Genomic DNA, 42,151 nt, shown 5'->3' with positions numbered 1-42,151 from the left:
CGTCTTTCAGTGATGTGTTAGCGACGTTCACCACGCGGGTGGCACCCATGTCGGCGGCCAGCTTCAAACGAAAATCGTTGACGTCCGTCACCACCACGTTGCGTGCACCGATGTGCTTGCAGATACCGGCGGCGATGATCCCGATCGGGCCGGCACCGGTGATGAGCACGTCTTCGCCGATGACATCGAACTCCAGCGCGCAGTGCGCGGCGTTGCCGTAGGGGTCGAAGAAGGCGGCCAGCTCGGATGGAATCTGGTCGGGGATCGGCCACAGATTCGACGCCGGCATCGTCATGTATTCGGCAAATGCGCCGTTGCGGTTGACGCCAATGCCCACTGTATTCGGGCACAGGTGCGGGCGCCCGCCGCGGCAGTTGCGGCAATGCCCGCAGACGATATGGCCCTCCGCCGACACCCGCTGACCGATTTCGTAGCCAGATACCGCCGAACCCAGTGCGGCGATGCGGCCAACGAATTCATGGCCGATGGTCAGCCCGGGCTGGATGGTGCGCTGGCTCCACTCGTCCCACAGGTAGATATGCAGGTCGGTGCCGCAGATCGCGGTTTTTTCCAGTTTGACCAGCACTTCGTTGGGGCCGGGGGTGGGCACCGGCACCTGTTCCATCCAGATGCCTTTGCCGGCTTCGCGCTTGACCAAGGCTTTCATTGTTGCCTGTGACATGGACATGACTCGTGGGGTGGCAGTGGCGTATTTTACGCCTGCTGGATTTGCCTCGCGCCTGACCCAGGTCACAGGTGTTGCAGAGGCGGCAGTGGTCTAATACGGCATCTTGATGCCGATGAGCCGAGCCTATGCGCAAGCAATCCATTGCCGCAACTTTCGCAATCACCTTGGCCGCCAGTGCGGCGCATGCCGATGAAGGCATGTGGATGCCCAGCCAATTGCCGCAGCTGGCGGCGCAATTGAAGGCGGCCGGGTTTGCCGGCGATCCTGCGCAATTGGCGGATGTCACGCGCCCGCCGTTGGCGGCGGTGGTCTCGCTGGGGGGCTGTACCGCCAGCTTTGTCTCCAGGCAAGGCTTGGTGGTGACCAATCATCACTGTGCGATGGGCGCAATTCAGCTCAATTCCACTCCGGACAACAACCTGATCGAAAACGGGTTCATCGCCCACACACCCGCTGAAGAAGTCTCGGCCGGGCCGGCGGCACGGATCTTCGTGACCGTGGGGTTTGACAACATCACCGACCGCATTCTTGCGGGTGCGCGTGGCAAGACGGGGCGTCCGTATTTCGATGCCGTGGACATGGCGAAGAAGGCCGCGGTTGCGCAGTGCGAGGCCGATGCCGGCCATCGTTGCAGCGTGGCCGATATGTATTACGGCAGCGAGTTCTACCTGATCAAGCAGTTGGAGCTCAAGGACATCCGTTTGGTGTATGCGCCGCCAGTGTCAATTGGCAATTATGGCGATGAAATCGACAACTTCATGTGGCCGCGCCATGTGGGGGATTTCAGTTTCTATCGTGCCTACGTGGGCAAGGACGGCAAGCCTGCGGCCTACAGCAAGGACAATGTGCCCTACGTGCCGCCGGCGGTGCTGCATATCTCCACTGCGCCAGTCAAAGCGGGTGATTTTGCGATGGTCGCCGGCTACCCGGGCGTCACCTTTCGCCACCGCACCGCGTCGGAATTTGCCAACCAGATCGACTGGTTGCTGCCCAATCGAGTCGCGATGTTCGATGGCTTGATCCACACCATCGAGCAGGCCAGCGCCGGGGACAAGGCGAAGCAGGTGTTGTATGCCTCTAACGTGGCATCGATGAAAAACAATCTGAAGCGTGCGCAAGGTGAACTGGAAGGTTTGCGCCGCAGTGATGCCATCCATGTGCGCGCTGCGGATGAGGCAGCGATGTTGGCGTGGTTGAAGCAGCAACCGGATGCCAACTCTGCGCAGACTGACATCAGGGCGTTGCAAGCGCAATTGAATCAGGCCGACGCACAGCGCGAGCGCGATTTCATCCTGCCATTTTTGCGTCCGGGTCTGCTGGGTGCGGCGGTGCAATTGCAGCGGCTGGCATTCGAACACAGCAAGCCCGACGCACAACGCGAAAGCGGTTATCAACAGCGCGACGAGCCGATGATCGAAGGCGGCTTGAAGCAGTTGCAGCGCCGCTTCGATCCGGTCGTTGAAAAAGCCACCTTGCGGTTTGCCTTGCAACGTTATTTTGCCCTGCCGCAAGCGCAGCGGGTGGCCGAGTTCGATGCCGTGTTCGGCAGCACGATCGACGAGGCCGCCCAGCGCGTGGACGCGCTGTATGCCGGCACCCGGTTGGGCGATCAAGCGACGCGCTTGGCGGCGATGAATCTGGATGCCACTGCATTGGCCGCATCCAGCGACAGCTTGCTCAAGGCTGCAGCCATCTTGCAGCCGGCGCTGCTGCGCCTGGAGGGGGAAGCCAAGCAGCGTGCCGGCGAGCTGCTGCGCCTGCGCCCCGCATATATGCAAGCCTTGATTGCCTATCGCAAATCGCAGGGCAGGGCGGTGTACCCCGATGCCAATTCCACCTTGCGCGTGAGCTATGGCAAGGTCAGTGCATTGACCCCGCGCGACGGTGTGGACTATCGCCCGTTGACCACGGTGGCCGGTATCGTTGAAAAGAACACGGGCGTGGTGCCGTTCAATGCGCCGGGGCCTTTGCTGGACGCCATTGCCAAAGGTGATTTCGGCAGCACCGCCGATGCTGCGCTGGGCACGCAAACGGTGAATTTCATGACCAATCTCGACACCACTGGCGGCAATTCCGGCTCGCCGGTGCTGGATGCACAAGGCAACCTGATCGGTCTGAATTTCGACTCCAACTGGGAAGCGGTCAGCGCCAGCTGGATGTTCGACCCGCGCTACAAGCGCGCCATCCATGTGGATATGCGCTACCTGCGCTGGCTGCTGGCCAAGGTCTATCCGGCGCCCAATTTGCTGCAGGAAATGCAGCTGCCAGTGGAATAGTGGATTACCCCGCAAGCCACGTTCGATGCTACCTATTCATGCTGCATTGAAGTCGTAATCAAACGTATAAAAATGCTTGCCATCGACAATGTCGATGGCGATGCGCCCGTGCAAGCCGGTGAGGGCATCGGTGCCGGTGTCGGGCACCACGGTCAGATCCAGGGTTGGCTTGCCGCGCGCCATCACCCCATTGTGTTGCGCGAAGAAACTGCCGCGGCGGCCATCCAGCGTGCCCTCGATGCGCTCGATGGCCACATAGGCGCCGGAGCCTGGGGTCGCGGACATCACCGCCAGCATATGCACCACGCTGTTGGCCGTCAGTGGCCCGTGGAACTGTTTGTCAAAGCGCATGTGGCCGATGCGGGTATTGCCGCCCATGTCCAGCTCACCCTGCGGCGTGCGTTTGACCTCAAATTCGCCTTTGGCTTGCATCGGAAGTGACCTGTTGTGAAGACGCGCACACCATAGCCGGTTGTGGCGGTGGCGCGCACGGCCGGTGCGCAGTCTGCTAGCCTTGTGCGCTGCACAAATAACCGGATTGACCGTACATGAAGCTCCTGCTTGCCCGTCACGGCGAAACCCCGTGGAATGCCGAAGGCCGCTATCAAGGCCAAGTGGACATTCCGTTGTCCGAGGTGGGCATTGGCCAAGCCGCAGCGCTCGGCCAACGCTTGCAGGATGTGCAGGTCGATCGTGCGGTTGCCTCGCCATTGGCGCGCGCCACCCGCACCGCACAATTGGCCTTGGGCGAAGACCGTGCGCCGATGTTGACGTTCGATGACGGTTTGCTGGAGATTGCCCACGGTGAGTGGGAGGGCTTGCTGGCCAGCGAAATTGCCCAGCGTGATCCGCAGCGCTTGCAGGCATGGAAGGATGCCCCCGAATCCGTATTGATGCCGGGTGGCGAGTCGTTGCAGATGGTGCTGGATCGCGCCTGGCCGGCACTGGAGCGGGCCTGTGTGGGTCTGGGTGCCGACGATACCTTGCTGGTGGTGGCGCACGATGCCGTCAACCGCGTATTGCTGGCGCGCATTCTGGGTTTGCCACTGGCCAAGCTGTGGGGCTTCCGGCAGGCACCTGCCACCCTCAATCTGCTGCAAGGTGACAGCGTGGAGACGTTGGAGGTGGTGCGCCTGAACGATTGTGCGCATCACACCGCGTTGTTTGGCGAGGCCAAGCACCGCGCACTGTAGTCGCCACCTACAATACGCGTATGCCAAGCACACTTTCAGACTGGCTCGCCTTTATCGAGCAACAGCATCCGCAACACATCGAGTTGGGTTTGGATCGCGTGCGCACGGTCGCTCAACGCATGGGGCTGCGGCATCCAGCCCCACATGTGATTACCGTGGCCGGCACCAATGGCAAGGGTTCCACGGTCGCTTTTATCGAGGCCATTGCGCGTGCGCAAGGCTTGCGCGTGGGCGCGTACACCTCCCCGCATCTGCACCGCTACAACGAGCGTGTGCGCATCGATGCGGTGGATGCCAGTGACGCGACCTTGGTGGAAGGCTTTGACGCAGTGGAGCAGGCCCGTGACACCACGCCACTGACCTATTTCGAATACGGCACGCTGTGCGCCCTGTGGTTGTTCCAGCGCGCAGCACTGGACCTGGTAGTGCTGGAGGTGGGTTTGGGCGGGCGGCTGGACGCGGTGAATCTGGTGGATGCCGATGCCGCCATCATCACCACGGTTGACCTGGACCATCAAGAGTGGCTGGGCCACGACATCGACAGCATCGGGCGCGAGAAGGCCGGCATCGCGCGGCCCTTCAAACCGCTGATTCTGGGAGATGACGACCCGCCGGCCAGTGTGCTGCGGCATGCCTACGCGATCGGCGCACCGGCGTGGCGGATTGCCAATGATTTTTTCGCCGAACCTGTCGATGCACAGCATTGGCGTTGGCGCGAACTGGGCTACACCATCGAGTTGCCATTGCCGATGCGCGCCTTGGGCGCACCGGTGCAACTGCGCAATGCGGCGTGCGCGATTGCGGCCTTGCGTGCGCTGGATTTGCAGATCGACGATACTGCCATCGTGCAAGGCGTGGCCAATGCGGAAGTGGCCGGGCGCTTGCAGCACTTCCAGCGCGATGGCGTCGAAGTACTGGTGGATGTGGGCCACAACCCACAGGCCGCACGTGCGCTGGCTGGCTGGTTGCACGCACAGCCGCCGCGGCGCACGCTGGCGGTGTATGCCGCATTGGCCGACAAGGATGCAGCGGCGGTGGTGGCAGCGCTGGCCAATGGGGTCGATGGCTGGCATCTGGCCGGCAGTCAAACGTATGGTGCACGCGGCCAATCTGCGCAGGCGTTGGCGCAGACACTGGCTGGCAGCACGGCCGCTGACGGAACATGCCATGCCAATGTGGCGTCAGCGTTGGCGGCTGCCGTGCAACAAGCGGGACCGGTGGGCCGGGTGCTGGTGTTCGGTTCCTTCCATGCCGCAGCACAAGCCATGCAATGGCTGAATGAAGGCGGGTAGTTCGATGCAGCGGGCCGGTATAATTGCGATTCCAACCGCCCCGGTCAGCCAGGATTATCGATGGATGCTTCGCTGAAACAGCGCCTGGTCGGCGCAGTCGTGCTGGTCGCATTGGCGGTCATTTTCTTGCCGATGCTGGTCAAGGGGCCGGCGCCAGACAGCGGGGTGTCCAATGTGTCGATGCGGATCCCCGCCGAGCCCGCCGCAGTAGGCAACCCTGCGAACAATGGCGACAGCGTGAGTCAGGATTTGCCGCTGGTGGTACCGGCTGCAGCACCCTCCAGCGGTGTCTCTGGGATGCCGGCCAACATGGCAGACCCAGTGCCTGATGCGGCTCCGCAAGCCAATCAGGCATCAACACCATTGACAGCGGTTGCGGCCGGTGACTTTGCCGTGTCATTTGGCAGCTATGCCACTGTGGCCGATGCCGATAAGGTGATTGCCGCACTGCGAGCTGCGGGCCTGCCGGGGTATCGCGAGGCCGTGACCATTGCCGGTCAATCCGCGCAGCGCGTGCGCATTGGTCCGTTTGCCGATCGTGCGATGGCCGAATCAGCACGCCTGCGGTCGGCGCAAGTACGCGGCGATATCAGCGCCAAAGTGGTGACTTTGGATGCCGAGGCGGCACCGGTCACGGCTGAATCCAGAACGCCGGCAGCGATGCCGGTGGGTCCGGCCACGGCAGCCAAATCAAGCGCAGCAAGTGCGCCCCGGCCTGCTGCAAAAGCGGACCCCAAACCCGATACGCAGGCGGTGGCCAAGCACGAAGAACTTAAAAAGCCAGCCGCCAAGCCGACTGCGACCGAAACCCCGAAAGTAGAGCCGCCGGTCAGCAAACCGGCCAATCCGGCGGGTACCGGATTCGTGGTGCAGATGGGGGCGTTTGCTTCGGCCACGGATGCCACTGCACTGCGCGATACGCTGCGCAAAGCCGGCTTCAATGCCTTCACCGATACCGTGCCCGGCGCCAACGGCAGCTTGACCCGCGTGCGGGTGGGGCCGGTGATCAATCGCGCCGAAGCCGAAGCACTGAAATCCAGACTTGAACACGCGGGCAAGGCAGGCGGCATGATCCGTCCGCATCCCTGATCTGCAATCTCCACAGGAAACAACCCCATGTGCGGCATTCTTGGAATCGTCGGCCAAAGCCCCGTTGCCGGACAGTTGTATGACGGCCTGACCATGCTCCAACATCGCGGGCAGGACGCTGCCGGCATTGCAACGGCACACGGTACGCGCTTGCGCGTGCATCGCGGCAACGGGCTGGTGCGTGATGTGTTTGATGCCAAGGCGATGGCGCTGCTGGAAGGCCACGTCGGTATCGCCCATTGCCGCTACCCCACTGCCGGCAGCGAGGGCAGTGACGAGGCGCAGCCGTTCTATGTGAACTCGCCGTTCGGTATCGCGCTGGCGCACAACGGCAATTTGATCAATACCGATGCGTTGCGCCGCGAAGTGTTTGAACAAGACCGCCGCAACATCAATACCGGTTCCGATTCGGAAGTGTTGCTGAATGTATTTGCGCATGAATTGGATACCCAGAACGCGCTCACCCCGGCGGCGGTTTTTGCCGCATTGGAAGGCGTGAACCGACGCGCCAAAGGCGGCTATGCGGTGGTGTGCTCGGTGCTGGGGCTGGGCCTGGTGGCCTTCCGCGACCCGCACGGCATTCGTCCGTTGGTGCTGGGCAAGCGTCAGGGCGCAGCGGGTGAGGAATACATCATCGCCTCGGAATCGGTGGCACTGGACGTGCTGGGCTTCGAACGTGTGCGTGATGTGGAGCCGGGCGAAGGCATCGTCATCACCGATGCCGGTCAGCTGCATGCGCAGCAGTGCGCACCCGCGGTCGAACATGCCACCTGCATCTTCGAGTATGTGTATTTTGCCCGCCCGGATTCGATGATCGAAAACATTTCGGTGCACAAGGCACGCATGCGCATGGGCGTCACGCTGGGTGAAAAAATTCTGCGTGAGCGGCCCGACCATGATATCGACGTGGTGATCCCGATCCCCGATACCAGCCGCGATTCCGCGTTGGAAATCGCCAACACGCTGGGCGTGAAATACCGCGAAGGCTTCATCAAGAACCGCTATGTGGGCCGCACCTTCATCATGCCGGGGCAGGGCGAACGCACCAAGTCGGTCAAGCGCAAGCTCAACCCCATCCCGCTGGAGTTCAAGAACCGCGTGGTGCTATTGGTGGATGACTCCATCGTGCGCGGCACCACCAGCCAGCAGATTGTGCAGATGGCCCGCGACGCCGGTGCCAAAAAGGTATACCTGGCCTCGGCCGCGCCACCGGTGCGCTACCCCAATGTGTACGGCATCGATATGCCGTCCAGCGAAGAGCTGGTGGCGCATGGCCGCAGTGAAAAGGATATTGAGCAGCTGTTGGGTTGCGACTGGTTGATCTATCAGGATTTGGCCGATCTCGAAGCGGCCGTCGCTGGGCCGAAATTCCCCGGCCGCAAGTTCGACAGTTCGTGTTTCAACGGGGAGTACATCACCGGCATTGATGCCGATTATTTTGACCGCATCAAGCAACTGCGCTCGGATGATGCGAAGAAGACACGGCGGGTGTCGTAAGTCTTGACATCGCTCTTTACCGCCGCCCGCAGGTGTCTTGATGCCGCCACTGCGGATGACAAGCCCGCACGGACGCTGCGATGGGCGGACGCGTTTGCACGCGGTGAATTGTCGATTCCTGACGACGCCTCGCCACCCGAGGCGATTGGCATGCCGGGCCGTCCGGCCACCCCAACATTGGTACATCCGCGTGACTTGCCACGGCGCGGGTTTGGCAGTATCGAGGGGCGTGCGGCATTCATTCATGCCGTAGCGCATATCGAATTCAATGCGATGGATTTGGCGTGGGACGCGGTGTATCGCTTTCGCGGATTGCCGGCGCAGTTTTATGCCGACTGGGTGCAAGTGGCGCACGACGAAGCGCGGCACTTCAATTTTCTGCGCGCACGGTTGCGTGAACTTGGGTTTGACTACGGCGATTTCGATGCGCACAACGGGCTGTGGGAAATGGCCGAGAAAACCGCGCACGATGGTTTGGCGCGGATGGCGCTGGTGCCGCGTGTACTGGAGGCGCGCGGGCTGGATGTCACGCCGGGGATGATCGTGAAATTGCGCGGGCTGGGCGACCACGCCACTGCCGATATCCTCGGGCTTATTTTGCGCGAAGAAATCGCCCACGTTGCCGCCGGGTCACGCTGGTATCGCTGGCATTGTGAGCGCGCCGGAGTCGAGCCGCGGACACGCTTTCGCGAATTGCTGCGCGAGTACGCCAGCGGTGTGCTGCACAAGCCGTTCAATACCGAAGCGCGGCTCGAGGCGGGGTTCGATCTCGAGGAATTGGAAAGCCTGCTGGCCGCAGCAGGTTAACGCGCTCGTGCCCACGCACGGTGGGCTGCCCCTGAAGCGAAATCAAGGAGGAGGCAGCGGCCACAAGGCCGATGCCGGGGGACATTCGCGCAAGGGGCTAGCCCACCGTGCGTGGGCATCACGCCGCAGGCAGTGCCGCTAGCGCAAACCCATCCGCGTCCACTCGCAGCACCGAGCCTTGCGCGTACCAATCGCCCAGCACGATGCGGGTATTGCCGTTGCCTTCATCGTGAATCGCCGGACGATGGGTATGGCCATGAATCATGCGTGTCACGCCGAAGCGGGCAAACCAGTCCTGCACGGTGGCAGACGATACATCCCCAATGATTTCGGCCATCCCCTTTGCCACCAATTCACCGTAGCGTGCCTTGCTGGCGGTGCGCGCTTGCGTGGCAAAGGCCAGTCGCGATTGCAATGGCTGTGCAAGGAATTGCGCCTGCCACTGCGGGGCACGGGTTTGCGTGCGGAATTGCTGATAGGCGGTGTCATCGGTACACAGCAGATCGCCGTGCAGAAGCAGTGTGGGTTGGCCATACAGATCGATAAGGGTGGGGTCCTCCAGCAAGGTCATGCCGCAGCGTGCGGCGTAGGTTTCGCCCAACAGGAAATCACGGTTGCCGCGAATGAAATAGGTTCGCACGCCGGCGTTGGCCAGGGCACCCAATTTTTCAGCCACCAATGCACCCGCCGCGGACGGATCGTCATCGCCCACCCAGGCTTCGAACAAGTCACCGAGGATGTACAGCGCATCGGCACTGCGGGCCTCGCCAGCAAGGAAATGGCCAAACAGTGCAGTGATCTCGGGGCGTTCGGGGTCGAGGTGGAGGTCGGAAATGAAGAGGGTGGTCATCGCTGGATTGTAAGACGCTCGGCGCGGCAAAGCGCCAACCCGTTCCTGCAAGGAAACAAACGGCGCAAGTGCCGGTCTCTTCCAGCAGCTAAAATACGCAATTGCCCCGTCCACGTTGCCGCCCATGACCACCCGCACCCGCTTCGCCCCATCCCCTACCGGCTACCTGCATATCGGCGGTGCGCGCACCGCGCTGTATTGCTGGCTGGAGGCGCGCCGCAAGCGTGGGCAGTTCATCCTGCGCATCGAAGATACCGACCGCGAGCGCAGCACGCAGGCGGCGATCGACGCAATTCTGGAGGCGATGGACTGGCTGGGACTGGACTACGACGAAGGCCCGATCTATCAGACCCATCGCCTCGATCGCTACAAGGAAATGGCCGAACAGTTGGTCGCTTCCGGGCACGCCTATTACGCCTACGAGACCAAGGAAGAACTCGAAGCGATGCGCGCAGTGGCCGAAGCGGCCAAGGAGAAGCCGCGCTACAACGGTGCGTATCGGGATGCCAACGCCGGCTGGCGCGATGACCCCAATCGCGTGATCCGCTTCAAGAACCCGGTCGATGGCGTGGTGGCGTGGGACGACAAGGTGAAGGGCCGGATCGAGATCGCCAACAGCGAGCTGGATGATCTGGTGATCTTCCGCAGCGACGGCTACGCCACCTACAACTTCGCGGTGGTGGTGGACGACATCGATATGCGCATCAGCGATGTGGTGCGTGGCGATGACCATGTCAACAACACCCCGCGTCAGATCAATATCTACAAAGCGCTGGGCGCACCGGTGCCGCGCTTCGCGCACCTACCGATGATCCTCGACGAGCAGGGTGCCAAGCTGTCCAAGCGTACCGGCGCGGCCGACGTCATGCAGTACCGCGACGCCGGCTACCTGCCGCACGCGCTGTTGAACTATCTCGTTCGGCTGGGCTGGTCGCACGGCGACCAGGAAGTCTTCAGCATCGCGGAAATGCAGTCGCTGTTCGACCTGGCCGACGTGAACGCCAAGGCGGCGCGGCTGGACATGGCCAAGCTGGGCTGGCTGAACCAGCAGTACCTCAAGGCGGACGATCCCGAGGCGGTGGCGAAGCATCTCGTCTGGCATCTGGAGCAGGCCGGCTACGACCTGGCGAATGGCCCGAAGCCCGCCGATCTGGTGGTCGCGCTGCGCGAGCGCGCGCAGACGCTGAAGGAGATCGCCGAGAAGTCCGCGGTGTGGTTCCAGCCACTGGCCACCTACGACGAAGCGTCGGTGACCAAGCACCTGAAGGAAGCCGCGCGCGAGCCGCTGGCGCAGATGCGGACGCGGCTTGCCACGCTGGCGGACTGGTCGCCGGAGCCGATCCACGATGTCGTCAAGGCAGTGTCCGAGGCGCTCGGCATCGGCATGGGCAAGATCGCGCAGCCGCTGCGGGTAGCCATCACCGGCACCCAGGTCAGCCCGGATATCGGCTGGACGGTGTATCTGTGTGGGCGCGGGGAAGCGTTGGCACGCATTGACGCAGCCATCGGCATGTTGCCGCGGGCCTGAGTGACCCCATAATCCAGTCATGGCCAAGCCGCACACCTGCACCGATCCCAAACACCACGTCCACGATGCCAAAGGCTTCGTGACGGCGGTGGAGCGTGCCTGTGGTGAACGCGGGCTGCGCCTGACCGACATCCGTGCGCGGGTGCTGGGGCTGATTGCCGATGCCGGCCAGCCGATCAAGGCCTATGACCTGCTCGACAAAGTGCGTGATGGCGAAGGCGCAGGCGCGGCCGCGCCACCCACCGTGTATCGCGCACTGGACTTTCTGTTGGCCAATGGCTTCATCCACAAGTTGGAATCCATCAACGCATTCGTGGCTTGCCACCACCCCAATGCCGCGCAACATTCGGTGCCGTTCCTGATTTGCAACCGCTGCCATGCGGCCACCGAGTTGGAAGACGCCAGCATCGTGGCCACGCTGGATGCCGCCGCACGCAAGTTGGGCTTTGCGCCACAAGCACAGACCCTGGAAGTGCACGGGCTGTGCGCACGCTGTGCAGATTCCGTAGGCTGACGCACCGCATCGGCGCGGCCGATTGCAACACCGCCGGTACATTTTCCCGCCGTAGCGGGAACCTTTGCGGCGTTCCCTTGTCTGGGATTGCAGGCGACGATCATGCCACCCTGCCATCAGTCATGTTGACTCGGTGGATCTGTTTTGGTGTTATGTTATAACTTATCAAAAAGGGTGCCAGCTGGATGCGTCATTCCCTCCTTGTGCTTGCATTGACCGCAAGCTTGGCCCCTGCCGCGCAGGCCACCACCCCCAACGATCACCGCCGCATCGTCACGCTGGAAGCCCAGGTCAAGGCGCTGCAGGCTGAGCTGCTGGCGATGAAAGCGCAGTTGGTTGCCGTGCCGCAGCAGGCGCCAACGATCGCCCAATTGCCTGCCGCGTCATCGGCCAGCGTGGAGGCCGAAGTGGATGCGCTGGCCGCCGATCCGGCAACACCGGGCAGTGCTGCCAATACTGGCGTGGATGCCCTGGCTGCAGCGCCTGGCAGCAGTGGCGGCGGGGGGGGCAATGCCTTCAACCCGGCGATCAGCATCATTCTCAATGGCAGCTACGCGCATCACTCACTGGATCCGGCCAGCTACGCTCGTGCAGGGTTCCCGCGGGCGGGCGAGGGCGGCGGTCCCGGCCCGAATGGATTTTCGCTGGGTGAAAGCGAGATCTCATTCGCCGCCAATATCGATGACAAGTTCTATGGCCAGTTGACCGCGGCAATTGGCAGTGAAGACGGCCAGGACCATCTTGGGATCGAAGAGGCGTACATCGAAACCACTGCGCTGCCCAATGGCGTGAGCCTGCGGTTAGGCCGCTTCTATTCCGCGATTGGCTACCTCAACAGCCATCATCTACATACCGATAATTTCTTCGATCGCCCATTGCCGTATCAGGCTTTCCTGGGTGGCCAGTACGGCGATGACGGTGTGCAACTGCGCTGGATAGCCCCCACCACAACCTTCCTCGAAGTGGGGGCTGAGGCATTCCGCGGCCAAAACTACCCCAGTGGCGGCGCGCAAAACGGCGGGCTGGGCACGCGCAGTGTGTTCGCGCATGTGGGTGGCTCGGCAGGGAGCGATAACGAATGGCTGGCCGGCGTGTCTGCGCTCAAAACCCGGGTTGCCGGCGGCACCGACGGGTTCAGCGGCGATGCCAATCTGTACCTGCTGGACGCCACGTGGAAATGGGCGCCGCAGGGCAACTTCAAGGATGGCGGCGTCACCTTGCGTGGCGAAGTCATGTGGGACCGGCGCAACGGTGTGTATGCGGAGCCAGCCGATCCGGCCACGGTGTTGGCGTGGGACGGACAGCGCCGCGGCGCATATCTGGAGGCGGTGTACCGCTTCAATCGGACGTGGGATGCCGGCTATCGGTACGACCGTTTATGGGGCAATGCGGCGTTGCCGGTGGGCGGGTTTGACCCGTTCCGGCACAGCGCCGAGCTGACCTGGCGCAACAGCGAGTTCAGCTTGTTCCGTCTGCAACTCAGCCGCGACACGCCCGCCCCTGGTGCCACCGACAACGCCTTCATCCTGCAATACCAGACCAGCTTGGGCGCGCATGGCGCACACAAGTTCTGAACCCTCTTCACCAGGAGTCGATCCGTGAAAATATTTGCAATCCCCGTCCTGCTTGCCGCCGCCCTGATTGCGACGCCGGCACAGGCCAAGTTGCGTGTGTTCGCCTGCGAACCCGAATGGGCATCGCTGGTGCATGAACTTGCCGGTGACAAGGTGGATGTGGATGCGGCCACCACCGCGCTGCAGGACGTGCACGTGGTGGAAGCCAAGCCCAGCTTGATCGCCAAAGTGCGTGCCGCCGATCTTGCGGTGTGTACCGGTGCTGATCTGGAAATTGGCTGGCTGCCGCAGCTGTTGCGCCAATCGGGCAATACCAAGCTGGCCTCCGGCCCCGGCGCATTCATGGCGGCGATGCAAGTGAAACGGCTGGAAGTGCCCACGGTGGTGAATCGCGCCGATGGCGATGTGCATCCGGATGGCAACCCGCATGTGCAAATGGACCCGCGGCGTATCCAGGTGATTGCCAAAGCCCTGGGTGCGCGTTTGCTGCAGTTGGATCCGGCCAATGCCGCCACCTATCAGGCGCGGTTGGCCGACTTCAATACGCGCTGGACGGCGGCCATGCTGCGCTGGAAAGCCAAGGCGGCGCCGTTGCGGGGCCGTAAAGTCGTGGTGCACCACATCAGTTGGGCGTATTTGTGGGATTGGCTGGGGATGCAGCAAATTGGCGCGCTGGAACCCAAGCCCGGCGTGCCGCCCACGGCTGCACATATGGCAAGCCTGGTTGCCGCAACCCGTGACCAGCACGCGCTGACCATTGTGCGTGCCGCCTATCAGGACCCGAAGCCGGCGGATTGGTTGGCCTCGCGTACGGGGGTGCCGGCCGTCACCTTGCCGTTTACCGTGGGCGGTGATGCGCAGGCGAAGGATTTGTTTGGCCTGTTCGATTCCACCCTCGACAAACTGTTGGCGCAAGTCAAATGAGTCTGAACTGGGAAGGACTGGACATCGCCATCCTTGGGCCGGCCTGCGCCGCCGGCCTGCTGGTACTGGCCACGCATGTGCCACTGGGCAAACAGGTGTTGGCGCGCGGCATCATCTTCATTGATCTGGCGATTGCCCAAATCGCCGGGTTGGGCGTGATTCTGGCGCAATCATTCGGGGTTGATGCACACGGATTTGGTGTGCAAGGTGCCGCCGCGGTAGCCGCGCTGCTGGGGGCTGGCTTGCTGGCGTGGACCGACAAACGCTGGCCGGAGCGGCAGGAACCCCTGATCGGCACCCTGTTTGTACTGGCGGCCACCGGCGGCCTGTTATTGCTGGCCAACAATCCACAGGGGGGCGAGCACCTCAAGGATTTGCTGGTGGGGCAAATTTTGTGGGTGAACTACACCCAGCTGATTCCAGTGGCGCTGTTGTCGGTGCTGTTGCTGGGGCTGATGGGGTGGCGGCGCGGGCGCTTGAGCGGGCTCTGGTTCTATGGCCTGTTTGCGCTGGCGATCACCGCCTCGGTGCAGCTGGTGGGGGTGTATCTGGTGTTTGCCAGCTTGATCGTGCCGGCCTTGGCCACGATCACGGTGAAGGGCCGCGCTGGGCTGGGCTGGGCGTATGCCATCGGCGTGCTGGGCTATGTGGGTGGGTTGGTGGCTTCGGCGCTGCTGGATCTGCCCAGTGGCGCACTGATCGTGTGGGCGCTGGCGGGGTTTGCCCTGTTGGCGCAGGCCGTGCCCGCGCTGCGGCGGCAGGCACCCGTGGCAGTCACGCATTGAGCCGGTGGCTGCAGCAGGGCTGGGTTGTGGCCGGGTTCACCCTGGTTTGACTGTACTTATGTTATAAAATAACAAATGCCAGAGATGCCCCGCTCACATTCGCTACTCGATCGCTTGGGTGCCACCGGCGCATTGGTGTGCGCGGTGCATTGCGCGCTGCTGCCGCTGCTGATCGCCGCGCTGCCCTCGATTGGAGTAGCGGCGTGGCTGGGGGACGGCTTCGAGGTCGGCTTCGTGCTGTTTGCCAGCCTGTTCGGGCTGGCCGTGCTGATGTGGAGCTATCGCAGGCATCGTGTATTGCGGGCATTAGCCCTGTTGCTGCCGGGGTTGGCGGTGCTGTGGGTTGGCATTTTGTACGCGCCGTTGCACCATTCGCTGCTCCCGCATGCCGTGGCGATGACTTTCGGCGGCACTCTGGTGGGGCTGGCGCATATTGCCAATTTGCGTCTGAACCACCGTCATGTGCATGGGCCGGCCTGCGCGCACTGATCCCCCGAATCCGCCCGCCGGGGCGTACCGTGCTAGAATGCTCGGCCTCGCGCGCGTCGCGAACACCTCACACGAACCGATTTCAGGAGCAACACGATGGGCAAGGGCGACCGCAAGACTGCCAAGGGCAAGCGCTACAACGCCAGCTATGGCAATTCGCGTTCACATTCGGTGACCAAGGCTGCCGGCACTGCCGCTGCACCGGTCACCAAGAAGGCGGTGAAAGCACCAGCCAAGAAGGTTGTGGCCAAGAAGGCCTGACCCATCCGCTTCCAAGCGTGATCCCGAAAGCCCCGCAGTGCGGGGCTTTCGCGTTGTTGTAAGGTTATTTGCCAGCACCTGCTTCCACTGTGGCCCAAGTTCGCAGCAGATTGTTGCCGAGCAGTTTGCGGATGTCGGCATCGCGATAACCGCGCGATTGCAGGCCGGCCACAATGTTGGGGTAGTCGGCCACGCTTTTGAGCTCGGCCGGCAACTGGCCATCCACGCCATCGAAATCCGAGCCGATACCGATGTGGTCGATGCCAATCAGCTGCACCCCATAGTCAATTTGGTCGAGTACTTGGGTCAGCCTGCTGGTGCGCGACGGATGCGTGCGTGCCCAGTCTTTTTCGAAGGCATCCCGACTAAGCTCCGGCTGGCCTTGCGCCCTGAGTGCACGGTTATGCTCGTTGAAGTCGTTGATGGCACGGAAGTGCGCTTGGGTGTCGGCGGCACTGGCGGGGTCGATGAAGGCCGTGCCAAACGGCACCTGCACCACGCCGCCCTTGGCGGCGACTGCCTTGGCGATTTCATCACTGATATTGCGTTCGAAGCCGGGCGTGAAATGGCGGAATGCGGAGTGGCTGGCGATCACCGGTACCTTGCTCAGCTGGATTGCCTCCAATGCGGAAGCGTCGGCTAGATGGGAGACATCCACCATGATGCCGACCCTGTTCATTTCTGCCACCACCTGCCGACCAAACGGACTCAAGCCGTTCCAGTGCTTTTCCAGCACGTACGAGGAATCGGCGATGCGGTTATTGGCGCTATGAGCGAGGGTGATGTAACGCACCCCGCGATTGAAGAAAAACTGCACGTTGTCGAGTTTGTCGCCCAGCGGCGCACCGTTTTCCATGCCCAGTGGCAGCAATACATGACCACCTTTGTGCAGCCGCGACGCATCTGCGGGGGAGGTGAGCAGGGCGAATTTGTCCGGGTGCCGCTGTACCAAGGCCTCGATGCTGTCGATCATCTGGTTGGCCGTTTGCCATGCGCTGCCATCGGCATCCTGTTTGGCCGAGGTGTAGATCGACATGAACGCCACATCCAAACCACCAGCGCGTGCGCGCGGGTAATCGAATTCGCGGCCAGGCACGGCGTTGCCAAGATCGGCCCAATGATCCAGCAGGTTCTCCGGTGCATCGATATGGGTATCCACGATGATCGCGTCGTGCGCCAACTTGCGCGCAGCGTCATTCGCTTGAGCGTGAACGGTGGATGCCGCCAGCAGGCAGGCGGTGGCAAGCAGGGTCAGGCGCATACGCAGACACACTCCAAAGGTTAGAGCGATGGTTGGCCAGCCACGATGACTTGCGCAGCCAGATCACCACCTAGCCAATAGCATAATTCGGCGGGGTGGGCGACATTCCATGCAACAAGATCGGCACGCATCCCTGTGCACAGGGCACCGCGGTCGGCCAAACCAAGCGCTTTTGCGGCATGCACGGTGGTGCCCTGCAACGCTTCTTCCGGGGTCATCCGAAAATGCGTGCACGCCAATTGCATGGCCTGCCGCAGCGACAACAGGGGCGAGGTGCCGGGGTTGCAGTCGGTGGCCACCGCCATCGCCACGCCGTGTTCGCGCAGTTGCGCGATGGGGGGAAGTTTGGTTTCGCGCAATACATGGAACGCACCGGGCAGCAACACCGCAACCGTGCCATGCGCGGCCATCGCCCGCACACCGTCATCGCGGGTGTATTCGATATGGTCGGCGGACAGGCCATTGAACTCTGCCACCAACGCAGCACCGCCCAGATCGCTGAGCTGGTCGGCGTGCAACTTCACCGGAATGCCCAGTGCACGCGCTACGTCGAATACACGCCGGGTTTGTGCAGGCGAAAACCCGATGCCCTCGCAAAACGCATCCACCGCGTCCACCAAGCCTGCGGCATGCAGTTGCGGCAACCACGCGATTACCGCGTCGATATAGCCATCCGCGTGGTCTGTAAACTCTGGCGGCAGCGCGTGTGCGGCCAGATACGTGGTGCGCACACCCACGCCCACGGTTTCACCCAGGCGGCGTGCCACCCGCAGCATTTTGCCCTCGTTGGCCAAATCCAATCCGTAACCCGATTTGATCTCCAGGGTGGTGACGCCATCGCGCAGCAGCGCGCGTGCCCGCGGCAGCGACTGCTGCAACAGCTCTTCTTCGCTGGCCGCACGTACAGCAGCCACGCTGGATGCAATGCCGCCACCGGCGCGTGCGATGTCCTCGTAGCTTGCGCCGTTCAGACGCATATCAAATTCACGCACACGGTTGCCGGCAAACACCAGGTGGGTATGGCAGTCGATCAAGCCCGGAGTCAGCAACTTGCCCGCAAGGTTTTCGGTGCGCACGGCGCTCGCAGCGGAAGGCAGATCGGACATCCGGCCCACCCACGCGATGCGGCCATTGGCGCAGGCCAGTGCGCCATCCTTGATCAAGCCAAAGGGCTGCTCGCCATCAAGCGTGGCCAGGGTGGCGTGAGTGAGTAGCAAATCCCAGCGAGGGGTCATCAGTCCGTGTCCGTGCAACGCAGCCAAGACGCGATTATTGCAAACGCCGCCGGCATGCGGTCGCCCGCTAGAATGCGTGAAGTATTCGATTGGAGATTGTCATGCCGGCATCGCTCGTGTTGTCTTGTTTGCAGGTCTCCCGATGAGCGTCGTGGATGGCTGGAGTGGCCGCGTCGATCTACCCATCGAGGCTTCCACGCTACGCTGGCACCAATGGGTGCGCGCAGCCGAAGGTGCAACCGCGCCGGGGGTGGCAGTATTGGGCTTTGCTTGTGATGAAGGCGTGCGCCGCAACCATGGCCGCGCAGGGGCCGCCGAAGGCCCGGCTGCGCTGCGCAGGATGCTGTCCAATCTGCCGGTATTGAACGCTGCGCCACTGTTCGATGCGGGCACGATCACCTGCGCCGATGGCGAGCTGGAAGCGGCGCAAACGCGCTATGCCGATGCGATGGCGGCGTTGTTGGATGCTGGGCATTTTGCGGTGGGCCTGGGCGGCGGCCATGAAATTGCGTTCGCGTCGTATCAAGGCCTGGCCAAACATTTGGGCGCGCGCCGCCCACGCGTGGCGATCGTCAATATCGATGCGCATTTTGATTTGCGCAAACAAGACCAAGCCAGTTCCGGCACGCCGTTCCTGCAAGCCATCGAACACGCGCGCGCACTGGGCTTGCCGTTGGACTACTTGGTGTACGGCATCAGTGCCGCCGCCAATACGCGGGTGTTGTTTGATACCGCCAACCAGCTGGATGTGCACTATGTCCGTGATGACCAATTAGGCCTGCTGGAGTTGCCGCAGCGCATCACCCAGTTGCGTGAAAAATTGGCGGATGTGGACCTGATTTATCTCACCATCGACATTGATGGCTTGCCGCATGCCATGGCGCCGGGTGTCAGCGCGCCGGCCGCGCGCGGTGTACCGATGGAGGTGGTGGAGCCTCTACTCGACGCGATTGCCGCAACCGGCAAATTGAAGTTGATGGACGTGGCCGAACTCTCGCCGCCGCTGGATCGCGACAATGTGACGGCACGCGTGGCGGCACGCTTGATTCACCGGGTGGCAGATGCGGTGGTGCGGGCCAGCTAGCGCTGGCCTCAGGCCTTGTCCACGGGCGTGATGCTCAAGGTTGCCTCAGGGGCAATCCCGCGTTCCAGTGCTTGCAGGGCGATATGCACCTTGCCCACGTCCAGACCGGTTTGGCCGTGGTCTCGAATGGGGTTGGTATGCAGTGAAAATGTTTTCGGTTTGCCGCTGGCGGCGGGTTCCCAGCGCAATGAGATTTCGGCATCGCCGGCCCAGATGCATTGCACGTTGGGGGGGCAGCGGGAATCATTGACCAAACTCAAGTAGGTCAAACGGCTGCCGTCGGCCAACGTCGCTTTTTCACCGATGCCCAAGGTAATGGTCTGCATGGCGGCCGGTGGCTCCTGTGCTGTGATCGTAGTGGTCGCGGTGGTGGTGGGTTGTGAATCTGCACTTGCGCAACCGGTCAGCAGGGCGATCAGAGTGAGGCAGGCGGTGCGGTACATGAGGAACGCTCGCTTGGGTGGCAGGTGTTATCCGATATACCACGATGCTGCGGCTTGCGATGAACAATTACTGCGTGACGCTTACTGGCTGTCGCGGCGCGATGCCAGCCGGTCAGCCAGACGGGTAGGTTCCGGCAGGCGATAGGTGGTGACAAACCGCATCACCAATTCCGCTGCGGAGGCCATCGCCACTTTATGCCCGGGTGAGATCACCAGCGGCAGGCAGCCGGGTTTGCTGCGCAGCAACCAGCCAATTTGTTCGCGGCCATCGCGCAATGGCGTGAATGCACCCCGCATCCCGTGCAGTGCCTGCCTCGCTTCGCCCACATGAATGCTTTTGCCCACGCCAATACTGGGCAGGCCCGTGACCACACCAAAATGTGCGGCAATGCCCAAGCGGCGAGGGTGTGCGATGCCGTGGCCATCCACAAACGCCAAATCCGGCGGTGAGGACAGCATGTTGAGGGCTTCCAGCAGCGCCGGCAATTCGCGGAAACTGAGCAGCCCAGGGATGTACGGCATGCGCGTGGGCAGGCATGCAACCTGTTGGTCGATGACGGCAAGCGTGCTGGCATCCAGCAATACGGCGGCAGCGCGAGTGATGCTGCCGGCTTCCTCAAACCCGACATCAAAGCCGGCAACCGTGCGCAGTGGCTTGGCAAAGCCATCGCGCAGCGACACTTGCCGAGCCAGTTCGATTTGCAGCGCACGCATGGCATCGCCATTGCCATGCCATTCGGGCAGGTCGGGCTTGTGGTCCATCAATCCTGATTCACCTGCAGCTGGCTACGACCAGCGCTATCAAATTGCACGGTATAGCGGATGCCATAGGTGGCTTCATCCATCTCGCCCACAGTGCAATGGCATAGAGCGCGCACCAAGGCCGGTAGGGTATTGCTGTGGCCGATGATCAGCACATTGCCATGCGGGTATCGCTGCCGCAGCTGGCTGGCGAAGGTCACGGCATCGCTGGCGTCGTACTCCAAGATAGCCAGCCCGTGTGCTTGCGCAGTGGGCGCGGCGGTTTGCCGGGCGCGTTGGGTGGCGGTGCTGTAGATTGCTTCTAGCGGCACCTTGGCCAATAGCGTTGACAGCTGTTCGGCGCGAGTGCGGCCGGCAGGCGTCAGCGGGGGGTCTTTGCCGGCGGCGAGGTCTTTTTCGGCATGCCGCACCAGGTACAGCGTACTCGCCGTAGCCGGCGGTGCAGGCGTTGACGCACACGCGCTGATAAGTACACATGCAGGAAACAACATCGCACGAAGCAGGGTCATCGAGGGGCTCCTTTATCCATGGCAATCAAAAGCCCACGCGCCGCATTGAAGCGGGTGCTGGCATCGGGCAATTCCAGCAGGATGCGCAATTTGTCCGGGCCGTCCATCTTGTAGTGCGTGGGCTGGCCTTGAATCAAGCGGATCACCGCCATCGGGTCCACATTGGGCTTTTCGACAAATTGCACGCGGCCGCCCTTCTCGCCCAGCACCAATTTCCGAATCCCCAGCGCCGTGGCATGCAGCTTCAATTCGGCGGTGGCGAACAGGTGTTTGCCGGCGTCCGGCAGCAGGCCGAACCGGTCAATCATTTCCACCTGCAATTCACGCAGCGCATCCACACTGCGGGCGGCGCTGATGCGCTTGTACAAAGTCAGGCGCGCATGCGGGTCGGGCAGGTAGTCGTCGGGGATCAGGGCGGGCACATGCAGATCCACTTCCGCGCCGAAGCGATCATCGGCATCGGTGTCGGGCAGTTTGCCTTGCTTGATGCTGCGCACCGCACGTTCCAGCAATTCGGTGTACAGGCTGAAGCCGACTTCGGCCATCTGCCCGCTTTGGCCTTCACCCAGCAGCTCGCCGGCACCGCGAATTTCAAGATCATGCGTGGCCAAGGTGAAGCCGGCACCCAGCTCGTCCATCGAGGTGATGGCCTCCAGTCGCTTTTTGGCATCCGGGGTGATGTTGCGGCCATCGGGCACCAGCAGATAGGCATAGGCGCGATGGTGGCTGCGGCCCACGCGGCCACGCAACTGGTGCAACTGGGCCAGCCCGAATTTGTCGGCGCGGTTGATCAGGATGGTGTTGGCGTTGGGGATGTCGATGCCGGACTCGATGATGGTGGAACACAGCAGCACATTGGTGCGTTGCTTGTGGAAGTCCAGCATCACGCGTTCCAGTTCACGCTCGTGCATCTGGCCGTGGGCAATGCCGATGCGCGCATCCGGCACCAAGATTTGCAGCGCATCGTGCATGCGGCCGATGCTTTCCACATCGTTATGCAGGAAATACACCTGCCCGCCGCGTGACAGTTCGCGCAGGAAGGCTTCCTTGAGCAGCGCGTCGTCCCAGACGTGGACAAAGGTTTGCACCGCCAGCCGGTGGGCCGGTGGGGTCGCAATAATCGACAAATCGCGCAGCCCACTCATCGCCATGTTCAGCGTGCGTGGAATCGGGGTGGCGGTCAGCGTCAGCAGGTGCACGTTGGCGCGCAGCTTCTTCAGCGCCTCCTTCTGGCGCACGCCGAAGCGCTGCTCCTCGTCGACGATGACCAGGCCCAGGTCGCTGAACTTCACGTCCGGCTGCAGCAGCCGATGGGTGCCCACGATCACGTCGAGCTTGCCCTCGGCCAGCTTCTGCAATTCCGCCTCGATTTCCTTCTTGCTCTTGAAGCGGGACAGCACTTCCACCCGCAGCGGCCAGTCGGCGAAGCGGTCGCGCAGGTTCTGGTAATGCTGCTCGGCCAGCAGGGTGGTGGGCACCAGGATCGCCACCTGCTTGCCCGCGCTGGCGGCCGCAAAGGCGGCGCGCACCGCCACCTCGGTCTTGCCGAAGCCGACGTCGCCGCAGACCACGCGGTCCATCGGCTGCGAGGAGGCCAGGTCGCGCAGCACCGCTTCGATGGCGGCGTGCTGGTCGGGGGTTTCCTCGAACGGGAAGGTGGCGGCGAACGGCTCGTACATCGCCCGGTCGACAGCAATGGCCAGTCCTTGTCGCGCGTGTCGCTTGGCTTGGATTTCAAGCAACTCGGCGGCCACATCGCGGACCTTCTCGGCGGCTTTTTTCTTCGCCTTGGCCCACTGCTCGCCGCCCAGGTTGTGCAGCGGCGCGGTGTCGGGGTTGGCCCCGGAATAGCGGCTGATGCGGTCCAGTTGCGCCACCGGCACATACAGGCGGTCGCCCTTGGCGTATTCGATATCCAGAAACTCGCCGGGCATGCCGCCCACGGCCATCGCGATCAGCCCACGATAGCGGCCCACGCCGTGATCTTCGTGCACGATCGGGGCGCCCAGCGAGAGCTCGCCCAAGTCACGGATGATGGCTTCGGGTTCGCGCCCGGCACGCTTGCGGCGGCGCGGCTGGCTGGCGCGTTCGGGGAAGAGTTGGCGCTCGGTGAGCACGCACAGTGGCGGCGCATCCAATGCGAAGCCGTCATCGAATGCGGCGACGGTGATGGCTAATCTGCTCCCGTCATCCCGACTTGCGCCAGGATGACGGGCAAAAGCGCTCCAGCTCTCCACCCCCGCCAGCGGCATCCCCGCTGCCTCCAACACCTCGCGCAGGGCCTCGCGGCGGCCGGCGGAATCGGCGGCAATCAACACCCGGCCCGGATAGCTTGTCAGGAAGCTGCGCAAGGCATCGGCAGGGGCGTGGTCTTTTTGCGTCAGCGGCAAGGCTGGGGCTGGTTGCACGGGCAGCGTGTGGGCCTCGGCATAGCGCGGATGTTGCGTGTTGCAAATGTCGATCCGGTTGCCTTGGTTCAAGCGTTCACGCAGGGCACCCGGTGCCAGCCAAAGCTCGCCGGGGGGCAGCAAGGGGCGCTCGATATCGTGGCGCAGTTGATCGTAGCGGTGCTCGATGTGTTGCCACGCCTGCTCGCTGGCCTCCAAGGCGCCCTCACACAGCACCGGCATGGCGCCGGGCAGATAATCGAACAAGCTCGCGGTACTGCTGTCGTGGTTGCGGTCATTGGCAAAAAACAACGGCAGGTAATACTCGATACCCGCCGGTGCCAGACCGGCTTTCAGATCCTGCACCAGTGCGCTGCGGCGGGTGTCGATGTCGAAGCGTTCGCGCAGCGCGTCCAGTGCACGCTGCACATGGGCATCGTCCATCGGCACTTCGCGGCCGGGCAATAATGCAATCGCGCTGATTTTTTCCAGCGAGCGCTGGCTGTCGGGATCAAAGATGCGGATCGAATCGATCTCGTCATCCAGCAATTCAATCCGAAACGGGGTGTCTGCGCCCATCGGATACACATCCAGCAGCCCGCCGCGCACGGCAAAATCACCGGGATCGAACACCTGCGGCACGTTGCGATAGCCGGCTGTTTCCAGCCTGCGCTTTTCCGCATCCATGTCCAGCTGCTGGCCAAGCTTCAAATCAAACCGGTTGCCCAGCACATGGCTGCGCGGGGCTAGCCGTTGCATCAAGGTGGCGGCAGGCACGATGACTATGCCGCGGGTCAGCCCGGGTAGCCGCGCCAAGGTGGCCAGGCGCTGGCTGACGATCTCCGGGTGCGGGCTGAAGCGGTCGTACGCCAGTGTTTCCCAATCGGGGAAGCCCAGCACCGGCAGCGCGGGCGCGCTGGCCAGCAGGATGCGCAGATCGGTTTCCAGTTGCTGTGCGGCGTGGTTGTCACGCGCAATGGTCAGTAGTGGGCCATTGTGCTGCTGCGCGGCCGCAGCAATCGCGCAGGCCAATGCAGTGCTGGAAGCCGGCGCACGCCAGTAGGCGCGAGCCTGGCCGCTGCGGGGCAAGGGGGGGGCAAACGCAAGCAAGGATTCAGACATGACATGATCGGCAGCGCCGGACGCAGCACGCCAGCGCTTGTGTGGTTGGGTTGTGTGGGAAATTTTACCCCTGCACGCTGCTCAGGAAGGCCGGTGGCGGGAGTGGGGGTTTGGGTTTGGGCGGTGGGATATTCAACACCACCCGCACCAAACCGGCTTCACCGGCGGCTTCGCGATGGAAGCCCAGTGACTGCGCCAGCGCTTGCATCGGCAGATTGCTTTCCAATACATCGCCATACACGCGCAGCACCTTGCGGCCCTTGGCCCAACGCACCAGCCGGCGCATCAAGTGCCGGCCCAAACCCATGCCATTGACGTAGTGACTGACCAGGATGGCGAATTCCGCATCTTTGCCATTGGCGTCGATGCAAATGCGCGCCACCGCGCCAATCAACGCCTCGCCCGGCGGTAGTGGCTCGGCAGCGACCAGCGCGAAGTCGCGGCGCGGGTCGGGTCGGGTGAGCTGCTCGGCTTGCTTGTGGCTGAGCTCCTTCATCGGATGCAAGAAGCGCTGGCGAATTTCATCTGGCTCCAGCAAGGTAAACGTGGCTTGTATTGGCCCGGCGTCTTCCGGCCGAATCGGGCGGATCAAAATATCCCGCCCGTTGCTGAGGCGGACATGTTCGTGCCACGGGGGCATGCGGTTGCGAGCGGACATGGCAGCATCATCGCGTGACAGGTGTTAAAAAAATGAACGGCGCGTGTCCGTTCGGTGAGTTCATGCCGGTGGAGTATGCGACTTGCCGCGCAAGCGCGACAGGGCCGAAAGTATCGCCACCAGCAGTGCGCCGGCCAACACCCCAACCCCGCCATTGAGCAACGCGCCCCACAGCCAGCCCAAACTCCCCGTGCTCAGCGCAGCAATGGCGTGGTGCAACGGCGCGATGCCATGCGCCAGGATGCCGCCACCCACCAGAAACATCGCCACCGTACCGGCCACCGACAAGAACCGCATCAGCTTCGGCGCGAAGGCCAGAATGCCGCGGCCCAGTGCGGCGCTGAGGTTGCCGGCGCTGGGGCGGGCCAGGTGCAGGCCCACATCGTCCAATTTGACGATGCCAGCCACCAGCCCATACACCCCCACCGTCATCAACAGCGCAATCGCCACCAAGACGCCCAATTGTGCGGGCAGCGTTTGCGTGGCCACCGTGCCCAGCGTGATCACGATGATTTCCGCCGACAGCACAAAATCGGTGCGAATGGCGCCTTTGATCTTGTCCTGTTCGAAGGCGAGCAGGTCCACGGCGGGGTTGTCCACTGCCCGCACCAGCGCGGCGTGGTGCTGAGCGTCTGCCTGCCGATGCAGGAACTTGTGGGCCAGTTTTTCCGCCCCCTCAAAACACAGATAGCCGCCGCCCAGCATCAGCAGCGGCAGAATCAAAGGAACGGGGGTGCCCTGCGTTTTCAGCCAGGCCTCCAGCGCGGCGATGGCCAATGCCGCCGGCACCAGAATCGCCTTGTTGATCAGCGAGCCTTTGAACACCGCCCACACCACCGGCAGCTCACGTTCGGCGCGAATGCCGGATACCTGTTCGGCATTCAGCGCCAGATCGTCGCCCAGTACGCCGGCGGTCTTGCCGCTGGCCACTTTGGTCATGGATGCGATGTCATCCAGCAGGCTGGCGATGTCGTCGAACAGGGCAAAAAAACTGGAAGGCATCAGAAACCGGGGCCAGGAATGGGGATGGAGGGAATTATGCGGGCTTAATTCCCGCTGTCTCCTGTTCCACCCTGTTCCTACAGCGGGGCTTTCAGCCATTCCACGCGGGCGGATGCGCCGGTTTCGCCCAGCGCGCCGGCCATCGCCGCCAAGGCTGGCTGCATCAGGCCATCAAACTGCCACGGGGCATTGAGCAGCAGCAGGCCGCTGCCATTCATGCGTAGCGGGGAGTCATCCGGGCGCACCAGCAATTCCAGCAGCAGGCTGGATTTGGCCGATAGCCCCGCCGCCTTGCGGTAGAACGTGTGCAGGCTGCGACGCTGTTTGATCGGGTACCACAGGGCGAACATGCCCTGCGGCCAGCGTGCCAACCCTTCGCGCAGGGCGGCCAGCGCGAAGTCGAATTCGTCCAGTTGCGCCTCATACGGCGGGTCGATCAGGACCAGTCCGCGGGCGAATTTCTGTGCGCCGTGTTTGGCTGGCAGCAGCGCCTTGATCGCGGCGTAACCATCGCGCGCATGCACGGCCATGCGCGGGTCGGCTTCGAAATGGCTGCCCAGCACTTGCGCTTCTTCCGGATGCAATTCGCACAGCGCGATGCGGTCTTGTTCGCGCAGCGCATGCGCCAGCAGCCACGGTGAGCCGGGGTAGCTGTGCGCGCCGTGTTGCTCGCGGCAGGCTTGCACTGCGGCCAGATAGCGGCGGATCGCGGGTTGCCTGGGGGTTTCTGCGATCAAGCGGGCAATGCCGTCCTGCGCCTCACCGGTTTTCTGCGCGGCTTCGCCATCCAGGCGATACAAGCCGCGTCCGGCGTGGGTATCCAGTGCGAAGCAGGGCGCAGGCTTGCTGGTCAGTGCATCGCACAGGGCCAGCAAGACCACGTGTTTGAGCACATCGGCGTGGTTGCCGGCGTGAAAGGCGTGGCGGTAATTCATGCTGCAATTCTACGGCAGGCATACCGGCTGCCCGGCATCAGAACGTGGTGGGCGTCACGTCCTTGCCGGCAACGGTATGACCGATGGCCCACGAATCTGCATAAGCACATGTCTAGACTCCAGTGTTCTTGTGACGAGGGGATAGCCAATGAAACGATGGAGTTTGGCAACCGCAGTGTTGCTGGTGTGCACACAGGCGGCATTTGCGCAGGAGCGCGTGGATCTGGATATGACCGCGAAGATTCGCCAAGAGGCGTTTGCACGCTCGCAGGTGATGAAGACGCTGGATCACCTGACCGACGTGATCGGGCCGCGCTTGACTCTGTCGCCTTCCATGCTTGAAGCCAACCGCTGGACACGCAGCAAATTCACCGAATGGGGCATGGCCAATGTGCATGACGAGGCGATTGACGACCTCGGCCGCAGCTGGGCGTTTACCGATGCCAGCGTGGAAATGCTCAGTCCGCGGGCGATGCCGCTGCATGCGCTGCCCAAGGCGTGGACGCCGGGTACCACCGGGCCGGTGGAAGGCGAGGCGATATTCGCCAAGATCGAGTCCAAGGCGGATCTGGAAAAGTGGAAAGGCAAGTTGCGCGGCAAGATCGTGTTCACCGATGACTTGCGTGCCTACAAGCCCAATGAAAAGTCTGATTTCCAGCGCCACGACCATGACAGCCTGGAAGAATTGATTTCATATCCACTGGCCGATGACCGCAAGACGGATCCGGCGATGATTGCGCGCTTTCGTGCGCGCATGGAGCTGGCGCCGTTGATCAATCAATATCTGGTTGACGAGGGCGTGGTCGCGACAGTGTCGATCAGCAGTTGGAACGATGGCATCGTGCGGGTCATGGGCGGTGGTTCGCGCAAAGCCGGTGAATCGGCAGGCGTGCCATCACTGGTGATGATGGCCGAGCACTACAACACAGTGATGCGTGCGCTGGAGCGCAAAGAGCCGGTGAAACTGCGGTTGGCGGTGGACGCCAAATTCCTTAGCGATAACAACCAAGCCGGCTACAACACGATTGCCGAAATCCCCGGCAGCGGCCCGCAGCGTGATGAGGTGGTAATGCTGGGTGCGCATATGGATTCCTGGCATGCCGGTTCCGGTGCCAATGACAATGGCGCGGGCGTGGCGGTCATGATGGAAGCCATGCGCATTTTGAAAGCCGTGGGTGCCAAGCCCAACCGCACCATCCGGGTGGCATTGTGGACTGGTGAAGAGCAAGGCCTGATTGGCTCGCAGGAATACGTGAAGCAGCACATCGGCAAGTTCGAAGAACCCAAAGACCCCGAACAAAAAGCACTGCCGGCCTTCTTGCGGCCCAGCAAGGGCAAGCTGATCCGAGGCCAGGACTACGGCAAGGTGTCGGTGTATTTCAATCTGGACAACGGCAGCGGCAAGATTCGCGGCATCTATGCGCAAGAGAATCTGGCCGTCGCGCCGATTTTTGCCGAATGGCTGAAGCCGTGGAATGACGTGGGAGCAACCATCGTCACCCAGCGCAATACCGGCAGTACCGACCACATCAGTTTTGATGCCGTGGGCGTGCCCGGATTCCAGTTTGTGCAAGACCAGCTGGATTATTTCAGTCATGTCCACCACACCGATCTGGACGTACAAGACCATGCAGTGGAAGCCGATTTGAAGCAGGCCTCCGCGATTGTGGCCTCGTTCGTGTACAACGCAGCCACTCGCCCGCAGAAGCTGCCGCGCAAGCCATTCGTTGAGAACTGAGCACGCGTAGCCAGTGAGGTACCGGCAGGCCGGCAGTCGGCGGCCTGTCGCATTCGGGTGGCCCAATCTCCCACACACGCACCACAAGGCGCACCGTGATGGCGTATGCCGGGTAAAATGGCCGGATCATGCGTCTTAATCGTCATATCGCCGACACCGGCCACTGCTCCCGCCGCGAGGCCGATCAACTGATCGCCGAAGGTCGGGTCACCGTCAATGGTCTGCGCGCCGGCATCGGCGCCGAGCTGGGCGAGGGTGACGAGGTCCGCATCGACGGCACGGCACTCGCCGCGCGCAGCGCCAGCAAGGGCCAGCGCCGGCATGTGTACATCGTCCTGAACAAGCCGGTGGGGATCACCTGCACCACCGAAGCCTCGGTCAAAGGCAATATCGTCGAGTTTGTCGGCCACCAGCAACGGATATTCCCGATTGGGCGGCTGGACAAGGATTCTGAAGGTCTGATTCTGCTGACCAGCAATGGCGATATCGTCAACCGCATCCTGCGCGCGGAAAACAAGCTGGAAAAAGAGTACCTGGTCGCCGTCAACCATCAGGTCACCGATGAATTCTTGCGCGCGATGGCGCGCGGCGGAGTGCCGGTACACGGTCAGGCCACCTTGCCTTGCAAGACCGGCAAATTGGGCCGGTTTGGCTTCCGGATCGTGCTGACCCAGGGCTTGAACCGGCAAATACGGCTGATGGCGGCGCATTTTGGCTACCGGGTGAAACAGCTGCACCGGGCGCGCATCGGCAGTCTGAAGCTGGGCCATCTCAAGCCCGGCCAGTGGCGCAATCTGAGCGATGCCGAGTTGCGCAGCTTGCTGCCGGAACAGGCCGATTGGTAGGGCCAAACCGGGTTGTTAAAAAAAATTTCGCGTGGGTTCACACTTGCGACCAAAAACAGGGTATGGTGCGCCCACTGTTTCAAGCGGGATCACGGTACATCGTGACCCGATGCGGTAGATCCATTGCGATCCGCTCATCGTGTGCGTTACCCCTTGCTCGACAGTCATACCCCGGTTTCGAGGTATGTGTCCATTTCCAAACTGTTTATCTAGGAGTTGCAAACATGTCGGATCGTCAGACCGGTACTGTCAAGTGGTTCAACGACGCCAAGGGCTTTGGCTTCATCACCCCGGAAAGCGGCCCGGACGTTTTCGTCCATTTCCGCTCGATCCAGGGCACCGGCTTCAAGTCCTTGCAGGAAGGCCAGAAGGTCACCTTCAAGGTCGTGCAGGGCCAGAAGGGCCTGCAGGCCGACGAAGTGCAGGCCGGTTGATTCCGCCTGCGCCTCGCGCGAAAAACCCGGCTTCGGCCGGGTTTTTTTTTGTTAGGCGCACACATTGTGTAGCGCCCCGAATCGGGCAGGGCTCAGGATTTCTTGAGCAGCCCCAGCAGGGCCAATATGCAAAATACGGCGCTGGCCAAAAAGGTGAAAGACGCCCCCAGCTGCTCCCACAGCAGGCCTGCCACCGCACTGGCGATCAACATCGCCACACCACTGACCAGATTGAACATACCGAATGCGGTGCCGCGCAGATCGGCCGGTGCAGTATTGGCGACCATCGTTGCCAGCAAGCCCTGGGTCATTCCGAGATGGATGCCCCACAGGGCAACCCCCGCCAGTACTGTGCTCCAGTGCCCATCGTGCGCCAGCACCAAGTCGGCGGCGAGCAGTACCAGCAGGCCCAGCCCCAGCAGCGTTCGGTGGCGCATCCGATCAGAGAGCTTGCCGAAGGGGTAGGCCGATGCTGCATAAATGGCATTCATCGCCACCATCACCAACGGCACCAGTGCCAGTGCAATGCCGCTTTGCTGGGCGCGCAGCACTAAGAATGCTTCGGAAAAGCGTGCCAAGGTGAACACCGCACCCACCGCCACCACCCACCAATAGGCCCCGCTCAGGCGTTCGAGATTGTCACGCCGAATCGGGTTGCGGCGTTTTTCGGCATTCGGTGCTGCCGGCTCGCGCACCCCCAATAGCAGCAACGCGACCGCCAACAGACCAGGAATCACCGCGACCCAGAACACTGCCCGGAAGTCATTGGCCCATAACAGCATCAAGCCCACGGCCAGCAGCGGGCCCAGCAAGGCCCCTACGGTATCCAGCGATTGGCGCAAACCGAATGCGGCCCCGCGTATCGCGGCGGGCGCGATGTCGGCAATCAAGGCATCGCGGGGTGCGCCACGCACGCCTTTGCCCACGCGATCCAATAGCCGCGCGCTCAGAACGATGCCCAGACTGGGCGCAAGCGCGAACAACGGCTTGCTCAACGCGCCCAAGGCATAGCCAAACACCGCCAAGCCTTTGCGCTTGCCCAGATAGTCAGACAGCGTTCCGGAAAAGACTTTCACGAGCAGTGCGGTTGCTTCGGCCAGGCCTTCAATCAAGCCCACCACCAGCGCACTGGCACCCAAGGTTCCGACCATGAACAGCGGCAGCAGGCTGTGGATCATCTCCGAGGAAATGTCCATCAGCATGCTGACAAAGCCCAGCACCCAGATCCCGGCAGGAATGCGTAAGGCGGATTGCGAGCTGGGCATCGGGGAGGGTACCTGCAAGCTGAGGTGGTTCGAACGCTACAAGCCGAATTGGGTTCCCGCACCCAACAAGGTGGCCGCACCCAGCACTGCAAAGATGGCGGCGGCGATGCTGTGCACCAGTTTCATCGGGATTTTGGCCGCCAGTTTGTCGCCAATAAACACCGCCGGCACGTCGGCAATCAACATTCCCAGCGTGGTACCGGCGATAACCAGCAGCGGGGTACCGTAATGGGCGGCCATGGCAATCGTGGCGATCTGGGTTTTATCGCCCATTTCAGCCAGAAAGAAGGTGATCAAGGTCGCCCCGAACACACCGAAGCGGCTGGCAATGGTGGTTTCTTCGTCCTCGATCTTATCGGGGATCAAGGTCCAGATCGCCATGCCGATAAACGACAGACCCAGCACCCAGCGCAGAATACCGGGGTTCACGCTATGGGTGATCCATGCGCCCAGTGCGCCAGCCAGCCCGTGGTTGACCAAGGTGGCGGCAAGAATACCGAGGATGATGGGGACGGGCTTCTTGAAGCGTGCGGCCAGGATAAAGGCCAGCAGTTGGGTCTTGTCACCGATTTCAGCCAGGGCAACGACACCGGTGGAGACGAGGAGTGCTTCCATGAGGGCTCCGAGGCCGGTCTGCGGACGATTGACCACGACGCTTCCCCGGCCAACTCGGAGGCGTGGTGGTCAAAGGTCTTGCCAAGCGATGGGTACCGCCTGCGCCATGGCATGTCTGCCAAGTGTGTTGACGCAGGCCACTTCGGGATGAAGTGCGGCTACTCCCCAATGACCCGGCCAGTTTATCAGTTCGCGTTGGTTCGCGCCGCGAACAGGCCGCCCCATAGCGCATCCACGCGCTTTTCCACTGCGGCATCCAGCTGGATCGGTTTGCTCCACGTGCGGGTGGTTTCCGCCGGCCATTTGTTGGTGGCATCCAGGCCCAGTTTGGAGCCCAGATTGGGCGTGGGGCTGGAGAAGTCCAGATAGTCGATCGGGGTCTTGTCGATCAGCACGCTGTCACGCACCGGGTCGACGCGGGTCGAGATCGCCCAGATCACTTGCGACCAGTCACGCACGTCGATGTCGTCGTCGGTGACGATCACGAACTTGGTGTAGGTGAACTGGCGTAAATAGGACCAGATACCCATCATGATCCGGCGTGCGTGGCCCGGATACTGCTTGCGAATGGAGACCACCGCGATGCGGTACGAACACGCTTCCGGCGGCAGGTAGAAGTCCACGATCTCGGGGAATACCTTGCGCAGCAGCGGCACGAACACGTCGTTCAGTGCCATCGCCATTACCGACGGTTCGTCGAACGGCGCCCGGCCCATGTAGCTGCCCTGGTAGATGGCGTTTTGGCGCAGGTGCATGCGCTGGATCGTCATCACCGGGAAATGGTCTTGCGCGTTGTAGTAACCGGTGTGGTCGCCAAACGGGCCTTCCAGCGCGGTTTCCGCCGGGTCGATGAAGCCTTCCAGCAGGATCTCGCAACCGGCTGGCGCATCCAGGCCGGTGAGCTTGCTGGGCCAGACGCGGGTGCGTTGGCCGCGCAACAGGCCGGCAAATTCGTATTCGGACAAGGTGTCCGGAATCGGTGCAACCGCAGCCAGCAAGGTGGCCGGGTCGGCACCGATCGCCACCAGGATCGGAAATGGTTTGCCCGGATGGCTGGCCTTGAAGTCAGCGAAATCCAGCGCACCGCCGCGGTGCGGCAACCAGCGCATGATGATGCGGTTCCTGCCGATCACCTGCTGACGGTAGATCGCCACGTTCTGGCGTGGCTTTTGGGTGCCACGGGTGATGACCAGCCCCAGCGTGATGAGCTTGGCGGCATCCTGCGGCCAGCAGCGCTGGATCGGCAGGCGTGACAAATCCACGTCGCCACCCTCCAAGGTTTCATATTGGAACGCGGCTTCCCGCACTTTTTGCGGGGCGACGTGTGCCAGCTGCGCCAGTTCCGGCCACGTCCCCAGTGCCTCGCGCAGGCTGGACGGCCATTTGGGTTCTTTGATGGCGGCCAGCAGCTCGCCCAATTCGCGCAACGATGCCAACGGCCGTCCGGCCAGCGCTGCTTCGATGCGGTCGCGGTGGCCGTACAGATTGCCCAGATAGGCGTGCTGGCTGCCGATCGGCTGTTCCATCAGCAGCGCTGGGCCGCCTTCGCGCAGGGCGCGCAGGCTGAGCGAGGTGGTTTCGAGTTCGGGATCGACCGGCGCGTCGACGCGCTGCAGGCGTCCTTGGCGTTCCAGGGCGGACAGAAAGCTGCGCAGGTCGTGGAAGCTCATGCAAGGCCTGAGGTCGGGGGCGGCTAGGGGGGAGTGAGCGTGCCGGCGCGCAGCGCGGCAGCGATGGCCTGTTGCCACGGGGCAATGACCAGGCCATGTGCGCTGCGCCAATCGGCATCGAACAAGGTTTGTTGGTAGCGCTTGCCGCGATCACACAGCAAGGTCACCAAACTGCCGCGCTCGCCACGGGCGCGCATCTGGCTGGCCAACTGCAGGCAAGCGACGAAATTGGTGCCCGAAGAGCCACCGTAGCGGGTGCCCAGCAGGTCTTCCAGTTGCAGTGCTGCCGCAATCGATGCGGCATCGTCCACTTCCGCCACCGCATCCACCACATCGAAAATGAAGCCCGGTTCTACCCGTGGCCGGCCGATGCCTTCGATCAAGGTGGGCTGGCTGGCCACGGCGCCGCGATCCCGGTGGCGCCAACCGTGCACAAAGCCGCTGCCGGTGGGTTCGGCCACGCACAGGCGGGTCTCCAGCCGGCGGTAGCGCAGGTAGCGACCGATGGTGGCCGAGGTGCCGCCGGTGCCGGCACCGCACACGACCCAAGTGGGTTCCGGTTGTGGTTCGCGGCGCAGCTGGCCAAGGATGGATTCGGCGATATTGTTGTTGCCGCGCCAGTCGGTGGCGCGCTCGGCCAGCCCGAACTGGTCCAGATGGCAGGCACCATTGGCGGCGTGCTGGGCGGCGTGGGCATGGACTTGGCTTGCATCTTCCACCAGATCACATTGCCCGCCCAGCGCTTGCACCGCCTGGATTTTCTGCGGCGCAGTGCAGGCCGGCATCACTGCGATAAAGGGCAGCCCCAGCAGGCGCGCAAACCACGCTTCGGAAATCGCAGTACTGCCGGAGGAGGCATCCACCACGGTTTGCCCCGCATGCAGGCGGCCATTGCACAGCGCGTACAAGTACAGCGAACGTGCCAGGCGGTGCTTCAGGCTGCCGGTGGGGTGGGTGGATTCGTCCTTGAAATAAAACGCAATGTCGGGGAAACCCGGAAAATCCAGCCGCAGCAGGTGGGTGTCGGCCGAGCGCGTGGCTTCCTGCTCCAGCAGGGCCAAGGCATCGCGCACCCAGTGCCGGGTGGCGGCAGCATGATCGAATGAGGAGATAGTCATGCGACGCATCATTGCTTGGATGACGGCAATCCTCAACCTGCCAGGAGTCGCTGGACTTGCGTGGCGAGGTGTTCGAAGTACATGTCGATATAGCTGACGCCGTTTTCAGCGTCGATCAGATACGGGTTCATCAAGGTATGCCGCAAAATAGTCAGGCGGTCGCCGCCTTCCTCTCCCAGACTTGCCATATCCAAACCGAGCGCATCGAGGATGCGTTGGGTTTCGGCATCGCCCAAGACATCGGGGCGCAAGGTGGTGACCGATCCGAAGAATTGTTTGTCTTGCAATGGGCGGCTTGGGTCGCAGCGCAATTCGTCGTGCAAATGGCGAACGAATGTATTGGCAGTGGCAACGCGGTGATTGCCCACCGGATTCAGGGCAACGCAAACAAGATTGCTGTCGGGCACAAACGGTACCATCACATGCACCACAGCGGACATGGCTTTGGCAAACTGCAGTGCGCGGGCATGGAAGGCTTCGGCATGATGAATGGTATTGGCGGGCAGCAAGCCGAAATGGGCATGGTCGAGTGGCAGCACTTTATGGGTGACGTACACCCCGGCCACACTGGCGCCGGATTTGGAACCTTCGGGGATGAATTGGCCCAAGCTGCGATAGCGGTTTAAATAATCCTTGGGGGTGTCGGCATGGAACACATAATCGGCGGCCTCGGCCAGCAAGCCCACGGCGCGGTGGTCGCGGCAAATGAACGCGCCTGCGCCATAAGGCAGGTAGCCTAATTTGTGCGGATCGACGGTGACCGAATCAGTTTGCCCCAGCGCGGCCACCGCGTTGTAAACATCCACTGATGGGAACTGCTGGAAGCCCATCGCCACCGCCTCGCGTGTGCGCAAGCTGCCATCTTCATTGCGGAACAACGTGGCCAGATAGCCACCCCAGGCGGCATCTACATGCACACCAAAGCCCATCCCGCGTGCGGCAAAGCGGTCACGCGCCGAAACCACAGCATCGATGGGATCCACGGTGCCGTATTCGGTGGTGCCCAGTACCGCGACCGCCAGCAATACCGGCTGTCGTTCGCGCAGGCAGCGCTCCAGCGTGGTTTCCAGTGCATCCACATCGGTACGCATGCCGCGCTCTGGCAAGAGTGCCAATTGATCGCGGCCAAGACCCAGCAGTTTGCAGCCCTTGCTCCACGAATAATGCGCGGTGATCGGAGCCAACACCTTGGGTACTTTCAGGCTGCTGTGTTTGGCAAAAAAACCCACTAGGCCAGATTGCTCGATACGTGCATCACTGACGCGCATCTGCCAATGTCTGCGTTCGGCCGCTGTGGCCTGTGTCAGCCAATGCTGCCATTGCGCATACAGCGCAATGCTGGCACTGGGAGATAAATTGAACGCCGACCAGTCATCCTCGGGCAGGGTCAGCTCGGGCACATCTGCAGCACGCAATGCCACCGGAAATGCCTTCAGCGCCAATGCCAACCGCAACGCCTGATAATTGGCGACGGTACCGCCCGAAGTCAGGTGGCCAAATGCGCATTCCGGCTGCGCGGGGTCGTGTGCATATCCCAGCATGCGCGCCAGTTGCAGGCCCACTTGCACTTCCATGTCCACCGTGACCGGCGCCGCATCTTCAGACACATTATTGGGGTTGTATGGCAGGGTCAGAATTTGTGCGACCAGTCCTGGCAATAGCAAATCCGACGCCATGTGGCCGATGTAGCGCGGACTATGGAATGGCACCGATTTCTTCAGCGCGGCCGAGAGTTGGTGCAGCTCACGACGCATGCGGGCCGCAAACGCCAAGTAGTCTGGGTGATGGGCCGCGTGGGTGCCGATGGCAATCGGGTCTTCGGGGTGGAAGTTGCGCCGCCAATACACATGGTCACGTAAAAATTCGACCACCAATTTTTCTAAAAGATTGTCATTTTCTGCATAAGGACCGAGGAAGCAGGCATCCAGCATGGGCGGGCGTGACCCGGTGGCAGTGTGTTGTGATGGCATGGGTTGAATCCGACTCAATTAGCGCAGCAACAGCAGCCAACCGGCCGGGTTGTGCATGCGGGCGATGCCGTAGATGAAGGTGAAGGTGGCCAGGGCGGTGATGTAAAACCCGATGCGCTGGCTACGGCTGCGCTTGGGACGCATCGCCAAGATGCCCAGTACGATGTAGGCCACCACCAGGCAAAGTTTTACGGTGAGCCAACCATTGGCGAACATCGCTCCCGGCAACATCGAAAACAACATGGTGGCCGAGGTCAATAAAATGGTGTCCACCGTGTAGCTGGTGTACTTCGGAAGCCAGTGCTGCGGCCAGTGCGCACCCAGGATTGCCGCGCCGCCGCGCAGCGCGAAGATCGCGCCACTACACATCACTGCATGCACATGCGTCCATTTGACTTGCGGGTAGAACTCCATCATCGGCGACATGTGCGTGTGTCCTCAGCCCGGCCGCCCATCGGCACGCGGGTGCAGATAGATCGACAGCGAGCGCAGCGCCCACGGCAGGAACGCCAGCAGCCAGCCGGCGGCGGCAATCACCTGCCACAGATAACTATCGGGAACGGCCTCGGCTGCAATCCGCGTGATGGCCACCAACTGCAGCATGGCAAACGCAAACCAGCCAGCGGCGGGCATTGCCATTGGGCGGCCGGAATGACCTTGGGTCACGCGGGTCACCATCGCCACCAGCAAGCTGCCGAAGAAGCCAATATAGATCGCGTGTTGCGGGCCACGGCCCAATATGAATTCGCCGCCAAATGCATACAGCGCGCTTTGTGCAGTGAATAGTGCGAACGCCACCGGCAGCCACGCAAAGCCGAAGAACAACACGCGCAAAATGCCCGGGGCTTTGCCATGCGGCCACCAGCGCCACAACACATACGCGCTACCCAGCGCGAGCACGCCATCCACCGGCCACAGCCATGCATTGGCATGCGCCAGTTCCAGACCCAGATGGGCCAGCAGCAACACCCACAGCGCAGCAATAATTTTCATCGGCCGCCAGGCACGATAGCCCGGCACTGCATTGCCGGCGAAGAACGGGAACATGCGGTGAGCCACCGACAAGTACACTGGCAGCAGCAAGGCGAAGGTACCCAACTTGATCGATACCACCACCGTCCATGCTGCGGCCCCGTGCAGGAAGGCGGCCATCAGAAATACGCCCAGCAGGCCGAATGACAGCGCTGCAAAGCACGACCACGCATGCCATGTGGGTCCTTTGCCGGCACGGCGCTCGGCCAGCAGCACGCGCAGCAATTGCACCAGCCCATAGCCCCAGCCCACCAGCGACATCACCACGCCGATATGCACCATCGGCTCTTGCCCCAGCAACATGCCGCCTACCACCGCCACCTGCCCACCCAGTAACCCCAACCCCACCGGCACGTAATGCCAGCGCGACAGATCCGGCATCCCCATCCAGCGCGGAAAGGTGGTCAGCAAAAAGCCGAACATGAAGGGCGGCAATAATTGGTATTGCATGATGAAGGCGTGCATCCAGCCGCCAAACGGCGTACCAGCGCGCAAGCCAATCACACCCCAGCGTGCATCGATCAACCACAGCAGCCACCAGCTCATCGCCAGCAAGACATTGAGTGCGCCGACGAAAAACAGCAGCCGGTGCGGGGCGGTGGTCAGCAGGGCGGGCGAGAGGCCAGTCGCGGATCGATTCGGCGGGGTCTTGTTCATGCCGGCTAGTGTCGCGCAGGGGCGCGCCGGTCGCCTTGATTCAAGTCAGTAGCGTGCCGTGGAGGGGATCCCCCGATTGCGATGGGCAAGCCGTCCTGGCCCACCCGGCAGAAGTTCCCACACGTATTTGCTGCGCGATAACCCGGGGTTGCGCAAACTTCAGGCGATGACGACCGTCAATGGAATCTCCCGCTTCTTCTTTTTCTGCAGATTCCATGACATCACGCCGGTGCGTGCGTAGGATTTTTCGCAATCCTGAATCGACGGGCCGCGCATGTCGCCTTCCAGATAGGCCAGCCCCGGGCAACGGCTGCAACTGCTGCCATGCACACAGGACGAGCACCCGTTCAGGTCTGACACGCGGATCGCACGCACCTCGTTGAGTTGTGGCGAGTCGCGCCAGATATCGATGAAACGCTGCTCGCGGACGCTGCCCACCTTGTACGGAAACTGCACGCAGGGATACACATCGCCATACGGCGAGACGTAGCAGGCGGTGTGGCCGGCGCTGCAGGGCAGGGTTTCGTAGGCTTCTTCCATCGGCGTGGGGCCGCTGGGTGGCGACAGCATCTGCTCGGCTTGGTCACCCAGCAGGGAGGCATCCTGCAGCACACCCGCCAGTCGGCTTGCATCCATGTTCAAGTCCAGGATGGAGCGGTCGCCGTCCATCATGGGGGTGATGGTGGCATCCACCTCGTAGCGGATGCCCATGTCATCTGCCAGTGCCTGCACCTGCTTGTAGTGGTCGGCGTTCTGCTTCATCAGCACATTGGCGAAGATGACCTTGACGCCGGCATCGCGCAGGAAACGGACGCCCTCCATCGTGCGCTTGAACGAACCTGGCAGCTTGGTGATCTGGTCGTGGGTGGCGGCATCGTGCGAATACAGGCTGACCTGCACCGACTCCACATTCAGTGCGGCAATGCGCTTGGCCTTGGCGGCGCGAATCATGACCGCGTTGGTTTTCAGCTTTACCGAAAATTGCAGCTTGCGGGCGTACTCCACGATCTCGAACAGATCCGGCCGCATGAAGATTTCGCCGCCGCTGATGTTCAGAAAGAACGTGCCCGCCGCCGCCAGCTGATCCAGCAGGCCCAGGATTTCGGCGGTCGTCATCTCGCCGTGATCGTCGTGATCGAGATAGCAGTGGATGCAGCGCTCGTTGCAGCGGTAGGTCAAATCCAGCTGCACGCCCAGCGGGATACCCAGCGAGAGCGCGCGTGCGCCCATGTCCCCCATCACGCTCATGAGTGGCGTTCCTGTCTAGTGTGCGAAGGGTTGCTCGGCGATCAGCAGGATGCCGCGCTCAGCCAGGCTATGTGCCAGTTCGGTGGCATCTGCCAGCGCGATGTCGTAATCGATGTCGAATTGCGCGCATAGCGTGTGTGCCACGATCTCGTCCAACGGAGTTTTGCCGTCGGCGGCCTGCCACAGCAGCGCGGCGGTTTCATTCAGGCTGAACAGCGAGGAGTCGCGGGCCAGCATGATCATCAGCTCGTCGCCAATCCGGCGCGCCGCAACGTCGCTGGAATGGAGGATATACAGCGGGTTGCTCATGCTTCATTTCCAATCATGTCCCAGACGCGAGCATCGGGGAAGAACGTGAGACGCCGAACCGGTATGCATGCGGCCAAGGCGATGGCGTTGTCGAACACCTTGGCTGTGAGCGCCTTGTCCTTGGCGAAATACAGGATATTGGTCATGACTGCGCGTATTGCTTCGGCCGGGCTGAGGTCGTCGATGCGGTTGTCGGGGCCTTGCGCCAGCAGGAACACCCCCGCCAGCGGGGCGCGGATATTTTCGCCGGGTGTTGCCAGTTCACCAGCAAACGGCGTGCCATACGCGTAATAGCCGTCCGCTTCGCGGCGGATAAATGACATCTCATCGGTCAGGATGTGTGCACCGGGCGGTACCAGCCGTGAAATAGTGGTTTTGCCCGCGCCGGACACGCCCGTGCACACGAAGGCGCGCCCGTCCGCCAGTACCACGCTGGAGGCGTGCATCAGCATGCCGCCCTGTTCGGCCAGCAGCACCGTGTGGAGGATGCGCAGCACCGAATCCAGCGCATACGGGTTGGCGCGCAGGCGTGCCGTGCCGTGGCGGGTGGCGGGATCCCAGCGGGCTTCGAAGTCGCCGCGCAGCAGGTGCCAGCCTTCGTCCTCGCGGCGCACACTGACCTCGATGTCGCTGAGCTCGTCGGGCGCATCGGGGGTGTATGTGAAGGGAAGAATATCGATGTCGAAGATGTAATCGGGCGTATCCACGCTGCCGATGAAACCGCGGAAGCGGTCGACCATCAGCGTATTGAACTCCGCGGAGGCGGCACGCAAACGGACGCTGATCCCGCCGATGCGGACGTCGAGATGATGAGGGCGAAGATCGGTCATGCCGTGATAGCGGTGATGCGTGGCCAACGGCAGGCAATACGGTGGGCCAGTGGCACGTTGCGCAGCAGCCAGCGGGTGGTCCGCGGCAACAGGCGGCGGTGGTGGCCAACCGGATGCGCCAGGATGCGCGAGCGGCGGACGTGTGCTTCCAGCACACCCAACACCTGGCTGGGGTGGACCGGTGCATCGGGGCTGGGCAACGCATCGCCCATCGTGATCAGGTGGTCGCCATTGCAGGACACCAGGCGATGCGCCACCAGCGCCGCGTCGCGACGCACCAGCACGATCTGCCCCAAGGCAAGCTCGTCGGCCGCCGCTTTGCGGAACACCAGCAAGTCGCCGGGGGCGATGGCGGGCAGCATGCTGCTGCCCAGCGCGCGGAAGCGAAGCTGGCCGAACCGCTGCAAGGCCTCCTGCGCCAGCGCAACGCGGGCGCAGGAGGCAGCGGCTGGGTGGTCGGTGCTGCTCAAGAGGTTTTGCGGTTGTCGTGGCAGGACTTCTGGGTGTCGGCGAGCTTGCCGCAAGACAGGGCCATGGTCTCGAACACGGTTTCGTGACGGAAGGCGGGCTTGAGGTACTCGCGCTTGCGCGCCGGCTGGGTGGCGCGCTGCTCGGGGGCGATGTGGGCCTGGGTCACTGTGGGTTACTCCAATCCGTTCTGGCTGGCCTGGACGGCGTTGCCGCCGGCCGCCTGCTGCGTGAAATAGATTTGCGCCGCACCGGGGGCGGTGCTGTTGTTGTCGAGCACGATGCCGCCGGTGCCGCCGGGCGTTTGCAGCGCCGCGCCGGGCGTGTTGCTGGTGCTCCAGGCGATGGGCGTGAAGCTGTCGCTGGTGGGGTCGGTGCCAGTGGCATTGGTCACGGTGACGTTGGTCAAGGTGCTGTGCACGGTGCTGTTGTCGTCGCCTGCGACATCGCCCAGGGCATCACGGGTGATGGTGAGAGTGCAATCGGTGGTGTTGGAGTTGCTGCACCCCGACGACAACGTTGCCGCGGTGTAACCGTTGCTCAGGGCATTGATGGCGGCGATCAAGGCGTCGCGATCGGCGCTGCGGCTGCCTGCGGAGCTGAAGCTCACCGTTGTGCCGTTGACCGTGATGTTGCCGCGGTTGCCACTATCGGGGATGCCGCGATAGTCGCGGTTTTGATTGGTGCCATTGTTGGTGCCGCGCGCGATGTTCAGCGTCCAAGTCTCGCTGCTGCCCGGCAACCCGGGCACGAACTGGTTCAACGGATACATGTACAGGCAGGCACC

42 protein-coding genes and 1 riboswitch are annotated in these 42,151 nt (G+C 62.5%); of the genes, 17 read left to right on the top strand and 25 right to left on the bottom strand.

Annotated features, from left to right (window positions below; translation table 11 throughout):
- Positions 1 to 682 (bottom strand): alcohol dehydrogenase catalytic domain-containing protein (locus QWB57_RS05255; protein ID WP_288968625.1); only part of this gene is annotated, 682 nt, incomplete at its 3' end.
- 131 nt (positions 683 to 813) lie between these two features.
- Here QWB57_RS05255 and QWB57_RS05250 point away from each other — a divergent pair.
- Positions 814 to 2,964 (top strand): S46 family peptidase, encoded by a 2,151-nt coding sequence (locus tag QWB57_RS05250; protein WP_288968623.1) that lies wholly within the window; start codon positions 814 to 816, stop codon positions 2,962 to 2,964.
- A gap of 36 nt (positions 2,965 to 3,000) precedes the next feature.
- On the opposite strand, the gene QWB57_RS05245 is transcribed toward QWB57_RS05250, so the two are convergent.
- Complete coding sequence (locus QWB57_RS05245) at positions 3,001 to 3,396, bottom strand: DUF3224 domain-containing protein (protein WP_223626477.1); 396 nt, start codon at positions 3,394 to 3,396, stop codon at positions 3,001 to 3,003.
- 116 nt (positions 3,397 to 3,512) lie between these two features.
- On the opposite strand from QWB57_RS05245, the gene QWB57_RS05240 reads away from it, so the two are divergent.
- The 5 genes from QWB57_RS05240 to QWB57_RS05220 are packed head-to-tail and all read left to right on the top strand — an operon-like array spanning position 3,513 to position 8,842.
- Positions 3,513 to 4,157, top strand: coding sequence for a histidine phosphatase family protein (locus QWB57_RS05240; RefSeq protein WP_223626479.1), 645 nt, complete (start codon positions 3,513 to 3,515; stop codon positions 4,155 to 4,157).
- 20 nt (positions 4,158 to 4,177) lie between these two features.
- The gene (gene folC / locus QWB57_RS05235; RefSeq protein ID WP_223626481.1) at positions 4,178 to 5,449 is read left to right on the top strand and encodes a bifunctional tetrahydrofolate synthase/dihydrofolate synthase; all 1,272 of its coding nucleotides are present in this window, start codon (positions 4,178 to 4,180) and stop codon (positions 5,447 to 5,449) included.
- A gap of 60 nt (positions 5,450 to 5,509) precedes the next feature.
- Entirely contained in the window at positions 5,510 to 6,538 is a 1,029-nt protein-coding gene (locus QWB57_RS05230) for an SPOR domain-containing protein (RefSeq protein WP_288968621.1), read from the top strand.
- A gap of 27 nt (positions 6,539 to 6,565) precedes the next feature.
- The gene (gene purF, locus QWB57_RS05225) at positions 6,566 to 8,035 is read left to right on the top strand and encodes an amidophosphoribosyltransferase (RefSeq protein ID WP_288968619.1); all 1,470 of its coding nucleotides are present in this window, start codon (positions 6,566 to 6,568) and stop codon (positions 8,033 to 8,035) included.
- Positions 8,036 to 8,038: 3 nt separating this feature from the next.
- The gene (locus tag QWB57_RS05220; RefSeq protein ID WP_223626488.1) at positions 8,039 to 8,842 is read left to right on the top strand and encodes a ferritin-like domain-containing protein; all 804 of its coding nucleotides are present in this window, start codon (positions 8,039 to 8,041) and stop codon (positions 8,840 to 8,842) included.
- A 118-nt stretch (positions 8,843 to 8,960) separates the two neighbouring features.
- Here QWB57_RS05220 and QWB57_RS05215 read toward each other — a convergent pair whose 3' ends face one another.
- Complete coding sequence (locus QWB57_RS05215; protein ID WP_288968617.1) at positions 8,961 to 9,692, bottom strand: UDP-2,3-diacylglucosamine diphosphatase; 732 nt, start codon at positions 9,690 to 9,692, stop codon at positions 8,961 to 8,963.
- Between the two features lie 124 nt (positions 9,693 to 9,816).
- On the opposite strand from QWB57_RS05215, the gene gltX reads away from it, so the two are divergent.
- The 7 genes from gltX (at position 9,817) to QWB57_RS05180 (ending at position 15,767) form a co-directional block, all read left to right on the top strand.
- Positions 9,817 to 11,220: a glutamate--tRNA ligase gene (gene gltX, locus QWB57_RS05210; protein ID WP_288968616.1), complete on the top strand. Its 1,404-nt coding sequence runs from the start codon at positions 9,817 to 9,819 to the stop codon at positions 11,218 to 11,220.
- A 19-nt stretch (positions 11,221 to 11,239) separates the two neighbouring features.
- The gene (locus QWB57_RS05205) at positions 11,240 to 11,734 is read left to right on the top strand and encodes a transcriptional repressor (protein ID WP_223626495.1); all 495 of its coding nucleotides are present in this window, start codon (positions 11,240 to 11,242) and stop codon (positions 11,732 to 11,734) included.
- A 185-nt stretch (positions 11,735 to 11,919) separates the two neighbouring features.
- A complete protein-coding gene (locus QWB57_RS05200) occupies positions 11,920 to 13,308 on the top strand; it encodes a hypothetical protein (protein WP_223626497.1) in 1,389 nt (462 codons plus the stop codon).
- 24 nt (positions 13,309 to 13,332) lie between these two features.
- The gene (locus tag QWB57_RS05195; RefSeq protein WP_288968614.1) at positions 13,333 to 14,232 is read left to right on the top strand and encodes a zinc ABC transporter substrate-binding protein; all 900 of its coding nucleotides are present in this window, start codon (positions 13,333 to 13,335) and stop codon (positions 14,230 to 14,232) included.
- Positions 14,229 to 15,017, top strand: coding sequence for a metal ABC transporter permease (locus QWB57_RS05190; protein ID WP_223626502.1), 789 nt, complete (start codon positions 14,229 to 14,231; stop codon positions 15,015 to 15,017). The genes QWB57_RS05195 and QWB57_RS05190 overlap by 4 nt, the downstream gene beginning before the upstream one ends.
- Before the next feature lie 75 nt (positions 15,018 to 15,092).
- Positions 15,093 to 15,506 (top strand): MerC domain-containing protein, encoded by a 414-nt coding sequence (locus tag QWB57_RS05185; RefSeq protein WP_223626504.1) that lies wholly within the window; start codon positions 15,093 to 15,095, stop codon positions 15,504 to 15,506.
- Positions 15,507 to 15,602: 96 nt separating this feature from the next.
- Positions 15,603 to 15,767 carry a 30S ribosomal protein THX gene (locus QWB57_RS05180; RefSeq protein ID WP_223626505.1) on the top strand — a complete coding sequence of 55 codons (165 nt, stop codon included), beginning with the start codon at positions 15,603 to 15,605 and terminating at the stop codon, positions 15,765 to 15,767.
- 64 nt (positions 15,768 to 15,831) lie between these two features.
- Here the strand turns inward: QWB57_RS05180 and QWB57_RS05175 are convergent, their stop codons facing one another.
- Positions 15,832 to 17,028: a dipeptidase gene (locus tag QWB57_RS05175; RefSeq protein ID WP_223626507.1), complete on the bottom strand. Its 1,197-nt coding sequence runs from the start codon at positions 17,026 to 17,028 to the stop codon at positions 15,832 to 15,834.
- 20 nt (positions 17,029 to 17,048) lie between these two features.
- Positions 17,049 to 18,263 (bottom strand): imidazolonepropionase, encoded by a 1,215-nt coding sequence (gene hutI, locus QWB57_RS05170; protein WP_288968612.1) that lies wholly within the window; start codon positions 18,261 to 18,263, stop codon positions 17,049 to 17,051.
- 142 nt (positions 18,264 to 18,405) lie between these two features.
- Here hutI and hutG point away from each other — a divergent pair, with 142 nt between their 5' ends.
- Entirely contained in the window at positions 18,406 to 19,347 is a 942-nt protein-coding gene (gene hutG / locus QWB57_RS05165; RefSeq protein WP_288968611.1) for a formimidoylglutamase, read from the top strand.
- 8 nt (positions 19,348 to 19,355) lie between these two features.
- On the opposite strand, the gene QWB57_RS05160 is transcribed toward hutG, so the two are convergent.
- The 7 genes from QWB57_RS05160 to rlmJ all read right to left on the bottom strand — a co-directional run bounded on the left by QWB57_RS05160 (position 19,356) and on the right by rlmJ (position 27,165).
- Positions 19,356 to 19,673 (bottom strand): hypothetical protein, encoded by a 318-nt coding sequence (locus QWB57_RS05160; RefSeq protein WP_288968610.1) that lies wholly within the window; start codon positions 19,671 to 19,673, stop codon positions 19,356 to 19,358.
- Positions 19,674 to 19,871: 198 nt separating this feature from the next.
- Positions 19,872 to 20,552: a deoxyribonuclease V gene (gene nfi / locus QWB57_RS05155; RefSeq protein ID WP_223626516.1), complete on the bottom strand. Its 681-nt coding sequence runs from the start codon at positions 20,550 to 20,552 to the stop codon at positions 19,872 to 19,874.
- The gene (locus tag QWB57_RS05150; protein WP_223626518.1) at positions 20,552 to 21,061 is read right to left on the bottom strand and encodes a phosphoglycerate mutase family protein; all 510 of its coding nucleotides are present in this window, start codon (positions 21,059 to 21,061) and stop codon (positions 20,552 to 20,554) included. The genes nfi and QWB57_RS05150 overlap by 1 nt, the downstream gene beginning before the upstream one ends.
- Positions 21,058 to 24,570, bottom strand: coding sequence for a transcription-repair coupling factor (gene mfd / locus QWB57_RS05145; protein WP_288968609.1), 3,513 nt, complete (start codon positions 24,568 to 24,570; stop codon positions 21,058 to 21,060). The genes QWB57_RS05150 and mfd overlap by 4 nt, the downstream gene beginning before the upstream one ends.
- 64 nt (positions 24,571 to 24,634) lie before the next feature.
- Entirely contained in the window at positions 24,635 to 25,228 is a 594-nt protein-coding gene (locus tag QWB57_RS05140; protein WP_288968607.1) for a GNAT family N-acetyltransferase, read from the bottom strand.
- Positions 25,229 to 25,288: 60 nt separating this feature from the next.
- Positions 25,289 to 26,233, bottom strand: a complete 945-nt coding sequence (locus QWB57_RS05135; RefSeq protein ID WP_223627727.1) for a DUF808 domain-containing protein — start codon at positions 26,231 to 26,233, stop codon at positions 25,289 to 25,291.
- A 74-nt stretch (positions 26,234 to 26,307) separates the two neighbouring features.
- Complete coding sequence (rlmJ, locus tag QWB57_RS05130; RefSeq protein WP_223626525.1) at positions 26,308 to 27,165, bottom strand: 23S rRNA (adenine(2030)-N(6))-methyltransferase RlmJ; 858 nt, start codon at positions 27,163 to 27,165, stop codon at positions 26,308 to 26,310.
- A 148-nt stretch (positions 27,166 to 27,313) separates the two neighbouring features.
- Here rlmJ and QWB57_RS05125 point away from each other — a divergent pair, with 148 nt between their 5' ends.
- The 3 genes from QWB57_RS05125 (at position 27,314) to QWB57_RS05115 (ending at position 30,182) form a co-directional block, all read left to right on the top strand.
- Positions 27,314 to 28,903 (top strand): M20/M25/M40 family metallo-hydrolase, encoded by a 1,590-nt coding sequence (locus QWB57_RS05125; RefSeq protein ID WP_223626528.1) that lies wholly within the window; start codon positions 27,314 to 27,316, stop codon positions 28,901 to 28,903.
- Positions 28,904 to 29,031: 128 nt separating this feature from the next.
- On the top strand, positions 29,032 to 29,748 hold the full coding sequence (locus QWB57_RS05120; protein ID WP_223626531.1) for a pseudouridine synthase: 717 nt from the start codon (positions 29,032 to 29,034) through the stop codon (positions 29,746 to 29,748).
- 224 nt (positions 29,749 to 29,972) lie between these two features.
- The gene (locus tag QWB57_RS05115; RefSeq protein ID WP_223626533.1) at positions 29,973 to 30,182 is read left to right on the top strand and encodes a cold-shock protein; all 210 of its coding nucleotides are present in this window, start codon (positions 29,973 to 29,975) and stop codon (positions 30,180 to 30,182) included.
- Between the two features lie 92 nt (positions 30,183 to 30,274).
- On the opposite strand, the gene QWB57_RS05110 is transcribed toward QWB57_RS05115, so the two are convergent.
- From QWB57_RS05110 to QWB57_RS05050, 13 genes are all read right to left on the bottom strand, one after another.
- Positions 30,275 to 31,447, bottom strand: coding sequence for an MFS transporter (locus QWB57_RS05110; RefSeq protein ID WP_288968605.1), 1,173 nt, complete (start codon positions 31,445 to 31,447; stop codon positions 30,275 to 30,277).
- Between the two features lie 36 nt (positions 31,448 to 31,483).
- Positions 31,484 to 32,062 carry a TMEM165/GDT1 family protein gene (locus QWB57_RS05105; protein WP_223626537.1) on the bottom strand — a complete coding sequence of 193 codons (579 nt, stop codon included), beginning with the start codon at positions 32,060 to 32,062 and terminating at the stop codon, positions 31,484 to 31,486.
- Positions 32,063 to 32,065: 3 nt separating this feature from the next.
- Positions 32,066 to 32,246: riboswitch (yybP-ykoY riboswitch) on the bottom strand.
- Position 32,247: 1 nt separating this feature from the next.
- A complete protein-coding gene (locus tag QWB57_RS05100) occupies positions 32,248 to 33,732 on the bottom strand; it encodes a UbiD family decarboxylase (protein WP_223626539.1) in 1,485 nt (494 codons plus the stop codon).
- Positions 33,733 to 33,755: 23 nt separating this feature from the next.
- Positions 33,756 to 34,850, bottom strand: coding sequence for a PLP-dependent cysteine synthase family protein (locus QWB57_RS05095; RefSeq protein WP_223626541.1), 1,095 nt, complete (start codon positions 34,848 to 34,850; stop codon positions 33,756 to 33,758).
- Positions 34,851 to 34,882: 32 nt separating this feature from the next.
- Positions 34,883 to 36,820, bottom strand: a complete 1,938-nt coding sequence (locus QWB57_RS05090; protein ID WP_288968602.1) for a pyridoxal-dependent decarboxylase — start codon at positions 36,818 to 36,820, stop codon at positions 34,883 to 34,885.
- Between the two features lie 18 nt (positions 36,821 to 36,838).
- Positions 36,839 to 37,246: a SirB2 family protein gene (locus QWB57_RS05085; RefSeq protein ID WP_317851745.1), complete on the bottom strand. Its 408-nt coding sequence runs from the start codon at positions 37,244 to 37,246 to the stop codon at positions 36,839 to 36,841.
- 12 nt (positions 37,247 to 37,258) lie between these two features.
- Complete coding sequence (locus QWB57_RS05080) at positions 37,259 to 38,509, bottom strand: NnrS family protein (protein ID WP_288968601.1); 1,251 nt, start codon at positions 38,507 to 38,509, stop codon at positions 37,259 to 37,261.
- A 159-nt stretch (positions 38,510 to 38,668) separates the two neighbouring features.
- A complete protein-coding gene (locus tag QWB57_RS05075; protein WP_288968600.1) occupies positions 38,669 to 39,757 on the bottom strand; it encodes a radical SAM protein in 1,089 nt (362 codons plus the stop codon).
- Positions 39,758 to 39,772: 15 nt separating this feature from the next.
- Positions 39,773 to 40,066, bottom strand: a complete 294-nt coding sequence (locus QWB57_RS05070) for a PqqD family protein (protein ID WP_288968599.1) — start codon at positions 40,064 to 40,066, stop codon at positions 39,773 to 39,775.
- Positions 40,063 to 40,896, bottom strand: a complete 834-nt coding sequence (locus QWB57_RS05065) for a hypothetical protein (RefSeq protein ID WP_223626555.1) — start codon at positions 40,894 to 40,896, stop codon at positions 40,063 to 40,065. The genes QWB57_RS05070 and QWB57_RS05065 overlap by 4 nt, the downstream gene beginning before the upstream one ends.
- Entirely contained in the window at positions 40,893 to 41,366 is a 474-nt protein-coding gene (locus QWB57_RS05060) for a S24/S26 family peptidase (protein WP_288968596.1), read from the bottom strand. Before QWB57_RS05060 ends, QWB57_RS05065 begins: the two co-directional genes overlap by 4 nt.
- On the bottom strand, positions 41,363 to 41,533 hold the full coding sequence (locus QWB57_RS05055) for a hypothetical protein (protein ID WP_288968594.1): 171 nt from the start codon (positions 41,531 to 41,533) through the stop codon (positions 41,363 to 41,365). Before QWB57_RS05055 ends, QWB57_RS05060 begins: the two co-directional genes overlap by 4 nt.
- Before the next feature lie 6 nt (positions 41,534 to 41,539).
- A partial coding sequence (locus QWB57_RS05050) for a hypothetical protein (RefSeq protein ID WP_288968592.1) occupies positions 41,540 to 42,151 on the bottom strand: 612 nt, incomplete at its 5' end.

It is taken from the genome of uncultured Thermomonas sp., assembly GCF_937872235.1.
In the GTDB taxonomy this organism is placed as follows: Bacteria; Pseudomonadota; Gammaproteobacteria; order Xanthomonadales; family Xanthomonadaceae; genus Thermomonas; species Thermomonas beijingensis.
Note: the sequence above shows the minus strand (reverse complement) of the source record. Positions and strands in the feature narration are given on the sequence as shown.

Coding starts and splice junctions, on each gene's coding strand:
- QWB57_RS05250 (WP_288968623.1), top strand. CDS start 814: ATGCGCAAGCAATCCATTGCCGCAACTTTCGCAATCACCTTGGCCGCC.
- QWB57_RS05245 (WP_223626477.1), bottom strand. CDS start 3,396: ATGCAAGCCAAAGGCGAATTTGAGGTCAAACGCACGCCGCAGGGTGAG.
- QWB57_RS05240 (WP_223626479.1), top strand. CDS start 3,513: ATGAAGCTCCTGCTTGCCCGTCACGGCGAAACCCCGTGGAATGCCGAA.
- folC (WP_223626481.1), top strand. CDS start 4,178: ATGCCAAGCACACTTTCAGACTGGCTCGCCTTTATCGAGCAACAGCAT.
- QWB57_RS05230 (WP_288968621.1), top strand. CDS start 5,510: ATGGATGCTTCGCTGAAACAGCGCCTGGTCGGCGCAGTCGTGCTGGTC.
- purF (WP_288968619.1), top strand. CDS start 6,566: ATGTGCGGCATTCTTGGAATCGTCGGCCAAAGCCCCGTTGCCGGACAG.
- QWB57_RS05215 (WP_288968617.1), bottom strand. CDS start 9,692: ATGACCACCCTCTTCATTTCCGACCTCCACCTCGACCCCGAACGCCCC.
- gltX (WP_288968616.1), top strand. CDS start 9,817: ATGACCACCCGCACCCGCTTCGCCCCATCCCCTACCGGCTACCTGCAT.
- QWB57_RS05205 (WP_223626495.1), top strand. CDS start 11,240: ATGGCCAAGCCGCACACCTGCACCGATCCCAAACACCACGTCCACGAT.
- QWB57_RS05200 (WP_223626497.1), top strand. CDS start 11,920: ATGCGTCATTCCCTCCTTGTGCTTGCATTGACCGCAAGCTTGGCCCCT.
- QWB57_RS05190 (WP_223626502.1), top strand. CDS start 14,229: ATGAGTCTGAACTGGGAAGGACTGGACATCGCCATCCTTGGGCCGGCC.
- QWB57_RS05185 (WP_223626504.1), top strand. CDS start 15,093: ATGCCAGAGATGCCCCGCTCACATTCGCTACTCGATCGCTTGGGTGCC.
- QWB57_RS05180 (WP_223626505.1), top strand. CDS start 15,603: ATGGGCAAGGGCGACCGCAAGACTGCCAAGGGCAAGCGCTACAACGCC.
- QWB57_RS05175 (WP_223626507.1), bottom strand. CDS start 17,028: ATGCGCCTGACCCTGCTTGCCACCGCCTGCCTGCTGGCGGCATCCACC.
- hutI (WP_288968612.1), bottom strand. CDS start 18,263: ATGACCCCTCGCTGGGATTTGCTACTCACTCACGCCACCCTGGCCACG.
- hutG (WP_288968611.1), top strand. CDS start 18,406: ATGAGCGTCGTGGATGGCTGGAGTGGCCGCGTCGATCTACCCATCGAG.
- QWB57_RS05160 (WP_288968610.1), bottom strand. CDS start 19,673: ATGCAGACCATTACCTTGGGCATCGGTGAAAAAGCGACGTTGGCCGAC.
- nfi (WP_223626516.1), bottom strand. CDS start 20,552: ATGGACCACAAGCCCGACCTGCCCGAATGGCATGGCAATGGCGATGCC.
- QWB57_RS05150 (WP_223626518.1), bottom strand. CDS start 21,061: ATGACCCTGCTTCGTGCGATGTTGTTTCCTGCATGTGTACTTATCAGC.
- mfd (WP_288968609.1), bottom strand. CDS start 24,570: ATGTCTGAATCCTTGCTTGCGTTTGCCCCCCCCTTGCCCCGCAGCGGC.
- QWB57_RS05140 (WP_288968607.1), bottom strand. CDS start 25,228: ATGTCCGCTCGCAACCGCATGCCCCCGTGGCACGAACATGTCCGCCTC.
- rlmJ (WP_223626525.1), bottom strand. CDS start 27,165: ATGAATTACCGCCACGCCTTTCACGCCGGCAACCACGCCGATGTGCTC.
- QWB57_RS05125 (WP_223626528.1), top strand. CDS start 27,314: ATGAAACGATGGAGTTTGGCAACCGCAGTGTTGCTGGTGTGCACACAG.
- QWB57_RS05120 (WP_223626531.1), top strand. CDS start 29,032: ATGCGTCTTAATCGTCATATCGCCGACACCGGCCACTGCTCCCGCCGC.
- QWB57_RS05115 (WP_223626533.1), top strand. CDS start 29,973: ATGTCGGATCGTCAGACCGGTACTGTCAAGTGGTTCAACGACGCCAAG.
- QWB57_RS05110 (WP_288968605.1), bottom strand. CDS start 31,447: ATGCCCAGCTCGCAATCCGCCTTACGCATTCCTGCCGGGATCTGGGTG.
- QWB57_RS05105 (WP_223626537.1), bottom strand. CDS start 32,062: ATGGAAGCACTCCTCGTCTCCACCGGTGTCGTTGCCCTGGCTGAAATC.
- QWB57_RS05100 (WP_223626539.1), bottom strand. CDS start 33,732: ATGAGCTTCCACGACCTGCGCAGCTTTCTGTCCGCCCTGGAACGCCAA.
- QWB57_RS05095 (WP_223626541.1), bottom strand. CDS start 34,850: ATGACTATCTCCTCATTCGATCATGCTGCCGCCACCCGGCACTGGGTG.
- QWB57_RS05090 (WP_288968602.1), bottom strand. CDS start 36,820: ATGCCATCACAACACACTGCCACCGGGTCACGCCCGCCCATGCTGGAT.
- QWB57_RS05085 (WP_317851745.1), bottom strand. CDS start 37,246: ATGTCGCCGATGATGGAGTTCTACCCGCAAGTCAAATGGACGCATGTG.
- QWB57_RS05080 (WP_288968601.1), bottom strand. CDS start 38,509: ATGAACAAGACCCCGCCGAATCGATCCGCGACTGGCCTCTCGCCCGCC.
- QWB57_RS05075 (WP_288968600.1), bottom strand. CDS start 39,757: ATGAGCGTGATGGGGGACATGGGCGCACGCGCGCTCTCGCTGGGTATC.
- QWB57_RS05070 (WP_288968599.1), bottom strand. CDS start 40,066: ATGAGCAACCCGCTGTATATCCTCCATTCCAGCGACGTTGCGGCGCGC.
- QWB57_RS05065 (WP_223626555.1), bottom strand. CDS start 40,896: ATGACCGATCTTCGCCCTCATCATCTCGACGTCCGCATCGGCGGGATC.